The organism is Terriglobia bacterium, from assembly GCA_032252755.1.
Classification (GTDB): Bacteria; Acidobacteriota; Terriglobia; order Terriglobales; family Acidobacteriaceae; genus JAVUPY01.
This window is the reverse complement of the sequence record JAVUPY010000027.1, coordinates 1-44,991: the sequence shown is the minus strand read 5'-3', so window position 1 is coordinate 44,991 and position 44,991 is coordinate 1. Positions and strand designations below refer to the sequence as shown.

Annotated in this window: 34 protein-coding genes; 24 read left to right on the top strand and 10 right to left on the bottom strand. The window is 58.4% G+C overall.

Features of this window, described 5'->3' with window-relative positions; all coding sequences use genetic code 11:
• The first annotated feature begins 578 nt into the window (after window positions 1-578).
• Window positions 579-1,136: a methyltransferase domain-containing protein gene (locus ROO76_06840; protein ID MDT8067869.1), complete on the top strand. Its 558-nt coding sequence runs from the start codon at window positions 579-581 to the stop codon at window positions 1,134-1,136.
• 315 nt (window positions 1,137-1,451) lie between these two features.
• Here ROO76_06840 and ROO76_06835 read toward each other — a convergent pair whose 3' ends face one another.
• Window positions 1,452-1,721: a hypothetical protein gene (locus ROO76_06835; protein MDT8067868.1), complete on the bottom strand. Its 270-nt coding sequence runs from the start codon at window positions 1,719-1,721 to the stop codon at window positions 1,452-1,454.
• Window positions 1,722-1,932: 211 nt separating this feature from the next.
• Here ROO76_06835 and ROO76_06830 point away from each other — a divergent pair, with 211 nt between their 5' ends.
• The 5 genes from ROO76_06830 to ROO76_06810 all read left to right on the top strand — a co-directional run bounded on the left by ROO76_06830 (window position 1,933) and on the right by ROO76_06810 (window position 9,482).
• Window positions 1,933-2,904, top strand: a complete 972-nt coding sequence (locus ROO76_06830; GenBank protein ID MDT8067867.1) for a phosphoesterase — start codon at window positions 1,933-1,935, stop codon at window positions 2,902-2,904.
• 525 nt (window positions 2,905-3,429) lie between these two features.
• Window positions 3,430-4,164, top strand: coding sequence for a hypothetical protein (locus ROO76_06825; protein ID MDT8067866.1), 735 nt, complete (start codon window positions 3,430-3,432; stop codon window positions 4,162-4,164).
• Window positions 4,165-4,292: 128 nt separating this feature from the next.
• Window positions 4,293-5,558 carry a hypothetical protein gene (locus ROO76_06820; GenBank protein MDT8067865.1) on the top strand — a complete coding sequence of 422 codons (1,266 nt, stop codon included), beginning with the start codon at window positions 4,293-4,295 and terminating at the stop codon, window positions 5,556-5,558.
• Window positions 5,559-6,023: 465 nt separating this feature from the next.
• On the top strand, window positions 6,024-8,729 hold the full coding sequence (locus tag ROO76_06815) for a glucosidase (GenBank protein MDT8067864.1): 2,706 nt from the start codon (window positions 6,024-6,026) through the stop codon (window positions 8,727-8,729).
• A gap of 9 nt (window positions 8,730-8,738) precedes the next feature.
• A complete protein-coding gene (locus tag ROO76_06810) occupies window positions 8,739-9,482 on the top strand; it encodes an NRDE family protein (protein ID MDT8067863.1) in 744 nt (247 codons plus the stop codon).
• Between the two features lie 27 nt (window positions 9,483-9,509).
• Here the strand turns inward: ROO76_06810 and ROO76_06805 are convergent, their stop codons facing one another.
• A complete protein-coding gene (locus tag ROO76_06805) occupies window positions 9,510-9,947 on the bottom strand; it encodes a nucleoside deaminase (protein ID MDT8067862.1) in 438 nt (145 codons plus the stop codon).
• A gap of 54 nt (window positions 9,948-10,001) precedes the next feature.
• Here ROO76_06805 and ROO76_06800 point away from each other — a divergent pair, with 54 nt between their 5' ends.
• The 3 genes from ROO76_06800 to ROO76_06790 are packed head-to-tail and all read left to right on the top strand — an operon-like array spanning window position 10,002 to window position 12,467.
• On the top strand, window positions 10,002-10,763 hold the full coding sequence (locus ROO76_06800; protein ID MDT8067861.1) for a class I SAM-dependent methyltransferase: 762 nt from the start codon (window positions 10,002-10,004) through the stop codon (window positions 10,761-10,763).
• Between the two features lie 55 nt (window positions 10,764-10,818).
• Window positions 10,819-12,084: a heparan-alpha-glucosaminide N-acetyltransferase domain-containing protein gene (locus ROO76_06795; protein MDT8067860.1), complete on the top strand. Its 1,266-nt coding sequence runs from the start codon at window positions 10,819-10,821 to the stop codon at window positions 12,082-12,084.
• A 26-nt stretch (window positions 12,085-12,110) separates the two neighbouring features.
• Complete coding sequence (locus tag ROO76_06790) at window positions 12,111-12,467, top strand: (2Fe-2S) ferredoxin domain-containing protein (protein MDT8067859.1); 357 nt, start codon at window positions 12,111-12,113, stop codon at window positions 12,465-12,467.
• Between the two features lie 87 nt (window positions 12,468-12,554).
• On the opposite strand, the gene ROO76_06785 is transcribed toward ROO76_06790, so the two are convergent.
• From ROO76_06785 to ROO76_06770, 4 genes are all read right to left on the bottom strand, one after another.
• Entirely contained in the window at window positions 12,555-13,610 is a 1,056-nt protein-coding gene (locus ROO76_06785) for an electron transfer flavoprotein subunit alpha (protein ID MDT8067858.1), read from the bottom strand.
• 2 nt (window positions 13,611-13,612) lie between these two features.
• Window positions 13,613-14,425: an electron transfer flavoprotein subunit beta gene (locus ROO76_06780; protein ID MDT8067857.1), complete on the bottom strand. Its 813-nt coding sequence runs from the start codon at window positions 14,423-14,425 to the stop codon at window positions 13,613-13,615.
• Window positions 14,426-14,530: 105 nt separating this feature from the next.
• Window positions 14,531-16,390 (bottom strand): 4Fe-4S ferredoxin, encoded by a 1,860-nt coding sequence (locus ROO76_06775; protein ID MDT8067856.1) that lies wholly within the window; start codon window positions 16,388-16,390, stop codon window positions 14,531-14,533.
• A 13-nt stretch (window positions 16,391-16,403) separates the two neighbouring features.
• Window positions 16,404-18,638 carry an acyl-CoA dehydrogenase family protein gene (locus tag ROO76_06770; protein MDT8067855.1) on the bottom strand — a complete coding sequence of 745 codons (2,235 nt, stop codon included), beginning with the start codon at window positions 18,636-18,638 and terminating at the stop codon, window positions 16,404-16,406.
• Window positions 18,639-19,289: 651 nt separating this feature from the next.
• Between ROO76_06770 and ROO76_06765 the strand changes: the two genes are divergently transcribed.
• From ROO76_06765 to ROO76_06700, 14 genes are all read left to right on the top strand, one after another.
• Window positions 19,290-19,958, top strand: coding sequence for a Crp/Fnr family transcriptional regulator (locus ROO76_06765; GenBank protein MDT8067854.1), 669 nt, complete (start codon window positions 19,290-19,292; stop codon window positions 19,956-19,958).
• Between the two features lie 243 nt (window positions 19,959-20,201).
• Window positions 20,202-20,699, top strand: coding sequence for a cyclic nucleotide-binding domain-containing protein (locus ROO76_06760; GenBank protein ID MDT8067853.1), 498 nt, complete (start codon window positions 20,202-20,204; stop codon window positions 20,697-20,699).
• Between the two features lie 284 nt (window positions 20,700-20,983).
• Entirely contained in the window at window positions 20,984-21,922 is a 939-nt protein-coding gene (locus tag ROO76_06755; protein MDT8067852.1) for a DmsE family decaheme c-type cytochrome, read from the top strand.
• A gap of 11 nt (window positions 21,923-21,933) precedes the next feature.
• Window positions 21,934-24,510, top strand: coding sequence for a hypothetical protein (locus ROO76_06750; protein ID MDT8067851.1), 2,577 nt, complete (start codon window positions 21,934-21,936; stop codon window positions 24,508-24,510).
• A 363-nt stretch (window positions 24,511-24,873) separates the two neighbouring features.
• Complete coding sequence (locus ROO76_06745) at window positions 24,874-26,910, top strand: cytochrome b/b6 domain-containing protein (GenBank protein MDT8067850.1); 2,037 nt, start codon at window positions 24,874-24,876, stop codon at window positions 26,908-26,910.
• A 5-nt stretch (window positions 26,911-26,915) separates the two neighbouring features.
• Window positions 26,916-28,988, top strand: a complete 2,073-nt coding sequence (locus tag ROO76_06740) for a cytochrome c3 family protein (GenBank protein ID MDT8067849.1) — start codon at window positions 26,916-26,918, stop codon at window positions 28,986-28,988.
• Entirely contained in the window at window positions 28,978-29,877 is a 900-nt protein-coding gene (locus ROO76_06735; GenBank protein MDT8067848.1) for a hypothetical protein, read from the top strand. The genes ROO76_06740 and ROO76_06735 overlap by 11 nt, the downstream gene beginning before the upstream one ends.
• A gap of 147 nt (window positions 29,878-30,024) precedes the next feature.
• A complete protein-coding gene (locus ROO76_06730) occupies window positions 30,025-31,554 on the top strand; it encodes a NapC/NirT family cytochrome c (protein MDT8067847.1) in 1,530 nt (509 codons plus the stop codon).
• Between the two features lie 218 nt (window positions 31,555-31,772).
• Window positions 31,773-33,005 carry a radical SAM protein gene (locus ROO76_06725; GenBank protein MDT8067846.1) on the top strand — a complete coding sequence of 411 codons (1,233 nt, stop codon included), beginning with the start codon at window positions 31,773-31,775 and terminating at the stop codon, window positions 33,003-33,005.
• A gap of 119 nt (window positions 33,006-33,124) precedes the next feature.
• Window positions 33,125-33,979, top strand: coding sequence for a YwiC-like family protein (locus ROO76_06720; protein ID MDT8067845.1), 855 nt, complete (start codon window positions 33,125-33,127; stop codon window positions 33,977-33,979).
• A gap of 100 nt (window positions 33,980-34,079) precedes the next feature.
• Window positions 34,080-34,778 carry a Crp/Fnr family transcriptional regulator gene (locus ROO76_06715; protein ID MDT8067844.1) on the top strand — a complete coding sequence of 233 codons (699 nt, stop codon included), beginning with the start codon at window positions 34,080-34,082 and terminating at the stop codon, window positions 34,776-34,778.
• Window positions 34,779-34,958: 180 nt separating this feature from the next.
• Window positions 34,959-35,687 carry an iron-sulfur cluster repair di-iron protein gene (gene ric, locus ROO76_06710; GenBank protein ID MDT8067843.1) on the top strand — a complete coding sequence of 243 codons (729 nt, stop codon included), beginning with the start codon at window positions 34,959-34,961 and terminating at the stop codon, window positions 35,685-35,687.
• Between the two features lie 4 nt (window positions 35,688-35,691).
• The gene (locus tag ROO76_06705; protein ID MDT8067842.1) at window positions 35,692-37,059 is read left to right on the top strand and encodes a hypothetical protein; all 1,368 of its coding nucleotides are present in this window, start codon (window positions 35,692-35,694) and stop codon (window positions 37,057-37,059) included.
• The gene (locus ROO76_06700; protein ID MDT8067841.1) at window positions 37,059-39,365 is read left to right on the top strand and encodes a nitric-oxide reductase large subunit; all 2,307 of its coding nucleotides are present in this window, start codon (window positions 37,059-37,061) and stop codon (window positions 39,363-39,365) included. The genes ROO76_06705 and ROO76_06700 overlap by 1 nt, the downstream gene beginning before the upstream one ends.
• 78 nt (window positions 39,366-39,443) lie before the next feature.
• On the opposite strand, the gene ROO76_06695 is transcribed toward ROO76_06700, so the two are convergent.
• Together ROO76_06695 and ROO76_06690 are read right to left on the bottom strand one after the other, a co-directional pair.
• On the bottom strand, window positions 39,444-40,040 hold the full coding sequence (locus ROO76_06695; GenBank protein ID MDT8067840.1) for a methyltransferase domain-containing protein: 597 nt from the start codon (window positions 40,038-40,040) through the stop codon (window positions 39,444-39,446).
• 119 nt (window positions 40,041-40,159) lie between these two features.
• Window positions 40,160-40,624 carry a DUF4440 domain-containing protein gene (locus ROO76_06690; protein MDT8067839.1) on the bottom strand — a complete coding sequence of 155 codons (465 nt, stop codon included), beginning with the start codon at window positions 40,622-40,624 and terminating at the stop codon, window positions 40,160-40,162.
• A 170-nt stretch (window positions 40,625-40,794) separates the two neighbouring features.
• Between ROO76_06690 and ROO76_06685 the strand changes: the two genes are divergently transcribed.
• On the top strand, window positions 40,795-41,442 hold the full coding sequence (locus ROO76_06685; GenBank protein ID MDT8067838.1) for a UdgX family uracil-DNA binding protein: 648 nt from the start codon (window positions 40,795-40,797) through the stop codon (window positions 41,440-41,442).
• Between the two features lie 818 nt (window positions 41,443-42,260).
• Here ROO76_06685 and ROO76_06680 read toward each other — a convergent pair.
• Window positions 42,261-43,502: a GGDEF domain-containing protein gene (locus ROO76_06680; GenBank protein MDT8067837.1), complete on the bottom strand. Its 1,242-nt coding sequence runs from the start codon at window positions 43,500-43,502 to the stop codon at window positions 42,261-42,263.
• 194 nt (window positions 43,503-43,696) lie between these two features.
• On the bottom strand, window positions 43,697-44,938 hold the full coding sequence (locus ROO76_06675; protein ID MDT8067836.1) for a radical SAM protein: 1,242 nt from the start codon (window positions 44,936-44,938) through the stop codon (window positions 43,697-43,699).
• Window positions 44,939-44,991: the final 53 nt, after the last annotated feature.

The window sequence follows — 44,991 nt, the reverse complement described above, 5'->3', positions numbered from 1 at the left end:
ATCGCGTTCTTTGCCGGTAGAACGTAATTGTGTTTCGGTCGGCATCTTGCTGCTGATGATGGTACTCAATTCAAGGTGAGGATTCACGGCTAAATTGGCGGGGGAGGGTTGAGGTTGAGGTGTCGCCGGCTGAAGCCGGCTCGACGGAAAGAAATTGGAGTCTTCGCGACCCGGGGCTTACGCCGTCGGGCTATCGTGTTTCGCCGCTGCGCGGCTGGGGCGTTGTGGGTTCGGGCGATCGGGCCTGCGGGAAGACAACGGGCGAGAATGAGCAGTTATCGTTGCGATGCATTTCGGGAACAGGAAGTGGTCGCCGTGAACGAGATGACGGATCATGCCTCGGTTCAAGAAGTATGGGCGGCTTCGGCGTTCCGGCCTTCTCGGTACCCAACAGTAATGTGGTCAACCGGCCCTTTCCAAAAGAAGGAAAGGACCGGGCACCCAATGTTCCGGACCTTCCGAGGGAAATGTCTGGGCACCCAATGCAGGAGGTTTCCTGGTGACGCGCGATGTGTTCTCATCTATGGGAGCAATTGCCGGTACAACTGCTGTGTTTGTCTGCAAGGGCGAGGCCTGAGATGAGCAAGCGTGTGTGTCCGTGGTGGCTGGGATATGTCCTGGCGAATCCGGTTCGGGGTTGGATGACGGATCGGAGAAAGCTGCTGGCGCCGTATGTGAGGGAAGGGATGACGGTGCTGGAGCCGGGGCCAGGAATGGGATTCTTCACGATGGAGTTGGCGAGACTGGTGGGACCGAGCGGGCGAGTGATCGCGGTGGACTTGCAGGAGAAGATGCTGCGAGCGCTGAAACGCAAGGCGAAGACGGCGGGGCTGCTGGACCGGATCGAGGCGCGGCTGGTTCCGGCGGAGTCGATGGAGTTGGATGACATTGCGGGAAGCGTCGACTTCACGCTGGCGTTTGCAGTGGTGCACGAGATGCCGTCGTGCGAGAAGTTTTTCGCGGAAGTAGCGGTAGCCTCGCGGAGCGGCGCGAAGATGCTGCTAGTGGAACCGGCGGGGCATGTGAGTGAGTCGGAGTTTGCGGAGGAGTTGCGGTTGGCGGACAAAGCCGGGTTCGTGGTGAGCGGGAGGCCTGGGATCTCCCGGAGCCAAGCGGCGGAGTTGAGCAGGAGATAATCTGTCGTTGCGCTTTGCGCGACTTCGCACGGGATTGGGCATCGTTGACCCCGCACTGACGTGCGGGGCTACTTTCTGGTACAGACGGGGCACATACCTGACAGGTTAGACCGGGGACATACCTGACACTCTGGTTCGTTCGAATGGGACATGTTGAACTTCAGCATGCCCTGTGCCCGGTCTAAAAAGTCAGGGATGTCCCCGGCCGTTCATTCTCGGAGCGAAGGCGAGGTTGTCAGCGATGAGGTGTTCGATATCCAAACAACAACCCCGTCCCAGCAGGCCAGGACGGGGCATCCAGATGCGAGTAATCTTCTAGCTGCGGCGAATTAGACGATCGATGAGGCCGCCGATTGCGAATCCGACGGCGAAGGCTGCGACGAGGGTTTCGACGGGGTGACGCTTGATACGGAGGACGGCGTCATCCATGAGTTCCTCCGCCGCGTCGCTTCCGTGCTTGCCGAGCCGTTTTGCCGTGTCGATGCCGGCCTCGATTGCGTCGGCGACGGCGGTTGTTGTGCGCGAAACCTTGTGAATCGATTCCGCGGCGTGCTCGTCCACTTTGCCCAATACGTTGGTTGCCATAAACCGACCTCCTTCACGTATGGATTGCGGCGGGAATGTTAGTCCGGAAAAATGGCGGAAGTCTGTGATGGAGGGCACGGAAGGAAGTTCTCGGTTGGGGAAGATCTGATTTCCTTTGCTTGACATCTTCTTGCGGGGGCTTTATTCCTATTAGCTTTTCCTTTATTGGTTTTCGGAACAAGAGACGACCTCGGCCTAAGAAAGGGAACCAGTGATCGTTCGGGTCTTTTATCACGACAAGTGTTTCGATGGGGCGTGTTCGGCTTCGCTTTTCAGCCGGTTGTACCATGAGCGAGTCGATGGCAAGGCGAAGTTCGAATTCCACGGGTTGGTGCATCGGGCGGGGGCGCTGTTCAACGAGGCCGACTTTACCGGGGATGTGAACGCGATCGTCGATTTCAAGTACTCGGCGTCGCCGAAGATACAGTGGTGGTTCGATCATCACCAGAGCGCGTTTCTGACGGCGGAGGATGCGGCGCACTTCAAAGAGCAGAAGAGCTCGACGAAGTTCTACGACCCGGATTGCAAATCCTGTACGAAGCTGATTGCCGGGGTGGGGGAGGAGAGATTCCAGTTCGATACGGCGCCGGTGGCGGACATGGTGCACTGGGCGGATACGATCGATGGGGCGTCGTTTGCGAGTGCGAAGGAGGCGGTGGAACTGAAAGCGCCGGCAATGCGCATCACGATGGTGATCGAGGCGACGCAGGACCCGACATTCGTGCCGCGACTGATTCCTTATCTGTCGTCGCAGTCGCTGAGCCAGACGGTGGAGGAACCGTTCGTGGCGGAAAAGTTGCCGCCTCTGCTCGACCGGCACTGGAAGTCAATCGATATTCTGCGGGAGAGGACGGAGAGCAAGGACAGGGTCGTTTATTTCGACGTCACTGATTATGACCTCGAGGGGTACAACAAGTTCATTCCGTACTACCTTCATCCCGAATGTGTTTACAGCGTGGGGCTGAGCAAGAGCAGCTTCCGGACCAAGGTTTCAGTGGGGTCGAACCCGTGGACTACGGCGGAGAACCTGACGAACCTGGCGAAGATCTGCGAGAGGTACGGAGGCGGCGGTCATGCGAGGGTGGGGGCAATTTCGTTTCCGCCGACGGAGTTCGAGCGCGCAAGAAAAGCGGCGGCGGAGATCGTGGCGGAATTGAGGGCGTACGCGCGAGAACATCACTAGAAGGACGGTTCCCGGTCCTTCGTCTTCACTCTCAGTAAAAGCCGGCCTTTGTACGATTCCTGGCGCACGCGAGTGGATCACTTTACATTGCGGTGAAATACCCATTAGGGGCGTATCGAGTGTGGAAATCTTCCGCATTTGCGGAGTGGTATTGAGCGATTGAGTCGAAAGCCCTCGGGAAATCGCTCTAGTTCGGAGCGATTTTCGAACTTGCCGAACAGGACTAAGAAGAACGGCAGCTCTGAAGAGACCTTACTTGTCGCCCGGCGGTGACTTTTCGGACCTAATCCCGAAACCCGCTAATGTTAAGGGCGTGAGAGACATTGGGGAGGAACGTGAGGCGGCACCTTACGCGGTGGGATTAGGGTGTTTCGTAACCCGCGCCTAGTACCGGTGCCCGGAAATCGTTTTGGGACAATAATTTGCGCTTGAGTGAGAGTAGAAGGCCCCGTAAGGTGACACTCGAACGCAGAACTCGCACTGAAGCTCGCCGCGTTCTATCCCCCAACTCCCCCGGAGCTCCTGATGCATTTCGGCAAGATTAAGAACAGCAAGACCGTACTGACGTGTGTCGTGACGGCACTTGCGATGATGGTGTTCGCCGGCAGCGCCTTTGCGGGCACCGCAACCTATTCCTCGCTCCAGAAATACAAGTGGTCAAGCTGCACGGTGTGTGCAGGAACGAATGGAAGCGGACCATCGGCGTCGTATTCGCAAACGCTTTACATTGGCTCGCCATCTTTGACAGGGTCAGCCTCGAAGTTTTCGGTCGGGGGCAGCACGCCGTATTCAAATGCGCTCTGGTGGAAGCAGGTGGGCGCCAATTCGACGGCCCACAATTTCAAGTACGACCTGTACTTCTACATCAAGAACCCGAGTGCAGCACAGGCGCTGGAGTTCGATGTGAACCAGTCGGTCGGCGGGCACAAGTACATTTTTGGAACGCAGTGCAACATCAAGGGAACGCATGCCTGGGACGTCTGGTCGGTGGCTTATCATTGGAAGAGCACGGGAATACCTTGCTCAGCGCCCTCGGCGTACAAGTGGCACCACCTGACGTGGCAGTTCCAGAGAACTTCTGGCAATCAGGTGAAGTTCGTCTCGATCACGCTCGACGGGGTTACCCACTACGTGAACCGCACTTATGCACCCAAGTCCAGCAGCGTGAACGAGTTGAATGCGGCGTTCCAGATGGACGGCAATAAGTACATGACGGACTACCAGGTGTGGCTGGATAAAGTGACCTTGACGGCCTGGTGAGAAACAAGCAGTTCCCGGTTGTGGATTTCCAGTTGGAAAGAGCCCCGCATCTGCTGACTACGGCAGGTGTGGGGTGCGGACTTAGAAACGGAACGGAGTAGAAAGAAGAATCAGCAAGGTTGAAGTTCATGAAACAGAGAGCACTCATATTGGCAGCGGCACTAATGGTGTCGTCCTCTCTTCTTTTCGGGCAAGGAGCAAAGGGGCCGGCGGCGCCCGCGCAGACGAAGATGGCTCCGGCGGCGAACGCAAAAGCTGGGGCACTGAGCAGCCAACAAAAGTTTGTGCTGGATGTTGTGCAGTCGGCGGTGGCGCTGCCGCAATCGGACCAGCAGGACCGACTTCGGGTGCTTGCCGCGGCGGCGAATATTGTTGCTCCGCTGAAGCCGGCACTGGCCCGTCAGTTCACGAAGGAAGGAATGCGGATTGAGCAGGACCTGATCGCGATCGGGAAGAAGCCGGCGGTGTCGATCCTGGAGGCAGGGCAGATTGATTGCAAGGCGGCGCAGTCGTTCGTGGAGAACATCCCTGACCAGCAGGTTGCGGCGGCGGAACAGTCGCTGATCGCGGCAGAGTCGTCGTGCCCGAAGGAAGCTTTGGAAGCGGTGCGACGCAAGCTGGAAAACGCTATGGCGCAAGGGGTGGTGGCACCCCGCGCGTTGCTGGCGACAATCGAGCAGGTTGGGCCGAAGACCGCCTGGGCGCAGGATTACTTTGTGAAGTTGGTCTCAAATCTTCCGTCAGATACCGAGGCGGCGAGAGCGGACGCGCCGAATTTCGCGGCGATGTACGACCGGATGGCTCCAGTGGTAAGCAAAGATGCCGCCCAGAGTACCGGAGTCAAAATGCTGCTCTGGCTGGGAAAGATGAAAGAAGGTGGGCCCCGCAACCTGGCGGTGAATATCGTGACCGGGACGATGAAGTCGGTGCTGGGGGAGAAGGCGTACGACGATGCACTGGCGAGCGATGTGATGGCGCGGGAGGTTGCGCAAACCGAAGGTCAGCCCGGAGACGCTGAACGTCCGGAAGAGGAATCCGTTTCGGTGCTGCAGGCGATGGACGAGAAGGGAACGGATCGCATGCCTGAGTTGGAGAAGATGCCGCCATCGCTGCGGGCACGCGAGGCAGCCGCGAGTGGGTTCGCAACCGGGACGAGCGGAGACAAGAAGGCCGCAACCCGCTACTTCGATCTGGCTTTCTCGAGTTTGGAAGACGTGTGGTCCGACCGCAATAAGATCGATGCACCGGCTGTTATAGAAGAAGTCAGCGAAGCGGCAGCGCAGGTAGATCCGGTGGATGCGCTGAAGCGGGCGCAGCGGCTGCAGGACCCTTCGGCATCGGCGATAGGCATGATCGCTGTGGCGCGGGTGGTGGCGGGACAACAACAGCAGTAGGCTGAAACCGACCTGCCGCTGACGCACAAGCAGGTACTCCTATCTATTACCGTGGGTGGCGCGTCACACCGTCATCCGCCCCCGACAACTTCCCCTGTGGCGCACTCTCTGTTTTCTCTCCGGACTGCCAGCGCTGTGGCTGTCACGGTGCACTCGCCGGCGCGCGCCTTGTTGCGAGATCCGAACCGGCGCATCCATCAGCTCACTTCTTTTGATGGTCGTTCTGGCGTGCGGCTGATGGTGGCTTTTCCCGGAATGGCGAAAATGGCGCACGGCGAACCAGCATAACCAGCCACTGATTACTATCTGTAACGCACGAGGCGCATCTCGGCGCTGACAAGATGTGCGAATCTGTTGGGGCACTGTGGGGACAAAGGCGAGTGCTGCGTCGGATTTGCTGTGTGCGATCATGTGGGCGTGAGCCTGATGCCCAATCTGCGCGTCTAGAGGAAGAGGTGGTCAAGGATGACCCGAGAAGAACAGCGATTGCACGAGGCCAACCAGCGGCGCAAGGAGTGGAAGCACTGGGGGCCGTATGTCGCCGAGCGCGCGTGGGGCACGGTGCGCGAAGACTACAGCGCGTCGGGAGACCCCTGGGATTACTTTCCGCACGATCACGCCCGCTCGCGCGCGTATCGGTGGAACGAAGATGGGCTTGCGGGAATCTGCGATCGCCACCAGTACCTTTGCCTCGGGTTGGCGCTGTGGAATGAGAAAGACCCCATCCTGAAAGAGCGGCTTTTCGGGCTGAGCAATCACGAAGGAAATCACGGCGAGGATGTGAAGGAGTACTACTTCTATCTCGACAACACGCCGACGCATTCCTACATGAAGTACCTGTACAAGTATCCGCAGGCCGAGTTTCCATACGATCTCTTGCGGGAGGAAAACGGGCGCCGGGGAAAGGGTGATCCCGAGTACGAACTGATCGATACGGGAGTATTCAACGAGAACCGCTATTTCGATGTGTTCATGGAATACGCGAAAGTTGACGTTGAGGACATCTGCATTCGGATCACGGTGGCGAATCGCGCGCTGGAGGCGGCGAGGCTTCGGGTACTGCCGTCGCTGTGGTATCGCAACCGATGGTCGTGGCATCCGGAGAACTCGAATCCGGGGATCCGGCAGGGAGCGCGAATGGGACTGCTGGAGGCAAGCGGCGAGGAACTGGGCGATTACGATCTGTATTTCGAGGGCGCGCCGGAACTGCTCTTCACGGAAAACGAAACCAACCTTGAGAGGCTCTACAACGTCGCCAACCTGCAGCCGTATGTGAAGGATGCATTCCACGAATACGTCATTGCAGGGAAAAAAGATGTGGTGAATCCAGGGCGGTTCGGAACCAAGGCCGCTCTGCATTATTCGTTCGATGTCCCTGGCGGAGGAGAGATCACGCTGAAGCTGCGCCTGCGGAACAGCGCCGTGCGAATGGACTGCAACGACCCGCTCGGGATGGAATTCGACCAGACGTTCGCGGCAAGGAAAGCCGAGGCGGACGAATACTACGCAGCAATCATTCCGCAGTCTGCCGACGCGGACACGCGGAACATCATGCGACAGGCATTCGCGGGTTTGCTGTGGACCAAGCAGTATTACCACTACGTCGTTCGCGACTGGCTGAATGGCGATCCGGGTTTTCCGCCACCACCACCGGAGCGCAAAGAGGGCCGCAATCACAACTGGACTCATATCTACAATGCCGACGTCATCTCCATGCCGGACAAGTGGGAGTATCCGTGGTATGCGGCATGGGACCTGGCGTTCCATTGCGTGGCGTTCGCGCATATCGATCCCGAATTCGCGAAGCAGCAACTGGTGCTGATGCTGCGCGAGTGGTACATGCACCCGAACGGGCAGATTCCGGCATACGAGTGGGAATTCGGGAACGTGAATCCGCCGGTGCACGCGTGGGCGAGCTACAAGGTGTATCTGATCGACAAGCAAAAGAGAGGTGGACGCGGTGATCGCGCGTTTCTCGAACGCATCTTCCACAAGCTCATGCTGAATTTCACGTGGTGGGTGAACCGGAAGGATCCTGAAGGGCAGAACGTATTCCAGGGCGGATTCCTTGGGCTCGACAATATTGGGTTGTTCGACCGCAACACGGAATTGCCGAGCGGAGACCGCATCGAGCAGTCGGACGGGACGAGTTGGATGGCGATGTACTCACTCGACCTGCTCGCGATCGCACTCGAACTCGCTTCGGAAGATCCGGTCTACGAGGACGTGGCCAGCAAATTCTGGGAGCACTTCGTCTACATTGCGTGGGCCATGAACCACATGGGCGACGATGGGCTCAGCCTCTGGGACGAGCAGGACGGATTCTTTTACGACGTGCTGCATGGAGCCGACGGCCAGACCATCCCGATCCGTGTACGCTCCATGGTTGGCTTGATTCCGCTGCACGCCGTGCAAACGATAGAACCGGAACTGCTCGACAAAATGCCCACTTTCCGCGAGCGACTGGAGTGGTTCATCGAGAACCGGCCCGACCTCACCGGAAACGTTGCGTGCATGAAGACGCAAGGACACCGCGAACGACGCCTGTTTTCGATTGCTAACCAGGCTCAATTGAGACGCATGCTCGAGACCATGCTGGACGAGCACGAATTCCTGTCGACATATGGGATTCGTGCGCTGTCGCGGTATCACAAGGACCACCCGTACACGCTGGACCTCGACGGCGTCCAGTATTCGATTGGCTACGAGCCAGCGGAATCCAGCAGCGGGATGTTCGGCGGGAACTCCAATTGGCGTGGACCAATCTGGATGCCAGTGAACTATCTGCTGACGCAGGGACTGCGGCGGTTCTTCCAGTATTACGGGGACAGCTTGAAGGTGGAGTGCCCGACGGGTTCAGGACAACTGGTGAACCTTGAGGACGCGGCGAATATCATTACCGATCGCGTCGTAAGTATCTTCCGCCGCGACGCGAATGGCCGGCGGCCAGTATTTGGCGGTAACGAGGTCTTCCAGAGCGATCCGCACTGGCGTGATTACATTCCTTTCTACGAGTACTTCCACGGCGACAATGGCAGGGGAGTGGGCGCTAGCCACCAGACAGGCTGGACGGCGCTGGTGGCATCGATGATTTCTGAACTCGCCGAACGGCAGGCACAAAATACCAGTACTGTTGTCGCAGGCACTTCAAAGACCGTGCCAGCGGATTAAACTATCCTCGTGTGCACCCTCAGTTTCGTTCCGAAGAACGCTGGTTATCTGGTGGCGATGAATCGCGATGAGTTGCTGACACGCGGATCAGCTCATCCGCCGGCGACACACGAGCCAGGCGGAACAAAAGCGATTTTTCCGACCGATGTTGAGGGCGGGACATGGATTGCCGCGACCGAGCGTGGCGATACCTGGGCGCTGCTGAATCGCAATGGCGGGCGGCGGTCAGCAAAGAATGTCTCGCGCGGGCGGGTTGTCCTCGGTGCTGTTGCCGCACCCGATTTTACTAGTATCACCGGCATTCTCGAAGAAGCAGGACTCTTCAACTTTCTGCCGTTTCGTTTGATCGGGGTGAGCGCGGTACTTCGCCAGGTGCAAGAGTGGGTTTGGGATGGACAGGCTTTATCAGTCCTGGATCATCCGTGGGGCCCGAGGCAGTGGTTCTCGTCCGGCCTTTCCGATACGAAAGCTGCGGAAATTCGTGGTGAAATTTTCAAAGCGGGCCGGCTATCCGCGAACGCCGGCACAGTGAACTGGCTTCGCAGGATGCATGCATCCCATGATCCGGCGCCAGGAGCATTCAGCGTCTGCGTGCACCGCGATGATGCCGCAACAGTCAGCTACACCGAAATCGAAGTCAGCCAGGGAACTGTGGAGATGCGATACCACCCAGGCTCACCGTGTATAGAAGCGTCGTTCCAGGAAACTCAACTTCCTCTGAGAAGGACTGCGTCGTCCCAGCATTCGCAATGACGCGTCGACTCATGTTCGCGGATCGATTTACACGCCGATATCCTCGTTCCACAGCTCGGGACGATTCCGAATGAACTCCTGCATCATTTGAATACAGCGCTCGTCGTGGAGAACCTGGACGGAAACGCCGCGCGAGCGAAGCATATCTTCTTCACCGAGGAACGTGCGATTCTCGCCGACAAGGACCCGCGGGATTCCGTAAAGCAGGATCGCACCTGAGCACATGGCGCAAGGCGAGAGCGTCGTATAGAGAATTGACTCACGGTAAACCGAGGCAGGATGACGGCCCGCATTTTCGAGGGCGTCCATCTCGCCGTGAAGGATTGCGCTGCCGCGCTGCACGCGCCGGTTGTGTCCCCGGCCAAGGATCTTGTCATCGTGCACCAGCACGGAGCCGATGGGAATTCCGCCCTCGCGCAGACCCGCCTGCGCTTCTTCAATGGCCGCTTCGAGAAATTTGTCCATGTTCATATCCTGGCTCCTCTTGCATGGTGAAACGTGGCCCACGAGAATCTGCCCGTGCATAATGTGTGCATGGGCTCTTCGCGCGCCGACTCAACCAACCTTCCCGGATTGATGCTGCAGTGGTTGCGCGACTCTCTGCGCCAGCGCGGCGCGTGGGGCACGGTGAAGACCTTCGGCGAGCAGTTCGGGCTGTTCGTCCGCGACAGCTTTCCCGACCGACGCCGGTCGCGCTTTGGCGACATTGATTATGACTGCGACTTCGGAGTCGATACCACGTGGGCGCGCTTGCCGCTCCGCGTTCGTCTTCGCGAACTGTTTACCGAGAGACTCTACCAACCAACGGATCCGACCGAGTTTCACGATGTTCTCGCGCAGGTGCCGGCCGACTTCTCTGACTTCGCGTTCATCGATCTCGGGTCGGGTAAGGGCCGGGCGCTGCTACTTGCGTCAGGGTATCCGTTTCGCGAAATCATCGGCGTCGAAGTGCAGCCGGAGCTGAACCGAATCGCGCAGGAGAACATTATGCGCTTTCCCGTCGACGGGCGTCTCTGCCGTAGCATTTCGTCGCTCTGCATGGATGCGCGACAGTTCCAGTTCCCGGATGAGCCGATTCTTCTCTACCTGTTCAATCCATTCCCGGACTATGTGCTGAGGGAGGTGATGACGAATTTTGAGACATCGCTGCGGAAGCAGCCCCGCCCGGCGTTCGTCATCTACAACACGCCGATGGAACTTCACGTGGTTGATACGATGGATTACCTCGAAGAGATCCACTCGCGTGAGAACTTCCGCATCTATCGCTCGAACCTTCGTTGACCCATGCGTTTGGGCCAACTTCGGTGTGTTATCGTAGCGGGAAGAGTGGGCAAGGATGGCAACCTCAACGGGCACAACTGTCGCGACGGCAAGCGACTCCCAAAGACAGGTAAGATCCGGACGACGGCTTGACTCGGTCGACCTCCTGCGCGGCCTGGTCATGGTCATCATGGCGCTGGACCACACGCGGGAATTCTTCTCTTACGTGCGTAACACGCCGGAGGTCCTTCCGCGAACCGACCTGGCCTACTTCTTTGCACGCTGGATCACCCACTTCTGCGCACCAGTATTCTTCTTCCTCGCCGGTACCGGCGCGTTCCTGTTCGCGGCTCGCGGCAGGAGAACAAGCGAAGTTGCCGGTTTCCTCATAAAGCGAGGACTTTGGCTGGTGCTGCTGGAATTTACGATGGTGGATTTCGGCTTTTCGTTTGTTCCCGGATTCGTGATCGCTGGGGTATTTTATGCAATTGGCTTGAGCTTCTTGCTCCTCGCGGCCGTGATCTGGCTGCCCGAGAAGTGGATTGCGGTGATCGGCCTGGGAATCATCGTGCTGCATCACTTCCTGGACCGCGTCCGGCCCGAGTCGCTGGGCGCATTGAAGATTCCTTTTGAGCTTTTGTTCAGACCGGGAGCCATCCCGATTAAGCCCCCGGACCTATTCTTCATCAACATCTACGTCATCGTGCCGTGGTTTGGATTGATGGCGGCCGGGTATGCATTCGGAAAACTTCTTTTGAAAGATCCGCGGCAGCGCCGCCGCGTCATGTTTGTTATCGGTGCAGTTGCGACTGCATTGTTCTTCGTGCTGCGTTTCACGACTCCCTTTGGACAGCCGCCGGTTGAAGGCGCGCTGATTCCGTTCGCGGCGGGGCCTTACGTTTCGCAACCTACGGTCGCGAAGTCGACCATTGCATTCTTCAATGTGAACAAGTATCCGCCGTCGCTGGACTTCACCCTGATGACGCTCGGGCCGGCGCTGATGCTGTTGGCATGGTTCGACCGGATGGACCTGAACGCAGGGCGCAACTGGCTGTGGCGCAGAATCGTCGTCTATGGGCGCGTGCCGATGTTTTATTACATCCTGCATATCTGGCTCATCCACTGCCTCGCGATCGTGGTTGCGGTTATACACAGGCAGTCGTATGCATGGTTGTTCCATGGCGGAGGGTTGAGCGGTCCCGGGCCGAACGATGTCTATGGATACGGCCTGCCGTTCGTATACCTGATGTGGGCGATGGTGGTCATCCTGCTCTATCCGGTCTGCGCGTGGTTCGCCGAATACAAACGCGCGCACAAGCAGTGGTGGCTCCGGTATCTGTGAGGCGATGCGATATTCTGGAATAGATCATGCCTAGATTCGAACACCACATTTTCATCTGTACGAATCAGCGCGAGCCCGGACATCCGCGCGGATGCTGTAATCCGGACGGCTCCGGGGAACTGCATCAGCTATTCAAGGCGGGAGTTTCGCGTCGCGGCTTGAAGGGGAGAGTTCGCGCGAACAAGGCCGGGTGCCTCGATCAGTGTGAGCACGGACCCAACGTCGTCGTTTACCCCGAAGCGATCTGGTACGGACACGTCACCCCGGCCGATGTTGACGAGATTCTGGACTCGCACATTGTGGGCGGAAAACCCGTGGAGCGGCTGAGGATCGCCGACGAATGCCTGAACGCGGCGTCGTGCCCGCATAAGCCACGGAAATAGACAGTTGAAAGTCGCAAGTCGAAAGCTAAGAAAACAGAAGCGGGCATGGCGCCCGCTTCTTCAGTATTGATAAACCGGTACTCCTACCTAATCTGCTCCGACGGTTGCCGCTTTCTTCTCGGCCAAGAATGCGTTGACCTTCGCAACCACTTCAAACGCATCGGCGACGTAGAGCACGTCGGCCTTTCCGCGGGCCCATCCGCAGTTCGGGTCCAAATTGATCGCGCGACGCTCGTTGATAAATCGCCAGCCGACCACGTGCGGTTCCTCGCCGTGGCAGCAGGTTGAGAGGCCTTTCGGATGTCGTGGCGTCGCGCCGGTCTGGCCGACCTGGTTCATGTGGCTCATGAACTTGAGCACCTCGCCGCCTTCGCCGGAAATATCGACCAGCGACTTGCTGCTGCCGAGCGAAGCCTTTGTTTCCGCGAGGAACCCAAGGATGAGAGACTCGGCGTCTTTCACGTGCGGCTGTCCGTCTTTCTGTTTCTTCGTCCAGCCGGCTCCGGCCACGAAGAGCAGTTCGGCTTCAGGGCGAATCGTCTGCTGATCGGCCTTCGGGGCCTCAATACCTTTTACCGTCGTTCGCAAGTTTGTCTCGCCGAGGACGGCCGGAAGTGTCTCAATGGCAGCATTGCCGCCCTCCGCCGGATAAGCTGGATGCGTTCCGGGATCGATAACCAGTACCCAGGGACGTTGCGCGCGTGTGACGTCGGCCGTCATTCGCTGACGGTAGAACCAGCGCCGAATAACGATGCGATTGTCTTCAACGGCTGTGCTGTTGACGTGCGTGTCGACACGGCCATTCAAGCGATGGGCGACACCGGCCATGATGCGCGACATGCGCGAGGTGCCCGGCGTGACGACTACTGTCGCCTGCGAGCCGCGGCACAGGATCTCGGCGGCATTGGCGTCACTGGAGTAGCGCGGCTGCGCGAACTCTGAGCCTTCGACGCCCAGAATGCGGACTGCCTGGCAATTTGCGACTGAGTCGGCGGCCTTCTGGACCTCGCCTCCAAACAGGCCGATGGTCAAAGCAGAAGCACTGTCGATGGCGAGTTCGACCGCGGCCCCAAGGGCTTCCAGTGCGGCTTTGGAAAGAGAGCCATCCGGCTCAGTGTGCGTCAGGTAAAGAATCGTCTCCATCGTTAGTCCCCCGAAATCCATTCGACGATTTCGCGCGCGATCTTGTCGGCGGAAACGTCCTTCACGATGCGCGTGGTGCGCTGTTGCTTCGGTAATTCAACTTTGAGGAAAGAAAGGCCCTCGTTGTGTATCTGTGCGGGCTTTGCTTTTTGCAGCGACGGCATGATGCCGCGCATGTTCATCATTCCGACCTGCGGATCGTTGCGGGGCTCGCCGAGGTGTCCAGTGGCCCAGCCGAGCACGGCGGGCGCGGACTTGCATTCCGAAACCTGGTGCTTGCCGCCCTCGATGCGTTCCATGACCTCGAACGATCCGTCGGGTCGCATGGTGATGCGATCGACGCCCTGGAACTGGTCGGTAATGCCGAGGATTTCGCCGAGGATCTGCATGGTCGCTCCGGCGCCGCGCGAGGCCGATTCCCATCCGCCGAAGAGAAGCAGACGCGACTTATCGAGACCGGGGATGGCTTCGATTGCAGCCGCCAGCGCCGCCGCGACTTCTTCCGCATCGGTGAAGCCGCTGGAAGACCCATCGACGGCTACGAGTTCGAACGGAACCTTCTGTCCGACCGTCATCATGACTTGCTGTAATTTAGCTTTGGGGCCGAGACTCACGAGGTATACCTTGCTACCGGCAACCTGCTTGGCAAGGTTTGCCGCTTCGTACAGGGCATGTGCCGCCCACGGGTCGAGCACGGCCGGCAGCATCATCTCGTTCTTCAGCGCAGGACCGGCAGCGCCCGTCACCGGTTCCAATGTCTGGAGCGGGTCGGGGACGATGCTGCCGCAAACAACGATTTGAAGTGGATTACTCATTTACCTGTTTTTTCCTCTGGGACGTCAGTTATCAGACAGCAGACGTCGGTTGGAGAGATGTCGGGGACAGCGGACGCCGGATGTCTGAAGTCCAACGTCCGCGTTTCAGTTTTGCGCCGAGTGCAAGCCTCCCGCACCGGCGCGAAATTCGATATTCGTTTTGCCCTTTTCGATCTCCTGCGAGCAGTTCCACAGGCACGCGCCGCAATGGACGCATTTCTCGCGATCGAAGTTCGGCGTGCCATCATCACCCTCGGTGATCGCCTGCCCGGAGCAAATCTCCACGCAAGTCCTGGAGCCGCAGAACTTGCAGACTTCCGGCTGCAGGAAGACAACATGGTCGGCGTAACCCGCGGGTGCCTGAACCTTACCGCCAACCAGCAGCGCGTCCTGGTGCGTGATGAGCAACTTGCCGTCGAAAGGAATCGAAGGCCAACCGCAGGCGTCCATGAGCGCGTCGTGGAGCGACCGATTTTCGGCGCGACATTTTGTTCGTAACTCGTCGATCTCCGCGCGCGTGAACTTTCCGCGGAAATAATCCTCGGGTTCCTGAATCCGCTCGTGCGGCTCTTTGATCTTCGAGTGGAGGGAAAGGCGGCCGCCGGTGATCCCGGCGAGTCCCATGCCGATCAGACCGCGAATAAAACCTTTCTGGAAGCCGTCACGTGCGTGTTCGGCTACCCGGCCCTCTTCTTCCACCCAGCTTTTCCGGCGCCGCTCGACGTAGGCCTGTTCGAGGTTGTCGCGAGTGAAAGGCCGCCCTGCGCGCATCAACTCAATTACGCCTTCAGCAAGTAATGTCCCCGACGTCCACGCTTCATCCACGCCGGAACCGGTGAGGACGTTGGTACTGCCAGAGCCCTCGCCGATCCGCGCATAGCCATTTCCGCAGAGGAACGGCTCGCCGCGCTTGCCCGATTCCTGCAGGGACTTTGCGCCCCAGGAGAGCAGCGTTCCGCCCTCGAGATATCGCCACAAGTAAGGATGCAGCATGAAATGCTGCAAGTAGCGATAGGCAGTGCGCACCGGACTGTCAAACCACGAGGGAACGAAAATTCCGACGGAAGCGATGCGATCCGGATGAACGTAGAAGAATCCGAAAATCTCCGGCTCGGGATAGCCAAGCGTGTGGAAGACGGTTCCCGGCGGGAGATCAACGTTCTCTGGAAGACTGACGACGGCCTTCATGCCGACGGCCCAGTCGCGCACGTGATGGCCGGGCGGCATTCCGAAGACATCGTCGAGTTGGCGGCCAACCGGTCCGATCGGCCCGTCGCCGACGACGGTGAGCGCGGCTTTGATGTCCATGCCGGCCATGAAGCCCGCGTCCGGCTTGCCCTGCTTGTCGACGCCCTGGTCGACCAGGCGAATTCCAAGGACTTTGTTCTTTTGGATGACAGCTTTGCGCACCGGCATGCCGGGCCATATCTGAACGCTTCCGGAGCCCACGAGTTGACTACCAACCCACTGGTTGAACTGACCGACCGAGAGAATGAATCCGTCGTGCTTCTTCAGAAATGGCGGAGTGTAGGGAAGCTCGAATGCGTCGTGATTGAATCCCGGAAGGAGTCCCTTCATCGCGCGAAGGAGCTTGTCGGCGAGCCGCAGCGTGGCGGAACGCCGGCTGGCGCCGATAGGATCGAGGAGATAAAGCACTTTCTCCTGCTTGACGGGCGTGGCCATCGGGATCTGGGAAGCGTCGAAATCCGGAAATGTAGCGCGAATGCCGCGCGCACGCGTCACGACGCCGGAGACACCGAATCCCATATCGTCGGCGCGTTCGTAGCAGATCACCTGCGGCGGCATGCCCGGCATGGCCTTGCTCTCGACCGGGTTCTGCTCGTCACTGAACTTGCGGGCCAACGTTGTCAGGAAGCCACCCATCGCTGGGCCAAAGCCCACGCAGGCAATGTCGACTTCCAGACTCTGCCGCTCGATCTCCGGTTCTTTTGGTTCGCGATGCATCTCTTCTTTCGTCCTATTGCTGCGGGTAATCCAGTGCTTCCGGGATCATGACCTTCGTCAGAGCTTCCGCCGCGCGATCCTTCGCCAGCATCGAGCCAGTCAGGCATCCGTCAAGTTTCGTACGAAGCCGCTGGAAGGCGTCGAGTCCATGGCAGGCCGGGCATGGCCCTGCCTTGAGCGGATGCTGTCCCTGCGCATTGACGACATCGGTTGCGACAGCGCGAATACCGGGAATCAGAGGCTCGAGTTCTTCGAGTTCATCTTCGCAGTAGCAGCCCTTGTATCCCTCGTCGTCCCATGCCGGATGCCGGTTGTAGCCGTTCACCAGCTCGGCACAGATGCGCCCGACCTCGCCTGCGGCCTTTGCCACCTGAACGTGCGCCAAGTCCGACAGGAACTGCACCGTGCCCTCAAGCCCTTCGGCGACGACCGGGTTCTCCGGCCCACGTTCTTCGAGTTCGATCACGTCGAGAATTTGTTGCCGCGACGCAAGCAGCCAGCACAGTGCGTCGGCCAGAGCGAACGTTACCGCCTGGCGCGGACCGTGATAGAGCTTGTCGCCGTTTGCATCCGAGGCGACCTGCATGTGGTTCAGAGTCCACAGCCACAGCCGCATGGCCGTTGCCAGTGCGCAAGCACCTGTTCCTGGACGTCGCGCCGCGTGAATCCGCATCTCGGAAATCCAATTGCGGAACTGGGCCAGGAAGACCTCGTTCGTCATGGTGACGGTGAGGTTGCGGCGCTGCACGGCCTCCGGGCCCTCGTACGTGGCCTCAAGCTGCGAATCCATCCACTTATGGCCGAGGAATCCGGGGCAGTCTTCGGTGATGCCGTAACCGCCCATCAGGCTCACGGCCTCGCGCATCGCGACCGAACCCTTGCCGGTGTTCCAGAGTTTTGAAGCGGGGCAGAGAACCGATGCGACGGAATCGAGGATTGCGTACTGCACGAGTTTGTTCTCGTGCAACTCGCGGAAGCGCTCGCTCGAACGCGATTCGACGCGCCCGCACATGTCGAGGAACTCCAGCGCGTCCTTCTGCACCTGGCGGAAGTACTTCAACTCCGACTTGCCGCCCGCGATATTTTTTTCGGCGAGAATTGCCGTTTTTTCTTTTTCCAGCGGATCGACGACGTCAAAAATACGGGCCGCCGCGAACCCGAGTGCTGCGCTGGCTTCGCCCATTGCCCAGACATCGAGAAGCCGATGGAGCACGTCCTGGCGCTGCTGCAATCCAAGGTCATAGCGGAGGGTCCCCGGCGTAGCCTGCTCGGCTCCGCGGAACCTGCCGCGCTGATATCGGATGACCGGCTCGATTGCCGAAAGGAGCTTCGCCGAAGTCATGATTGCGACGGTTACGCGCGTGCGCTTGAATACGGCCTCGATCACCTCGCTGTGCGAGTAATTGGGAATGATGCAGCCGTTCTCGATGGTGTATCCACCGACGATGCGGCTCGCCGGAACTTTCAGATTAAAGATGGGGTCGTGAGTCGACGACAACTGATGAACCATCTTCCGTGTCGCCGCGCCACGATCGAAGATGCCTTCGTCACCTTCTTCGAGGATCACGATGGCACTGCTCTTGATGCGATCGTCAGCGGGGCCGACGGCGGCGGTCACGAAGTTGGCAAAGCCCATGTTGGTGATGAAGCGGCCGCGTTTTTCTACCTGCAGGATCGGTTCCTCGCCCTCTTTCCACTCGGCGATGCGCATCTTGCCGTTCAGCATTCCGGTATCGACGCCGACGTAGGGGATGGGCTCGGTGAGGCAGAAGGCTCCACGCCACGGTTTGCGGTTCTCACCGGGTTGTGGCGGAGCGCACAGGGTCATGTAACGTTGCTTCTGCTCCTCGGTTCCGCGCTCGTGGATCGGCGAGAGAGCGAGGCACCCTGCCAGGGAACCGGTAGCCGCGCCGGCATCGACCCAGGCCAATTCGTACGCGATGAGGGCCAGAGCGAGATTCTTGGGGCCGGCAATGAACCCGCCTTCTTCCGGTTCCATGAACGCGGCCGTGATTCCGGAGTCGTCATACGCCTTCAGCAGTTCGTTCTTACGTTCGGTCCACTCGTGCGAGTTGCGAGCCCCTTCGGCAACGAGCCTTGCTACGATTCCCCGCGCCACGGAGCGTGCCGACTGCACCAGCATCTGCAGGTCGTAGCGGTCGGAAAAACGCCAGAGTATCTGGCGAACATCATCTCCGGGAAGGGTACGCAGGGTTTCAGTGAGGGTCTTTTGGGCAGTCGTGGCCATCGCACGCGATCCTTTCGACAAACCGCGTACATTGTCATTTCCATATGCCCCAAGGGTCTGTGATTTGAATCATAGGGTGGAGTGATGCATACCAGAACTCAGTAATCCTCAGTCAGCATTCAGTCGAAACAGGGCTGTGGAAATTGGCCGGATAATTTTGGCAGCGGGTTGGATTTGAAAGTCGAAAACGTGAAGCGCATTGCCTGGCGCGGCATTCGGCCGGAAGGGTCACTGAACCATCCTTACTGAATGCTGACAGGTGAAACCTGACCACTTCGGTTCGAGTGCGAATTATCACAATCGGTTGTGATCTTTGTACTTGTGACATGTTTGTGCCAAGGCGCTTCATGGGGATGATGCGGGACTTTCGGGCCGGAGACTGGGCAAAACCGGGTTTGCTAAGTGCCCGGTACCGTTGAGTTTGCGCAAGAGGAGTCTGACCACGTCACATAACTGGCGTGCGATCAGGCACATCCGGACTGTTTGTTGGACACATACGGCGCGTACGTGCTATTTCGGGGGCTTAGTGACGCGCACGATGAACCGGTGGACGGTAGCGGGTAAACCGCAAGCGGGTATCCGGAACCCGATGGGGGTTGTGTGCTATCACCATATGGACTCGATATCATCGAAAGCTGTCTGAGCTGCAAAATGCGGGCCGAGCATATCTTTTGCGATCTGCCCGCCAATGCGCTCCAGGCGTTTGAATCTGTTAAATATGCGACCGCCTACCCCAAGGGGGCGGTCCTTTTCGTGGAAGGCCAGGCGCCACGTGGAATCTTCGTCCTGTGCAAGGGCCGGGTTAAGCTGTCGATCTGCTCCACGGATGGCAAGACGCTGATCCTCAAGATCGCCGAGGCCGGCGAAGTTCTTGGCCTGAGTGCGACCGTCTCGGGCAAGCCTTACGAGTTGACGGCTGAGACCATTGATCCCTGCCAGATCAATTTCGTAAAGCGCGAAGATTTCCTTCGCTTCCTCCGCGAGCACGCCGATGCATGTTTCCGGGTCGCCGAGCAGTTGAGCGACAAGTACAACACCGCGTGCCGCGAGATCCGCTCTCTCGGATTGTCACACTCTGCGGCGGAGAAACTGGCGAAGCTCCTCCTCGACTGGAGTGCCCGCAACGGCGAGAACGCGAAGACCGAGCCGAGATTGAAACTGGCGCTCACTCACGAGGAGATCGCGCAGATGATCGGCACCTCGCGAGAAACCGTCACACGGTTGTTTGCTGAATTGAAGAAACGGCAGATCGTGCAGGCGAAAGGTTCCACCTTGGTGATTCGCAATAAGGCCGCGTTGAAAGCTCTCGCGACAAGTTGAAAGAAGAGATTGTGGAGTGCCACGGCAAGATTCTCGATGAATTTTGCCGCTTGCACTTCCTTTCCATTCAGTAACGCAGTGTGGCCTCTCCAGTTTTCGTCGCGCGTTACAGTTGTGATTCCGCAAAAACCACGAGCAGTGCGGCAACCCGGCTATTTATGCGGGTTTCGCGTGACTCTCACCACAGCAAATAGTGACTAGAGTCACAGATTACGCATTGCGAGTGAAGTAAACAAAAGAGTCATGGAAAGCACGATCCAGCCGAGTTGTTTCAATTGCGACTTCCGTCCCGACCGGCTGTTCTGTGACATGCCTATCGACGCGCTGCAGTCATTCGACACCATCAAGATCGCGAGTACCGAACCGCGAGGTACGGTTTTGTTCTCCGAAGGGCGTGCTGCCAAAGGCATTTATATTCTTTGCGAAGGCCGGGCCAAACTCACCATCTGCTCTGAAACTGGAAAGCGCCTGATGCTACGGATCGCGGGACCCGGAGAAGTGCTGGGACTTGGCGCTACGATGGCCGGCACTCCCTACGAGGTCAGCGCCGAACTGCTCGATGCTTCCCAGGTTGTTCATATCAAGCGTAAAGATCTGCTGAAGTTTCTCCGCGAGCACCGGGACGTCTGCATGATGGTCGTCAACATGTTGAGCCAGGATCTGCATGGCGCTTATGAACGCGTGCGTTCCATTGGCCTGAGCCGGTCACGGCGGCCTCGCGCTCCAAGACTTCGCGCATAACGTCAAGTTGAGTTTCTGGGCGGCGCTTCGGCGCCGCCATTTTGTTGTTCGACCTCGCCTGACAATTGGACTCGTGATGACAAACATCGAACAACAAGCTGCGTTGCTGAACCTTCCTTGGGCTTTTCCAAATTGGTCCAGTTCCCGAATCGAGAAGAAACACACGAATTGGCAACCGCAATGTGATTTGGCTCACGCGGTGTTTCTAAAAATGCCGATGAGAATCATGGAGCACTCGGCGAAGTGCGCGAAGAATGCGTCTTGCCGAGAATCGCCCAGGAGCAATGATGAGGGAAAGAGAGACCACTCAAAAGCCATTGATGTGGGCGCTCACCGTGGGGCTGACGTTCTGGCTCGGAGTTGTGCAATCCGTCGCCGTCCATGCAAGCTCTGCGCAAGAACATTCGTCGCAAGTCAAGACGAGTGTTGCGCCCCAAAACAACTACGTTGGCTCGGATACCTGCCAGGGGTGTCACGAGCAGCAATTCAAACAGATCGAAACAAGCGCGCACTATAAAACTACGTTCAAGAACGGCCGCGGCGAATCCTGGCACGCCTGCGAATCCTGTCACGGACCCGGAAGTGCGCACGTGGAAGCCGGCGGTGACAAGAACAAGATATTCACGTTCCAGGGTGTCTCGCAGGCGGAGGCCAGTGTGCGGTGCATGGCCTGTCACGAGACCAACCCCGAGCACATGACCTTCAATCGTTCTGCGCATGCAAAGGCGGGTGTTGGGTGCACGTCGTGCCACAACATTCACCGACCGAAAGAAGCGCAATACCTGCTTGCCGACGACGAGAGAGGGTTGTGTTACTCGTGCCACCAGCAGGTCAGGTCAGAGTTCGATCAACCCTTCCGGCATCGCGTGAATGAAGGGCTGGTGAAGTGTACGGACTGCCACAACGTGCACTCCGCTGCGAACCGCCAGTTGCGTTCGGCTTCCACGCAGGACGCAGTCTGCTTCAACTGTCACAGCGACAAGAAGGGTCCGTTCGTATTCGAGCACGCGGTAGTGAAGGCAGAAGGTTGCCAGGCTTGCCACAGTCCGCATGGCTCGACACATCCTCGGCTGCTGTCCCGTCCGACGGTGAACTCGATGTGCCTCGAGTGTCACGCCGGAATTCCTAACGGGCCTCATCCGCAAAACACCAAAAGCCAGGCCTGCACCATGTGCCACTCGCAGATACACGGCTCTAACGCTTCCAACATTTTCTTCAAATAAAGGGGGACATCATGGCACAGAAAAAATCGAATACGCCAGGACGCCCCCAGCAGCCACGGGGCGAATGGAAAGTCATCGGCATCGCTGTTGTTCTACTGCTCTCATGCGTTGCCGTCGCACAGCAGAGCGAACCGGAAGGCAAAGTCAGCGGCAACTACGTCGTGACGCAATCGGTGGAGTTCGGGGTCCGCTTCGCCGACAACAACGGTAGCGACGGCACCTATGAATCGATGGTTGGTCTTCACACTGGGCCGAGGCTGCTCGATCAGACGCTCAGCATGAGGTCGATCAATCACATCGGTTCGGTCTTCGACAGCTTGTGGATGAGCAGCTTCGGTTATGGCGGCGATCCCGAGCGCGCGACCCGCTTGCGGATGTACAAGAACCACTGGTATGACTTCGCGGCGTCCTACCGTTATGACATCAACTCATTCGATTACAACCTGCTGGCGAATCCGCTGGTTCCCGCGAACGTTTACGCGCCGAACAGCATTTCGCCGCACTTCATGAACACTCGACGCAACTTCGGAGATTTCAATCTCACGATAGCTCCGCAATCTCCGATGCGGCTGCGATTGGGCTACTCGCGAAACAACAACGAGGGTCCCGCGGCGACCAGCTATCACGAAGGTACGGAGATCATGCTGAACGAGAACTTCCGCAACCGCTCCGATCGTTACCAGCTTGGAGTCGATTGGAAGTTCGCGCGCAAAACACAGCTCAGCTATGACTTCTTCTTCGATCACAACAAGGTGGACACGGTTGCATTCGACGGCAGCGTGGGCAACTTCACGTCGAACGGTGTCCCGGCTGACCTTGGAATCATCTACGATCCTTTCAACAGCCAGCCGTGCGCCAATACGCCGACGCCGATCGTCAACAGCTCGGGAGCCATCAAGCCGAACTGCGGGTTGTACCTTTACTACTCGCGGTCGGCTCCGACGCGGACGGACTTTCCGACCTCGCAGCTTTCACTGGTGAGCAATTACTGGAACAAGCTGGACATCACGGCTTCCGGTTCTTACAGTTCCGGGCGCAGCAAGATGGACAACTTCGATGAGTTGGCCCGAACCTATGTTTCGCGAACCAACGAAACCGGATTCCAGGTCAGCGGTCCTGCGGTCATTGACCGCATCAGCACCAACGCTGACCTCGGCCTCACGTATCACCTCAATGATCAGTGGTCGGTGACGAACCAGCTTCGCTATCTCTACTGGCGAATTCCGGCAATGTGGAACAGTTCGGAAATCGCGTGCTATGCGAATGTGATTCCGTCCGGCGCGGCTCCGGCGAATGTGTTCAGTCCATCGGGTCCGACAACGGCTGGCGCGACCGCATGTCTGCCTGATGCGTTCACGGGGCAGCTTGCGATTCCCATCACGTCGACTCCGTCGGTGTTGACCACATCGAGCGGCGGCAATGTCACCGATGAGAACTTCATCTACTATTACGGCCAGCGAACGGTATCGAACACGACCCTGCTTGAAGTCGACGCGAACCGTCTCTTCAGCGCGCACATCGGCTTCCGCTACGGAAACCGCAGGTACAACGACAAGGACAACAGCTACTCGACGACGATCTACTATCCGTACAATCTGTGGACCGGCAGCACGCTTGTCGCTCAACCGGGTGGCACGGTTACGACCGAACCAGCCGGCGATGCCGGCGAGGTGTTGATCCACGAAAAAACGCTGCTGGCGGGCGTGATCCTGCGTCCTGTCGACGCGTGGCGCGTGAATGCCGACTTCGAGTTCGTGAACAACGATGAGGCTTTCACTCGCATCGCGCCGACAACCCTGTTCGTTTTCCGCGGGCGTTCGTCTTATCGGGTAAGCAAAGACGTCAACGTCTCCGGATCGATGAGCCTGCGGCAGGGAAGTAATGACGTTTCCCCAGCGGGGTTCATCAGCGCGCCGGAGCAGGATCATCGCGACCACGCTTACTCGTATAACGGGAACGTCAACTACACTCCGAACGATCGGTTCGCGCTGGACCTCGGCTATACGTTCAACGACATCTACTCGAACACGGGCAGCTGTCTGCCCGTTTCGACGAGACCCAGCGTGATTCCCGCCGAGGGTGGCGCACTCAGTTACTGTTATGATCCGACCGCCGCGACGCCGACACCCACGACAGGCGACTATGCCGTGGTGGTGCGCTACAAGGAGCGGATCAATACCGGGTACTTCAACCTGATGTTCAAGCCGGTGAAGCGCGTTGCGCTCAGCGTCGGCTACGACATCTCCAGCAATAGCGGTTCCGACGGCTTCCTTCGCGCCGACACACTGGCTCCACTCCTCCTGCAGCAGAGCCGCGTTCAGGCCGGGGGATCCACAACGGCCTTCGTTCCCTACAATCCGAATGTCCCGCAGGGACCGCTGGCCATCAGCTTCCACAAGCCTTCGGCAGGCGCCTCGATCGAAGTTGCGAAGGGCGTCTTCCTGAAGGGCGATTACGCCTACTACGGATACAACGAGAAGTCGGACCCGACCGGTGCCTCTGCGCTCGTGGGTGGCAGCTGGGTGGGGGTTGCTCCCCGCGACTTCCATGCCACTGTTGGCACGGTTGGCGTGAAGTATCAGTTCTAGGGGTTGTCTTCTCCCGCACACCTTACGGCGCGCGGGCCCTCCAAGCGGGGCGGTCGAAAGATCGCCCCTTTTTTGTTCTTCCAAAGGCGAGAGCAAACACTGGAACGTTGACACCTTCAGTGCGTGATAGCCGTCACGGAACGCGGTGCCCAGCGCGCACAAGTCCTTGTGCCACCGCAGTTTTGGCATAACTCCATGTGATTAAGGTCACATTTGCAGGTGAGAACTCTCACTGCCAGTTGGTCGCCCCGGATGCGAAAACAGAGTGTCCTGCCGGAGGCGTAATCCGTCCTGTGGAGGACAGGGATTTATAGCGGCAAACATACTGCATTTATAACCCGCCGCAATGAAGAGAAGGGCCGAGTGAAACCTGCATGGATCGTAAGAATTCTGTTCCTGCTGCTCTTGCTGGCATCAGCCGGATTCGCGCAAAAAAAGGACGAGGCCAAGCCCAAGTTCACGAACGACGACTGTCTCGCCTGCCATAACGATCCCACGCTGACGAAGGAGGAGAATGGCAAGAGCGTCAGCCTCGGTGTTGACCCGAAGAAGTTTGCAGCCTCCATTCACGGGCAGATGTTCCAGTGCGTCGATTGTCATACCGACGTCAAGGACGTTCCCCACTCGGTTCCTCCCGGTAAGCCTTCCTGCGCGCAATGCCACGCCGACGAACAGAAGCAATACGACAGCGGGGTTCACGCCAAAGCAGTCAAGGCCGGCATAGGACAGGCCGCGCGCTGTTCCGATTGCCATGGGTCAGTTCACGAGATTCTCCCGGCCAGCGATCCGGCATCTCTCGTCAACCATCTCAACATTCCGAAGACCTGCGACAAATGCCACACCAAAACCGCGGTCATGAACCCTACGGGAGTGAGCACCGCGCCCGCTGTTTCTTATTCGCAAAGTGTGCACGGTGAAGCCGTCGCGGGCGGCAGCGAGAAGGCCGCAGTCTGTACCGATTGCCACGAGAAGCATGCGATTCGTCCAGCCAACGACCCCGCTTCCTCAATCTCCAAGTCCAACGTTCCAGCGACCTGCGCAAAGTGTCACCAGAAAGAAGCGACTCAGTTCGAAAAATCCATTCATGGCAAGGAACTCGCCGCGGGCGATCTCCATGCTCCCGCGTGCACCGACTGTCACGGCATACACACAATCCTGGCCCCGGGCAATCCGCAATCGAGTGTGTCCGCCGAGAACCTCGCCAAGAATACCTGTGCGCGATGCCATAACAGCGTGCGCATGTCGGAGGAGTTCGGCATCCCAGGTCGCCGCGCGACGACGTACTTCGAAAGCTATCACGGCCTGGCGACGGAGATGGGCTCGAGCAAGGCCGCGAACTGCGCCAGTTGCCACGGCGTACATGACATTCTTCCGTCGAGCGATCCAAACTCGACGATTAATCCTCGGAACCTGGTCGCAACCTGCGGCAAGTGTCACGCGGGCGCCAACGCGAACTTTGCGAACTCCAAGGTGCACGTCGATCCCGCCGAAGCCAGCGACCTTGGCAGCAAATTCTCGCGAATTGCCCGTGACTTTTACCTGCTGATGATCTTCGCGACGATCGGCGGAATGCTGGTGCATAACCTGCTGATCATGCGCAAGAAATTAAAGGATCGCCGCGAAGGGCACGTGCACATCGGCGGCGGCGAACGTGTGGTTGTTCGCATGACGAGGCTGCAACGCCGGCAGCACCTGGTTTTGCTTACCAGTTTCCTTACGCTCGTGCTTACGGGCTTTGCGCTTAAGTATCCGGAATCGATTCTCGGCACCATTTTCATCAACGAGGCAGTTCGCCGATATATCCATCGCACTGCCGGGGCAGTGCTCATTGCTGTCGGCCTCTATCACGTGTTTTATGTCATTCGCTACAAGGAAGGCCGCAAGCTTGTGAGCGATCTGATGCCGAGGTATCAGGATGCGATCGCAATACGTGACGTGTTGCTCTACTACCTGGGCCTCAGCAAAAAGAAACCCGAATTTCCACGCTTCGGGTATGCCGAGAAGATGGAGTACTGGGCGCTGGTATGGGGAACTATTGTCATGGCCGTCACTGGACTGATGGCGTGGTTCAAGGTTCCGGTCGGCGATTTGCTGCCGCGCTGGAGCATCGACGTTGGCATGACGGTCCACTTCTACGAGGCCATTCTCGCTACCCTTGCCATCCTGGTCTGGCACTTCTACATGGTTATCTTCGACCCGGATGTCTACCCAATGAACTGGGCCTGGTACGACGGCAAGATGACGATTGAGCAGTATCGCGAAGAACACGCCCTCGACTCCGAAACCATATTGGCTGCCATGCAATTGGAAGCCGAGAAACAGGCGGCGGAGAACAGCGAAACCGCCTCCGAACAAACCGTGGCCGCCGGGGCTGAAGCCGGACGGAACCAGGACAACTAGACCAGATGGGAGAAAAGATCATTCACAGGCGCAGCGTTCGGTCCCAGTCGGTTCTCCTCCGTTCAGGACAAAGGCGATTACCGCTGAACTCCACGGTTGCGGTGCTCGCGAAAGTCATCCTGATACTCTTCGCCGGCGCCACGGTATACGCACAGCAGAACGACGACTGCCTGGCTTGTCACGGCGACAAGAGCATGACCACGCGGCGCGGTGGACGGACGATGTCGCTCTTCGTTGATGCTAAGAGATTTTCAGGTTCGGTCCACTCTTCGCTCTCCTGTACCTCGTGCCACGCCGATCTCGAAGGCAAAGAGTTGCCACACTCCACACCGTTGAAGAAGGTAGAGTGCGGAACCTGCCACTCCCAGGAGGCCGAACTACAGGCGAAGTCGCTGCATGGACGCGCGGCAGCCCGCGGGGACAGCCTTGCTCCCCGTTGCGTGAACTGCCACGGCAATCACGACATCGTTCCGGTGAAGGATTCCCGATCCGCGGTTGCACCACTGAAAATTCCATTCGTTTGCGGCAAGTGTCACCAGGAGGGAACGGCGGTCCAGAAAACCCGGAACATTCCCGAGCACAACATCCTCGAGAATTACTCGGAAAGCATTCATGGCGAAGCGCTGTTCAAGAAGGGCCTGGTGGTGGCGCCGAACTGCGCGTCGTGCCATACGCCACATTCCATCCTTCCACACACAGATCCGAAGTCGTCAATTGCGCGACGGAACATCGCGGCAACCTGCACCAAGTGTCACTCGCAAATCGAAAGTGTGCATCGCAAGACCATTCGGGGTGAACTTTGGGAAAAGGAAGCCAACGTTCTCCCAGCCTGCGTCGACTGCCACCAGCCTCACAAGATCAGGAAGGTCTATTACACCCAGGGAATGGCGGATGCGGACTGCATGCGCTGCCACAGCAACCAGGGTCTGAAGAGTCGCGACGGCCGATCGATGTTCGTGCAGGTGGAGGAGGTGGCTGGTTCAACTCATAGCAAGATCGCCTGCAGTCAGTGCCACTCCGAGGTGAACGCGTCGCGAGTGCGTCCTTGTGAAACCATCACCAGGAAAGTGGACTGCAGCGCCTGCCACGAAGAAATCGGCCAGCAGTTTGAGCGCAGCAAGCACGGTCAGTTGCTCGCTCAAAACGACAAGAACGCGCCGACATGCAAGGATTGCCACGGAACCCATCATGTCCTGAAGCGATACGATCCGTCCTCGCCGATCTTCTCCACCAACGTTCCGAATTTGTGCGGCAACTGCCATCGTGAAGGTCAGAAGGCGGCGCTCCGCTACACCGGCAGCCAACACCAGATCATTCCCAACTACAAAGAGAGTATTCACGGAAAGGGACTGCTGAAGAGCGGCCTTACCGTGACGGCCACGTGTACTAGTTGCCACACCGCGCACGGCGTTCTGCCCACGAGCGACCCAGGCTCCTCCGTTAACCCGCGCAACCTTCCCAACACCTGCGGCAAATGCCATAACGGAATCGAGGAGCAGTTTAATCAAAGCGTTCACTCCCCCAGTGTTACCAAAACGGATAAGCCTCTACCGGTCTGCAGCGATTGCCACACGGCGCATCAGATTACGCGCGCCGATCAAGATTCGTTCAAGCTCGAAATCATGAATCGCTGCGGCCGCTGCCATTCTGAGATTGCCAAAACATATTTCGACACGTATCACGGCAAGGTGTCCCGCCTCGGTTATACCAAGACTGCCAAGTGTTACGACTGTCACGGCGCGCACGACATTGCGGCAATTGGCGATCCACGCTCGCATTTGAGCCGAGTAAACGTGGTCGCGACCTGCGGGAAGTGTCATGCCGGCGCCACGCGTCGGTTCGCCGGATACCTCACCCACGCTACCCACCACGATCCGAGAAAGTATCCGTTCCTGTTCTACACGTTCTGGGGTATGACGGCGTTGCTGGTGGGAACATTCGTGTTCGGCGGGATACACACAGTCCTGTGGCTACCCCGGGCCCTGGAGATGAGAAGGGAACTCCGGAAAGAAGAAGCTGAGAAAGAGGAGAACCTCGACGACGGGACGTCAGGTGAGGAGGCTAAAAATGCCGAGTGAAGCGACAGTCGTAACGACACCTGAAGCCTCAACGCGTGCCGCCGGTTCTGGAAAGCAGGTGGAGAAGCGCGAATTCGTGCGCTTCAGTCGCAAGAACCGTGCACTCCACGCCTGCATGGTCGTGAGTTTCCTGAGCCTGTCGCTCACAGGACTGACCCTGAAGTTCTCCTATACAAATTGGGCCGTCTGGCTCTCGCGGTTGATGGGCGGCTTCGAAACGGCCGGCTATATTCATCGCACTGCCGCGCTCATCATGTTTGGGACCTTCATCACCCACCTGCTGGATCTCTATCGGCAGAAGAAGGAGCAGCACAAGAACTGGACGTCTCTCGTCTTCGGCCCGGGATCGATGGTCCCCAACCGGCAAGACCTGAAAGAATTCATCGCTACGATGAAATGGTTCGTCGGGCGCGGGCCGCGGCCCCAGTACGGACGTTGGACTTACTGGGAGAAGTTTGATTACTTCGCAGTGTTCTGGGGCGTGTTCATCATCGGTTCCACTGGACTGGCGCTGTGGTTCCCGATTTTCTTCACGCGCTTCATTCCCGGATCCTTCATCAATGTGGCAACGATCATCCACAGCGACGAAGCGTTGCTCGCTACCGGTTTCATTTTCACGGTGCATTTTTTCAACACTCATCTCCGTCCTGAGAAGTTTCCGATGGATACCACCGTGTTCACAGGAAGAATGTCGCTGGTGGAACTGAAACGCGACAAGCCGCGGGAATATGCGGAACTCGTGGAGAGTGGCCGCCTGGAAGAGAATCTCGCCGAACCCCATCCAGAGATCGTCGTTCGGGGAATCCGGGCATTTGCCTGGATGGCGTTGGCGATTGGGTCGTTTGTAGTGGTCTGGATTGTTTATGCAATGGTCTTTGCGTATCGCTGAAGGTCAGGCGGCGCGAAACCAGGCAGAACTCCCCGCGGATTTGCAGGGAGACAGGGCTCGCAGAAGTCTTGCGATTTTTTTTAGTCGTAGAAACAAAATCGGGAGCCGGCTCAAGAGGTTTGTTCCCGCTCTTAAGGAGTTGCATTCATGCCCGAGGATCGTGCCCCGGAAAATGCATCTGGGTCTGCAGCAATTAATCTGCGCGCGCTGCTTCGAAATTATGTCAGCCTCATAGGGCTGGCTCTCGCGGTCGTCGCGCTCGCCAACATTCTTTTTCTCTTTTTAATCGATCTCACTTCCTCACGCCCCAGCCCCTATGTCGGCGTTCTCGCCTACATGGTGTTTCCCGGATTCCTCATTCTCGGCCTACTGCTGGTTCCACTCGGCATGTGGTTACACCGGAAGAAGATCGCGGGCCCCGATGAGAGAGGATTCCCGCTTCTGGACCTCAATAATCCTGCGCAGCGGAGCACCGTCGCATTCTTTCTTTCCTTCGTGGTGATCTTCGTGCTCATGAGCGCCGTGGGCAGCTATCGCGGGTACGAGTACACCGACTCGGTCGAATTCTGCGGCCGGCTGTGTCACACCGTGATGCATCCCGAGTTCGTCGCGCACCAGAATTCGCCGCATGCGCGCGTTCGCTGCGTCGACTGCCACGTAGGAGCCGGTGCGGGTTGGTACGTGCGTTCGAAACTGTCCGGAGCTAGGCAGGTATTCAAGACCGCTCTCAATACCTTCCCGCGGCCGATCGAAACGCCGGTCGCCAACCTTCGCCCCGCTCCGGAAACCTGCGAGCAGTGCCACTGGCCCAAGAAGTTCTGGGGCGCCCAGCTGAAGGTCATCGATACATACGGCAGCGACGAGAAAAGTACTCCTCGCGAATTCCGCCTGCTCATTAAGACAGGCGGTGGCGATCCCAGCGCTGGTGTCGCTTCGGGCATTCACTGGCACATGAACATCGGCAATAAGATCACCTATTGGTCCGATCCAACGCGCCAGAACATCTCCTACGTACGACTTGTGGACATGAGCGGCAAGGTCACTGAGTACGCCGCACCGGGCGCTGACACGACTCCCGCGGCTCTCGGGAAACTACAGAGCAAGCGTATGGATTGTGTAGACTGCCACAATCGGCCGACGCACATCTACATGCCGCCGGATCGCTCTGTCGACCAGGCGATCACTGCGCATCGTATCGACATCTCGCTCCCGTTCGCGAAGGCGCAGGGCGTCGAGGCGCTGGCCGCCGATTACAAGTCAACACCCGAGGCGCTGCAGGCGATCGCCACCAAGATACCGGCGTTCTACAAGGAAAAGTATCCGGACATCTATAACTCCAAACAGCCGGAGATCAAGGCGATGGTCTCCGAACTGCAGCGCATCTTCCAGAACAGCATTTTCCCCGAGATGAAGGTGAGCTGGAAGACGCATCCCGACAACGTCGGCCACTTCTACTTTCAGGGCTGCTTCCGCTGTCATGACGGCAACCACGTGAGCAAGAATGGCAAGGTGATCAGCAAGGACTGCAATGCGTGCCACACTCTGCTGTCACAGTCGGAGAATGGCGTCGAGTTGCAGGGATCGGCCGAGGGCGTGCAGTTCAAGCATCCCGTTGATCTGGGCGACCTCACGCAGGTGAATTGCTCCGATTGCCACACCGGCGGAGTCGGCCCGTAAACAGCGTTCGGGTTGTAGGTTTGTCCCCCAGGTTCGTCGTCCGGTTATCGGCGGCCCTGGGGTTTTTCCAGCTGAATTTACGGCACTTCCGCCCGAGTGACATTGGTCACAAGTACCCGTGACTCGAATCACGGCTGCTTGGGTAATAGAAAATCTAGAGTGGAGGTGCGTTTGGGGAACGCCCGCACAAGGTGCGGTGGGGGAAACAGGAGAAAGAAATGAATCCCGCAACCAGGGAGTACAAACCGCGGCTGATCTTCTGGGAAGTCACTAAGGGATGCAATCTGCGTTGCATCCACTGCCGGGCCACCGCGACTGAACTCGCATCGCCTACCGATCTTCCGACCGACCAAGCTCTCGACATCATCCGTCAGATTGCCGCGTACGCGAATCCGATCCTGGTGCTCAGCGGTGGCGAGCCTTTATACCGCACTGATATTTTCCAACTCGCCCGTTATGGTACCGACCTCGGCCTGCGCGTCGCGCTCGCCACCAACGGTACCCTCGTCACGAAGGAAATCGCCCAGAAGATTGTCCGTGCCGGCGTGAAGCGCGTCTCCATCAGTCTCGACGGCGCCAATGCCGAGATTCATGATTCGTTCCGCGGAATTCCCGGGGCATTCGACGCCGCCATATACGGATTCCGCAACCTGAAAGAGCTCGGAATGCCGGTGCAGATCAACATGACGATCGCGCGCCACAATGCCAAGCAGTTGCCGCAGGTTCTGCAGATGGTTCGGAACCTCGGGGCCGACGCGCTGCACACGTTCCTGCTCGTTCCGGTTGGTTGTGGTGTCGATATCGCCGAAGAGCAAATGGTGCCGCCGCAGGAATACGAAGAAATTCTCAACTGGTTCTACGATCAGTCACTTGCAGGTGATATCGAGTTGAAGGCCACGTGCGCGCCGCACTATTTCCGCGTCGTTCGCCAGCGTCGCGTGGCTGAGCGCAAAGCCGCCGGTTACGGGCAGCAGCGAGTCGAGGCGCCAGTTGAAGTGCCTGCGATCGGTCCTGTCGAAATGACGATGCCCGGGTCAACCGGTATTTCCTTCGCGGGAAAACCCGACCGCGCGGGACATGCAGGGCATCCCGGAGGTCATCCGGGTGGACATCCAGGCGGTCACCCGGATGGGATGAGCGCCGTTACGAAGGGCTGCCTCGCCGGTACCGGGGTTTGCTTCATCTCACACGAAGGCGAAATTTATCCCTGCGGCTATCTCCCGGCGCTTGCGGGCGATCTTCGCAAACAAACGTTCGCCGAAATCTGGGAGAAGGCCGAAGTCTTCCAGGCGCTTCGCGACGACGATGCGCTGAAAGGGAAGTGCGGTTGTTGCGAATTCCGCCATGTCTGCATGGGATGCCGCGCGCGTGCGTATGCAGCCACAGGAGACTTCATGGCTTCCGAACCCTTCTGCGTATATCAGCCGAAGAGCTATGTGGAAGTGAAATAAAACATTGTGCCCCACCTCTGTCGCGCAGCGGCAGGGGTGGGGGTGTCAAGAGTTCCAGACTAGAACGTGGGGTTCAGTCGGCACCGCCCTCGGCGGATTGAAATTTCAGGAGTCCAATGATGTCCGCAGTTTCGGGAATCAATGATGTTCATCGTTCGAGGATGAGAGCCCTGGTGATTCCTCGCGAGCACGGCGCGTGGGGCATCCTGCTGGTGCCGCTGGTTATTGCCGGCTGTGTTGGCTTCCTGCACGGGAACGGAATACTCGCATTTCTTCAGTTTCTCACCGCAGCTTTCGCGCTGTTCTGGCTGCGCACTCCGGTTGAAGTCCTCCTTGGTAGCAGCACCATGCACGCCCATAATGCGGAAGAGAAGAGAACCGTATGGCAGGCGACTCTCATAATCTCTTCCTTCGCCGCCCTCCCCCTGTACTTCCTCTTCCGCAATGGGCAGCACCTCGGACTCGTTTTTATCGGCGCGATCGCCGGCGCGGCGTTTGCAACGCAGGCTTGCGTAAAGTTGTTCGGTCGAAAAATGCGCATGCCCGCCCAGATCATCGGCGCTATCGGCCTTACCTCGACCGCGGCCGGCGCCTATTACGTCGTAACCGGACGCCTTGATTCGCTGGCGTTCGCGCTATGGGTCGCCAATTGGCTCTTTGCGTGCGATCAGATCCACTATGTCCAACTGCGGCTTCGGAATTCCAAGATTGCGGGAGCCCGGAACCGGTTCAGTCGCGGTTGGGGATTCCTGGTTCTGCAGGGCGCGATGCTGGTTATCATTGCATCACTCTCAGCCGCCACTGATCTACCCCTCTTCGCCGCCGTTGCCTTTCTGCCGATCGTGATACGCGGTGTGGTCTGGGTTTTCCAGAAACCGGAAGCACTCGACGTGCAGTGGCTGGGTGTGACCGAACTGCTGCACGCTATCACCTTCGGAGTGCTGCTCATCACCAGTTTCTACCTGCCGCAATGAACATTCGGTTCGAGGCCCCTTCCAGCCTTTGTCGCCGGGGTGTGCGGTTTTCCGCATATAAGCACTGACCCGATTGACTGTCCCAATTACAATGCTCCCCATGTCGGACCTGAAGCCAACCATTGCCGGAACACTTCGTCGCGTGCCCATCTTTTCCGGGCTCAACGACGCACAACTCGAATTCCTTGTCACTCGAACCGTCGAACGAAAGGTCGGAGGCGACGAGTTGCTTTTCTCGGAGGGCGATCCCTGCGAGGGTCTCTACGTGGTTCAGACGGGTAATGTCCGCATATTCAAGAGCGCCGCAAGTGGTCGCGAGCAGGTGCTCGCCATAGAAGGCCCTGGCTCATCTATTGCTGAATTGCCCGTGTTCGATGGTGGCAACTATCCGGCGTCAGCACAGGCGGTAAGCGACAGCACAATGCTGTTTGTCAGCAAGCAGGCTTTTCATGCTCTGTGTTTGCAGCATCCGGAAGTCGCACTCAAAGTTCTCAAGGTGGTCGGTGCGCGTCTCCGGCGACTGGTCGGCATCATTGAAGAACTCTCGTTCACCACGGTTCGCCACCGCCTCGTCGCTCTTTTACTTCGACTGGCAAGAACGGAAGGGAAGAGATCCGCGTCGGGAATTCAATTCACTCTCAACGCCAACAACCAGGAACTCGCGGCCCAACTCGGCACCGTCCGCGAACTCGTCTCCCGCAACCTGAGCCGTCTTCAATCCGAAGGCCTCATCGCGATGGACGGCCGCAACATCTCCATACCGAAGCCTGACAAACTGGCCGCTGAGCTCCAGGAGTAAGCGGTCGAAGGCCGAAATTCTAAAGTCAAAAGTCAGAAGCTGGAAGGCAGTATCTCCTGCTGGTCTTAGCTTTCGACTTGCAGCTTTCGACTTTCGACTCTTCCCGTGACTTAAGTCATATGGTAGCCCTGCTTCCTCTCGTACTCTGCCTGTAGTTCAAGAAGTACAAAGGCAGAGAACATGACATTTGATGAAACCAAAACCGTTCGTGAGTTCGCGTTGACAATTCCCAGCGCGACCAGAGTATTTGAGAAGCTCGGTATCGACTATTGCTGCGGTGGCGGCAAGAAACTCGGAGAAGCCTGCGTCCAGGCGAAACTCCCCGTTGAGCAGGTTCTGCAGCAACTCGAGCAAGCAGAGAGCTCCCGCCTCGCCCGGAGCGACAGCGGCCCCGACTGGAGCGCCCAGCCGCTCGCCGATCTCATCGACCATATCGTTAAGAAGCACCACGCCTTCATTTATGCGGAAACACCGCGCCTGACCGCGCTTGCCGAGAAGGTGGCGAGCAAACATGGCCCTACGCATCCCGAAACTGTGAAGGTCAGCCAACTCGTCGAGACGCTCTTCGACGAACTTGCCATGCACCTGATGAAAGAAGAGCAGATCCTGTTCCCGTACATCATTCGCATGGAAGAATCCGTCGTCGAAAAGGCGCCTGTCCTGCCGCCGCCCTTTGGAACCGTGCAGAACCCCATCCGCATGATGGTCTCCGAGCACGACAGCGCCGGTACGACTCTGCGCGAACTCCGCGCCATAACCAGCGACTACAAGGCTCCCGAAGACGCCTGCACCAGTTACCGCACTCTCTACAACGGGCTGCTAGAGTTCGAAGCCGACCTGCACCAGCACATTCACCTGGAAAATAACATCCTGTTCCCCCGCGCTGTATCGATGGAAGACGGTCGTTAAAGCAATGCCGAACGTTATTCCAATCGATATGCGGCAGCCTTTGGGCGAGAGTCCCGAACAGGTTTTCGAGCGCAACAAAGCGCGTGAAACCGGGCTCTCGCGCATGCTGGTGGCCTACATCGTCACCGGCCTGGCATTCATGTTGCTGCCGGGAACGTTCCTCGGCGTCTGGAACCTGATCTCTATCACGAACCACCGCGCCGCCCAGAGCGTCTCCGCAGCATGGATACAGGCTCACGGACATGCACAGATCTTTGGCTGGATCGGGAGCTTCATTCTCGGCATCGGTTTCTACTCCATCCCGACCGTTCGCCGCACACTGGCGATGCGCGCCGGTTGGCTTTGCTACGGCATGTGGACCGCCGGTGTCCTGCTTCGTTGGTTCACCAACATCTACCTTTGGCATTGGCGAGCGCTGCTTCCGGCCAGCGCAATTCTCGAACTCGTCGCCTTCCTCATCTTTTTCCGAGCCGTCTCCAAGCATGAGGCGAAGGACAGCGGCAAATCGAAAATCGAAACCTGGGTTTGGGTTGTCATCATTGCGACGGTCGGGTTTCTTGCCGCGCTCGTGATGAACGCCGGGCTCGCGATGTATCTGGCTCTGCGCAGCGCGAGTCCGGCGATTCCGCCGGCCATCGATGCTCGATTCCTCGTACTCTGTACCTGGGGATTCCTCGTTCCGTTCGTCTGGGGCTTCAGCAACAAGTGGCTCCCTATCTTTCTCGGACTCCGGCCGACGAACACGTCGTTACTGTTCTGCGCCGTCGCCATCAACACATTTGGGGTGACGGCAGCACTGCTCGGCCACTTCTACATCTCCGCCCTGCTCACATTCCATGCCGCCGTTTTCGCCATCATTGCCCTGAAACTCTTCCAGCGCCCCTCTGCACCTGCGAAGACCCAGGGCGTACACAAAAGTTTTCCGGTGTTCGTCCGTTCCGCGTATGCATGGCTGCTGGTTGCGGGAATTCTTGCAATCTGGGCGTCCCGTGTGGAAAATGCTTCCGGCCTGTGGGGGGCCTCTCGTCACGCCCTAACTGTCGGATTTCTCGCGATGATGGTTTTCAGTATCGGCCAACGCGTTCTGCCCGCATTTTCCGGAATGCGCCTCCTGTTCAGTACCAAGCTGATGTTCCTGGCACTTGCCACTTTGACGCTCGGCTGCTTTTTGCGCGTCAGCAGTGAAGTACTCGCTTACCAGGACTACGCGGCGTGGGCCTGGAAGGTGCTTCCCATCTCGGCTCTTCTCGAACTTACGGCTGTCACGTTATTTGCTACGAATCTCGTACTCACATTTACACGCCGGCCCGCGCACCTGCTTCGGCAATCCTCTCTTGTTGCGGCGCCGACACTTCAAAGGAAGGAATCTTAATGCGCGAATACAAGAGACTCTGGATTGCTCTGGCTGTTGTGCTCATCGCTTCGTTTGCGGTGCTGGGGGGCGTGGGATACAAAGGTATCCACAATGGTCCTCCCATTCCCGCCCAGGTCATAACCACCAACGGAACCGTTGTCTTCTCCGGCGACTACATTCGAGACGGCCAGAACGTCTGGCAATCCATCGGCGGACAGGAAGTCGGCACCATCTGGGGTCATGGCTCTTACGTTGCGCCCGACTGGACCGCCGATTATCTCCACCGTGAATGCATGTACATCCTCAATCGCTGGGCGAAAGAGTCCGGCGCGGCGAATTATGGGTCGCTGAGTATCGAACAGCAGGCTGCATTGCAGGCTCGTTTGCAGCAAATGATGCGCACCAACACCTACAATGCCACGAGCAACACGATCACCATCGATCCTCTTCGGCTCGACGCCTATCGTGAACTCGCCGGCTATTACGGCGACATTTTCGGCAAAGGCCGCAGCGACTACGCGATTCCAGCCGGCGCTCTCACCGACCTCGCGAAGCAGCAGAAGATGGCCGCATTCTTCTGGTGGACCGCATGGGCGGCTTCAACGGATCGTCCGGGCCAGAACGTTACCTATACGCAGAATTGGCCCCATGAGGACCTCGTCGGCAATCGTCCCGCGCCTTCGGCGATCGTGTGGAGCATCATCAGCTTCGTGCTTCTGCTCGCCGGGGTCGGCGGAATGGTGTGGTATTTCGGTTCGCGCGATAAGGAACCTGAACATCGCGATCTTCCGCAAAGCGACCCGCTGCTCGGTTTGAATCCCACTCCCTCACAACGTGCCACGGTGAAGTACTTCTTCGTGGTTGCCGCGCTTTGGGTGGTGCAGATACTCATGGGCGCGATCGTGGCGCACTACGGTGTCGAGGGTTCCGGCTTCTACGGCATCCCGCTGGACAAAATTCTGCCGTATTCCATTGCGCGCACCTGGCATTTGCAGATCGGCATCTTCTGGATTGCAACTTCGTGGCTCGCCACCGGCCTCTACATCGCACCGGCAGTCAGCGGCTACGAACCGAAGGGCCAGCGCCTGGGCGTAAACATCCTCTTTGGCGCGCTGATCCTGGTCGTAGGCGGATCGCTGGCGGGCGAATGGCTTGGCATCGAACAGAAACTTGGGAACCTCTGGTTTTGGTTCGGTTCGCAGGGATACGAATACGTTGACCTCGGCCGCGTGTGGCAGATCGCTCTCTTCGGTGGACTCGTCTTCTGGCTGTGGCTCGTTTATCGCGCCATGAAACCCGCGCTTGTGAAAGGTGGGGAAGACAAGAACCTGCTGATGCTGTTCCTCACCTCGAGCATCGCCATCCCGCTTTTCTATGCTGCCGGCCTCATGTATGGCCAGCGTTCGCCGCTCATCACAGCCGAGTACTGGCGCTGGTGGGTGGTTCACCTCTGGGTTGAAGGCTTCTTCGAAGTGTTTGCCACGGTCGTGATCGCGTTCCTCTTCACGCGCCTGCGGTTACTCTCGGTGAAGACCGCGACCCGCGCCGTCCTGTTCTCGACCGTGATCTTCCTGTCCGGTGGGATCATCGGCACGTTCCATCACCTCTACTTCACCGGCATGCCGACCGCAGTTGTCGCACTCGGCGCAGTATTCAGCGCGCTGGAAGTTGTGCCGCTCTGCCTGGTTGGATTCGAAGCCTGGGAAAACATCCGCATCTCTCGCGGGACCGAAAAAGTTCGCTGGGTGACCGCCTACAAGTGGCCCATCTACTTCTTCGTCGCCGTCGCCTTCTGGAACCTGGTCGGCGCGGGCCTCTTTGGATTCTTGATCAATCCCCCAGTCTCGCTCTACTACATGCAGGGCCTCAATACCACGCCGGTCCACGGACACACCGCGCTGTTCGGCGTCTACGGCATGCTGGGCCTCGGCCTCATGCTCTTCTGCCTGCGCGCGCTGCGTCCCGGCTTGGCGTGGAAAGACAAGCCGCTCGCAATCGCCTTCTGGTGCATCAATATCGGCCTGTTTGCGATGACAACGATCAGCATCCTGCCCATCGGTCTGATGCAAGCATGGGCGTCGGTCCAGTACGGCACATGGTACGCGCGTTCCGCGGAATTCCTGCAGACGCCGCTCATGAGCCATATCCGCTGGTCGCGCATGTTCGGCGACTCGCTGTTCGCATTCGGCGCGCTTGTTCTCGGCGGATTCGTCCTTGGTCTCCTCACCGGACACTCGTACGACAAGAGTCGTGTGGTCAACGAGGGCGAACTCACGGAACGCGACGCCAAGACGCTGGAACCACAAGCAACGTCAGCCGACTAACTGTCCATATGGAGCATCTGCTCCGTTCTCGTGCCGGGCCGCGAATCGATCCGCGGCCCACTTTTATTGACGGATAGTTCAGAAGACCGCGATCCGATACTTCGTTTCGATTTCAATGGGAGCCTGGTTCAAGAATAGGTTAGCTCTGCTGATCGCAGGCTCGCCCAGGCAGCCAACCTTCTGAAGCAATTCTGAAACGTCCGAGAATCGCTGTACCCCTGTGAACTGCCGGTCGAGGCGGACGGAATAATCGTGTACAGCTGCCCAACTATTCCGTGCTTTGTCGGTCTCCGCGGTGTGCCAGGCCCACCGAGACTCGGGATCATGATCGATGACGACCACATCGGAAGCGAGCAGTTTCGCATCGCGGAGTGCATTTCGTGGTTCAGGAATCTCATGCAGGCAAAATTCAAAGAAGACGACGTCTGCCGCGCCAAGATGCGTTCCGAACTCACCCTGCACAACGGTGAAACGATCTCGGAAGGGCAGGAGTGCTAACGCCGCTCGGAGTCGTTCCACGGCTGAAATCTCCGGATCGACGGCAACGACGCTGCGCGCGTCAGTCGCATATCCGAGAAATTGTCCGCCGCCGGCGCCAACATGGATCACCGACTTGTCTTTGAATTGATAGCAGGAAGAGAGATTTCTTAGGATTGCTTGAATGTCTGTCGCCATGGCAAGCACCTGTCGATGCTGCATTGGACTACGGCGTCAATCTACGCTCAATGGGCGGGTGATTTCAATGTTGAAGGAAGCCGCCGTCCGTTGGACTAGCGGCTTCTTCCGGGCTTCTTCTATTTGCTGTCGCGGTTCCACATATCGTGGAGCGACTTCCACTTGCCGTCTTTTCCCTTGCCCCAGACGCAGAGATACTTGCCTTTCTCCAACACCGCTCCGTCGGCACCCGCAACCTGATACGTCCCAGATGTGAACCCCGTGTTGTGATCGACGCCGGCGTGTGTCGTCTTCCACGACAGTTTGGCCTTCGGATCCGCCAGCATCTTTGCCCAGGATTCCTTGATCGCCGCAGGATCACTCACTATGGGTTCGTTGGGCGGATACACAACCGCGTCATCCGCATAGAAAGAAACGACCTTTTCGACATCGCCGGCAGTGGCTGCCTTCGACCATTCGTCATCCAGCGCAGCAAGCGTTTTGGCATTGTCCGGAATTCCGGCCGAAACAGCGTTACTGAGGAACGCGATGGCACAAGCGCAAAACACCGCGATAACCGAAATACGAATCAGAGTCTTGCTCATGGGGATTCCTTTCGAAGCGTTATGAGGGGCCGAAACTGGTTGGACAGATTAACGATGATGCTCAATTAACGATGATGCTCAATTTGAGCCGAGATTGTGCGGCAGTGGGTGTCTGCTGTCAACAAAAATTGCTGCGCAACGGCGGTCAGCCGAATCGCATCTTCCTGTTCATGCCGAAGCGCCTAAACACTTCTGCTGCCGATTTCCTTCCCGAACGCCGCACCCTCCCGGTTCTGCGCGAGGCTTCGAAGAAATGTCGTGGCTGCAACCTGTGGGAGAAGGGAACTCAGACTGTATTCGGGGAAGGTACAGCACACGCGGAAGTCATGTTCGTAGGAGAGCAGCCCGGCGACAAAGAGGATCTCACCGGCAAACCGTTTGTCGGGCCCGCGGGAGCTGTGCTCGACAAGGCTCTCGTCGCCGCCGGAATCGATCGAAGTAAAATCTACGTCACGAACGCGGTAAAGCACTTCAACTGGGAGCCTCGCGGCAAGCGCCGCATTCACAAGAAGCCCAGCGCCATGCAGATCGCGGCCTGCCGTCCCTGGCTCGATGCAGAGATCGCTGCAGTCAGACCGCGCGTGATCGTCTGCCTCGGCGCAACTGCCGCACAAGCTCTGCTGGGCCGAACCTTCAAGGTCACGCAGCGCCGCGGCGAACTAATTCCGTCCGACCTTGCCCCCTGCGTCACCGCAACCGTCCATCCCTCCTCGATTCTTCGCGCCCCCAACGACGCCACCCGTCACGAAGAGATGGCCCGCTTCATCGAGGACCTGCGAAACGTGGGGTCGTTACTAAAGAGAAGAGTCGCCGCATAATTTTGACCTCGGGATTTCGCACAAATATGCTTGCAGAAAGCAGTTCTTTGGCTACTCAAGCCGGTGAGAGGGGCTGGGACAGGAACGATGAAGAGGGTGCTGCGACTTGTATTCATCGCGATAACGCTGACGGTATTTCTGTGCTTCGTTCTCTACGCGTTCAGATTGGCCAAACTTGAGAAGCTTCATCGGGAAGCGCTGGAACCTGGTCAGTCACATCCACAGACAATCGACGAACTCGCCGCATTGCGGGGAACAGGTGCAACTTCGGTGTTGCTCGCAGTTGCTAAAAACCCGAACTCCGGGAGTCAAATGGCGGCAGTTCGAGCGCTCGCTAACCGAAATGATTCGGGCGTCGCAGATCAGCTTGCACAGATGCTCAAACTGGACGAGGGCATGGCAGTTCGACAGGCAATCACAGACTCGTTGCAGAGCCTCCCGTGTCGGCAACAGTGTCTCGAGCACATCCTCCTATATTTGGAACGCCGCGGTAATGGCGAGAGGACCCCGGAAGAGAACCTCACAGGCGTCGATCATTTTCGGGCTGAGAACCTCGCGATCGAAGATGGTCTCCGCTCAATACTGACAACTCACTCCGTGGAAACGAAAGAGATTCTCGCAAATGAGTATGGAGTGTCGGAGCAGAGTCTGGCGCCCAGCCAGTTCGCAATCACACTTATTGTCCAGTTGGGGATGAACACAGAGTGCTCTAATCTTCAAGGCTCGCGAAATGGTTTGGTACGCTTGCGATCAGGAAATACGTCCCTACTGAAACAGCTTGCGGATGCAGAATCCAGTCTTGGCTGTAAGTGACTTCTTCAGGCTTCCTTGATCTTTACGTCCGCGATATTCGCGAGCTTCCGCCACGCCGCAGCGACCTCGACTCGATTTCGGCCTTCCTGCTTTGCCCGGTACAGCGCTTTATCCGCCGCGCGCAGGCTGTCATCTGCGCTCACCATCTTTCCATTCGATCCCGCTACGCCGATGCTCACCGTCACCTGTGCTTCGATATTGCCGCGCGCACCTGCGCGATGCTCGATGCTCTTCACCACGCGGTCCTGGCCGCGAACGAAGAAGACCGCATCTGCAATGTCGGCGCGCACCCGCTCCAGGTAGGGAAGCGCGTCGCGCACGGTTCGTTCCTCGAACAGAATGCAGAACTCTTCGCCGCCGAAGCGGAACGCTTCGCCGCCGCCGCTCACGCGCGCCAGTTTCGAGGCAACCATGCGGAGTACCTGATCGCCAGTCTCGTGCCCATAGGTGTCATTGAATTTCTTGAAGTGATCAATGTCCACAACTGCAATCGCGTACCGTTCGCCCACGCGATTCATCGCGTCGTTGAATGCTCGCCGCGCCGGCAACCCCGTGAGTTCATCGTGGTACGCCATGCGGTACGAACTCTCCAGCAGAGACATCGTCAGCAAGCCGCCGGCACTGGCAACGTAGAAGAACCCAACCGCCTCGTTGCGCGAACTCAGTCCGAGGAAGCACGCCGCCGTCGCCCAGAAATATCCGGCTTCAATCGGCTTGCGCACTACCCAGAACCGAAACGCAAAGAGGCCTCCCGCCGCGGCAAAAGTCAGCATCGCTAGTTGCGGAACTGCAATTTTCGGCAGAGCCCTGATCCAGTTGCCGTCGAAGAGCGAAGCGGGTCCCTCGAGTTCGGGCCGCGAAAGGAACGCGATAACAATGAATTGCGCGAAAAAGAACACCGCCCGGCTGAGCAGTTCGCGCTTGCCGAAACCCTTCTCTTCAAGGAGAGAGAAAACAATCAGGTTGACGGGGATAAGGATGGCGACGAAGCCGAGGGTGTGTCGCCCGGGCAACGCTTGTGGCGCCAGACTTCCCAGCGCTAGCGCAACCAGGCTGAACAGCAATCGCGACGACCGGAACCGCAACGCCAGCACCATTCCGAGGCCGAACGCCGCATACCAGCAGAACGTCGCGAATTGCTCGTCGGGCCGCAGCACTCCGCGTTGCAGCATGATGACGAGCGCCGCCAGCACGGCTCCGCTCGGCAAAAAGAACGCGGTCAACGAGTTGCGCAACTCCAGTTCCACGGTTCCTTTATTATCCGTGCGAACCCGACGGCCGCCACGCTGACTACCTTGGTTCGCAGCACCCCAAGGTCCAGCCCGGCCCGGACGAAGGTACAGGCCCAGGTCAGGTTACCCTGTCCCTCGCCGACAACTGTTCGCGGGCCCTGCGACCCTGTACGCAACTCCTGTACCAAGACCTTAGATACAGGCAGAAGTCAGCACATGGTCTTGCGCCGCCGCTCCATTCCGGCGTGCGCCGCCGGACCGCGCTTCTCCGGTTCGTGGAAGAGTCCCAACTGCTGCGCTTCGACGAGTTGCGGTCCTGATTCTTTCTTTCGGTTGAAGTAATAGGTGATCCCGTACTTGCTCCGCAGCTTCGACATCAGTTCTGAAGTCCGCTTCCGGTACGCCGCCGAAACAAAAGCCTTCTCCTCGAAGCGCCGCTTGTACTCGCCGACAAGTTGCGGAAATTCCTTTTCGAGGAAGGGAAGAAAGACGCTCGCCGAACACGGTTTGAGGAACAGGGGATTCGCAAAGATATATTTACCGCCATGGCGCGCCGTCTCCGCCACCAGTTGCTCCAAGTCACGCGGCCTGTCGGTGATTCCCGGCAGCACCGGCGCGCAGATCACGCCCGCATCGATTCCGCTCACGTTGAGTGCCCGCAGCGCCTTCAGCCGCAAATCCGGCCGCGGTGCCCGCGGCTCGAGAATCCGCGCCAGTTGCGGGTCCAGCGTCGTGATCGTCAGGTTGACGAACAGCCGGTTCGTCTTCGCGACTCGCCGCAGCACGTCGATATCGCGCACGATCAAGTCGCTCTTCGTCACGATCCCAATATCGAACCCGCTGTGCAGCGCAAACTCCTCCAGCAGCGTTCGCGTCACCTCGTAACGGCGCTCCGCAGGCTGATACGGATCGGTGGCCGTCCCAATCGCGATCTCCTCGCCCGGCTTCACCTTCTTCAAATCGCGCCGCAGGAGGTATCGCAAGTTCTCCCCGGGCCTGTTTTGTGCCCTACCCTTGTCGCCATCCTTCGGCGACAGGGTGGGGCTGTTCGGCAATTGGGTGGAATCGTCATCACCAGCAGGGACAGGCGTCGGGCAACTGCCCTGCTTGATGTAGATCTGCCGCTCGAACTCCAGGGAGTCCTTTATCTCCATGAACTCGTGCGTGTAGCGCGCGTAGCAGTACTTGCACGCGAACTCGCACCCGCGATACGGGTTGATGGTCCAGGTGAAGGGCATTCGCGGAGCGGTGCAGCGGTTCAGGATCGAGCGCGACTCCAGCGTGAAGTACTCCACGTTGTGCCCCGCCCGGACGCTTTCGCCCTCGGCCGCGAGTTTGGCAATACCGACCAGCGGCGCGGGCGCCTCTTCCGCCGCCTCGGCATAAAAAAGATACGGATTCTCAGCGTGCGCATTCATATTGGGAGGAAGGAGAGTCGCCAGAGCAGGCAACTACTTTCGCCTTATCTTCGCCTATAATGCCCGGGTCGTGGGCGCGTGTCAAG

Excerpts from the sequence above, each read along its gene's own strand:
- ROO76_06695 (MDT8067840.1), bottom strand. The coding sequence starts at position 40,040 with ATGGCGACAGACATTCAAGCAATCCTAAGAAATCTCTCTTCCTGCTAT.
- ROO76_06815 (MDT8067864.1), top strand. The coding sequence starts at position 6,024 with ATGACCCGAGAAGAACAGCGATTGCACGAGGCCAACCAGCGGCGCAAG.
- ROO76_06730 (MDT8067847.1), top strand. The coding sequence starts at position 30,025 with ATGCCCGAGGATCGTGCCCCGGAAAATGCATCTGGGTCTGCAGCAATT.
- ROO76_06805 (MDT8067862.1), bottom strand. The coding sequence starts at position 9,947 with ATGGACAAATTTCTCGAAGCGGCCATTGAAGAAGCGCAGGCGGGTCTG.
- ROO76_06820 (MDT8067865.1), top strand. The coding sequence starts at position 4,293 with ATGAAACAGAGAGCACTCATATTGGCAGCGGCACTAATGGTGTCGTCC.
- ROO76_06720 (MDT8067845.1), top strand. The coding sequence starts at position 33,125 with ATGTCCGCAGTTTCGGGAATCAATGATGTTCATCGTTCGAGGATGAGA.
- ROO76_06735 (MDT8067848.1), top strand. The coding sequence starts at position 28,978 with ATGCCGAGTGAAGCGACAGTCGTAACGACACCTGAAGCCTCAACGCGT.
- ROO76_06775 (MDT8067856.1), bottom strand. The coding sequence starts at position 16,390 with ATGCATCGCGAACCAAAAGAACCGGAGATCGAGCGGCAGAGTCTGGAA.
- ROO76_06715 (MDT8067844.1), top strand. The coding sequence starts at position 34,080 with ATGTCGGACCTGAAGCCAACCATTGCCGGAACACTTCGTCGCGTGCCC.
- ROO76_06725 (MDT8067846.1), top strand. The coding sequence starts at position 31,773 with ATGAATCCCGCAACCAGGGAGTACAAACCGCGGCTGATCTTCTGGGAA.
- ROO76_06760 (MDT8067853.1), top strand. The coding sequence starts at position 20,202 with ATGGAAAGCACGATCCAGCCGAGTTGTTTCAATTGCGACTTCCGTCCC.
- ROO76_06750 (MDT8067851.1), top strand. The coding sequence starts at position 21,934 with ATGGCACAGAAAAAATCGAATACGCCAGGACGCCCCCAGCAGCCACGG.
- ROO76_06770 (MDT8067855.1), bottom strand. The coding sequence starts at position 18,638 with ATGGCCACGACTGCCCAAAAGACCCTCACTGAAACCCTGCGTACCCTT.
- ROO76_06790 (MDT8067859.1), top strand. The coding sequence starts at position 12,111 with ATGCCTAGATTCGAACACCACATTTTCATCTGTACGAATCAGCGCGAG.
- ROO76_06685 (MDT8067838.1), top strand. The coding sequence starts at position 40,795 with ATGCCGAAGCGCCTAAACACTTCTGCTGCCGATTTCCTTCCCGAACGC.
- ROO76_06765 (MDT8067854.1), top strand. The coding sequence starts at position 19,290 with ATGCGGGCCGAGCATATCTTTTGCGATCTGCCCGCCAATGCGCTCCAG.
- ROO76_06740 (MDT8067849.1), top strand. The coding sequence starts at position 26,916 with ATGGGAGAAAAGATCATTCACAGGCGCAGCGTTCGGTCCCAGTCGGTT.
- ROO76_06755 (MDT8067852.1), top strand. The coding sequence starts at position 20,984 with ATGATGAGGGAAAGAGAGACCACTCAAAAGCCATTGATGTGGGCGCTC.
- ric (MDT8067843.1), top strand. The coding sequence starts at position 34,959 with ATGACATTTGATGAAACCAAAACCGTTCGTGAGTTCGCGTTGACAATT.
- ROO76_06780 (MDT8067857.1), bottom strand. The coding sequence starts at position 14,425 with ATGAGTAATCCACTTCAAATCGTTGTTTGCGGCAGCATCGTCCCCGAC.
- ROO76_06705 (MDT8067842.1), top strand. The coding sequence starts at position 35,692 with ATGCCGAACGTTATTCCAATCGATATGCGGCAGCCTTTGGGCGAGAGT.
- ROO76_06795 (MDT8067860.1), top strand. The coding sequence starts at position 10,819 with ATGGCAACCTCAACGGGCACAACTGTCGCGACGGCAAGCGACTCCCAA.
- ROO76_06700 (MDT8067841.1), top strand. The coding sequence starts at position 37,059 with ATGCGCGAATACAAGAGACTCTGGATTGCTCTGGCTGTTGTGCTCATC.
- ROO76_06825 (MDT8067866.1), top strand. The coding sequence starts at position 3,430 with ATGCATTTCGGCAAGATTAAGAACAGCAAGACCGTACTGACGTGTGTC.
- ROO76_06785 (MDT8067858.1), bottom strand. The coding sequence starts at position 13,610 with ATGGAGACGATTCTTTACCTGACGCACACTGAGCCGGATGGCTCTCTT.
- ROO76_06840 (MDT8067869.1), top strand. The coding sequence starts at position 579 with ATGAGCAAGCGTGTGTGTCCGTGGTGGCTGGGATATGTCCTGGCGAAT.
- ROO76_06690 (MDT8067839.1), bottom strand. The coding sequence starts at position 40,624 with ATGAGCAAGACTCTGATTCGTATTTCGGTTATCGCGGTGTTTTGCGCT.
- ROO76_06835 (MDT8067868.1), bottom strand. The coding sequence starts at position 1,721 with ATGGCAACCAACGTATTGGGCAAAGTGGACGAGCACGCCGCGGAATCG.